Source organism: Nannocystis pusilla (assembly GCF_020073745.1).
Lineage (GTDB): Bacteria > Myxococcota_A > Polyangia > Nannocystales > Nannocystaceae > Nannocystis > Nannocystis radixulma.
In genome coordinates this window covers 1-57,671 of sequence record NZ_JAIRAU010000039.1, presented here as the reverse complement: position 1 = coordinate 57,671, position 57,671 = coordinate 1, and the positions used below count along the sequence as shown (strand labels likewise).

At 72.7% G+C, this 57,671-nt stretch carries 46 protein-coding genes and 1 pseudogene (1 of these 47 running past the window's edge); 37 read left to right on the top strand and 10 right to left on the bottom strand.

All coding sequences use genetic code 11. The features are described from left to right. Positions 1-423 carry the 3' portion of an OmpA family protein gene (locus K7C98_RS27970; protein ID WP_224194840.1) on the top strand. The gene continues 306 nt to the left of window position 1, outside the view, so the window shows 423 of its 729 coding nt (coding positions 307-729); its start codon lies beyond the left edge, outside the window; its stop codon occupies positions 421-423. A gap of 15 nt (positions 424-438) precedes the next feature. Continuing rightward, a complete protein-coding gene (locus K7C98_RS27965) occupies positions 439-825 on the top strand; it encodes a hypothetical protein (RefSeq protein WP_224194839.1) in 387 nt (128 codons plus the stop codon). Between the two features lie 144 nt (positions 826-969). Here the strand turns inward: K7C98_RS27965 and K7C98_RS27960 are convergent, their stop codons facing one another. The 3 genes from K7C98_RS27960 to K7C98_RS27950 form a co-directional block, all read right to left on the bottom strand. Then, a complete protein-coding gene (locus K7C98_RS27960; RefSeq protein WP_224194838.1) occupies positions 970-4,215 on the bottom strand; it encodes an error-prone DNA polymerase in 3,246 nt (1,081 codons plus the stop codon). An 11-nt stretch (positions 4,216-4,226) separates the two neighbouring features. After that, positions 4,227-5,858 carry a Y-family DNA polymerase gene (locus tag K7C98_RS27955; protein WP_224194837.1) on the bottom strand — a complete coding sequence of 544 codons (1,632 nt, stop codon included), beginning with the start codon at positions 5,856-5,858 and terminating at the stop codon, positions 4,227-4,229. Positions 5,859-6,213: 355 nt separating this feature from the next. Further along, entirely contained in the window at positions 6,214-6,957 is a 744-nt protein-coding gene (locus K7C98_RS27950) for a hypothetical protein (protein ID WP_224194836.1), read from the bottom strand. A 187-nt stretch (positions 6,958-7,144) separates the two neighbouring features. On the opposite strand from K7C98_RS27950, the gene K7C98_RS27945 reads away from it, so the two are divergent. Further along, a complete protein-coding gene (locus K7C98_RS27945; protein WP_224194835.1) occupies positions 7,145-8,056 on the top strand; it encodes a cation diffusion facilitator family transporter in 912 nt (303 codons plus the stop codon). Positions 8,057-8,069: 13 nt separating this feature from the next. Here K7C98_RS27945 and K7C98_RS27940 read toward each other — a convergent pair whose 3' ends face one another. Continuing rightward, positions 8,070-8,321 (bottom strand): hypothetical protein, encoded by a 252-nt coding sequence (locus K7C98_RS27940; protein ID WP_224194834.1) that lies wholly within the window; start codon positions 8,319-8,321, stop codon positions 8,070-8,072. 845 nt (positions 8,322-9,166) lie between these two features. Between K7C98_RS27940 and K7C98_RS27935 the strand changes: the two genes are divergently transcribed. Next, positions 9,167-9,823 carry a peroxiredoxin gene (locus K7C98_RS27935; RefSeq protein ID WP_224194833.1) on the top strand — a complete coding sequence of 219 codons (657 nt, stop codon included), beginning with the start codon at positions 9,167-9,169 and terminating at the stop codon, positions 9,821-9,823. 71 nt (positions 9,824-9,894) lie between these two features. Here K7C98_RS27935 and K7C98_RS27930 read toward each other — a convergent pair whose 3' ends face one another. Beyond that, positions 9,895-11,040, bottom strand: coding sequence for a DUF3570 domain-containing protein (locus tag K7C98_RS27930; RefSeq protein ID WP_224194832.1), 1,146 nt, complete (start codon positions 11,038-11,040; stop codon positions 9,895-9,897). Beyond that, positions 11,025-11,249, bottom strand: coding sequence for a DUF4266 domain-containing protein (locus tag K7C98_RS27925; protein WP_224194831.1), 225 nt, complete (start codon positions 11,247-11,249; stop codon positions 11,025-11,027). Before K7C98_RS27925 ends, K7C98_RS27930 begins: the two co-directional genes overlap by 16 nt. 109 nt (positions 11,250-11,358) lie before the next feature. On the opposite strand from K7C98_RS27925, the gene cmk reads away from it, so the two are divergent. The 21 genes from cmk (at position 11,359) to K7C98_RS27820 (ending at position 35,741) form a co-directional block, all read left to right on the top strand. Beyond that, positions 11,359-12,069: a (d)CMP kinase gene (gene cmk / locus K7C98_RS27920; protein WP_224194830.1), complete on the top strand. Its 711-nt coding sequence runs from the start codon at positions 11,359-11,361 to the stop codon at positions 12,067-12,069. 114 nt (positions 12,070-12,183) lie between these two features. Beyond that, on the top strand, positions 12,184-13,896 hold the full coding sequence (locus tag K7C98_RS27915; protein ID WP_224194829.1) for a 30S ribosomal protein S1: 1,713 nt from the start codon (positions 12,184-12,186) through the stop codon (positions 13,894-13,896). A 191-nt stretch (positions 13,897-14,087) separates the two neighbouring features. Further along, positions 14,088-14,615 carry a 6,7-dimethyl-8-ribityllumazine synthase gene (ribH, locus tag K7C98_RS27910; RefSeq protein WP_263429881.1) on the top strand — a complete coding sequence of 176 codons (528 nt, stop codon included), beginning with the start codon at positions 14,088-14,090 and terminating at the stop codon, positions 14,613-14,615. Beyond that, entirely contained in the window at positions 14,608-15,087 is a 480-nt protein-coding gene (locus K7C98_RS27905; protein WP_224194828.1) for a transcription antitermination protein NusB, read from the top strand. The genes ribH and K7C98_RS27905 overlap by 8 nt, the downstream gene beginning before the upstream one ends. A gap of 136 nt (positions 15,088-15,223) precedes the next feature. Further along, complete coding sequence (locus K7C98_RS27900; RefSeq protein ID WP_224194827.1) at positions 15,224-15,607, top strand: response regulator; 384 nt, start codon at positions 15,224-15,226, stop codon at positions 15,605-15,607. Continuing rightward, entirely contained in the window at positions 15,604-17,796 is a 2,193-nt protein-coding gene (locus K7C98_RS27895; protein ID WP_224194826.1) for a chemotaxis protein CheA, read from the top strand. The genes K7C98_RS27900 and K7C98_RS27895 overlap by 4 nt, the downstream gene beginning before the upstream one ends. Further along, a complete protein-coding gene (locus K7C98_RS27890) occupies positions 17,786-18,352 on the top strand; it encodes a chemotaxis protein CheW (protein WP_224194825.1) in 567 nt (188 codons plus the stop codon). Before K7C98_RS27895 ends, K7C98_RS27890 begins: the two co-directional genes overlap by 11 nt. Further along, positions 18,349-18,966: a chemotaxis protein CheW gene (locus K7C98_RS27885; RefSeq protein ID WP_224194824.1), complete on the top strand. Its 618-nt coding sequence runs from the start codon at positions 18,349-18,351 to the stop codon at positions 18,964-18,966. Before K7C98_RS27890 ends, K7C98_RS27885 begins: the two co-directional genes overlap by 4 nt. A 6-nt stretch (positions 18,967-18,972) precedes the next feature. Continuing rightward, positions 18,973-19,695, top strand: a complete 723-nt coding sequence (locus K7C98_RS27880) for a hypothetical protein (RefSeq protein WP_224194823.1) — start codon at positions 18,973-18,975, stop codon at positions 19,693-19,695. Continuing rightward, the gene (locus K7C98_RS27875) at positions 19,692-21,737 is read left to right on the top strand and encodes a HEAT repeat domain-containing protein (RefSeq protein WP_224194822.1); all 2,046 of its coding nucleotides are present in this window, start codon (positions 19,692-19,694) and stop codon (positions 21,735-21,737) included. The genes K7C98_RS27880 and K7C98_RS27875 overlap by 4 nt, the downstream gene beginning before the upstream one ends. Continuing rightward, positions 21,734-22,594 carry a CheR family methyltransferase gene (locus K7C98_RS27870; protein WP_224194821.1) on the top strand — a complete coding sequence of 287 codons (861 nt, stop codon included), beginning with the start codon at positions 21,734-21,736 and terminating at the stop codon, positions 22,592-22,594. The genes K7C98_RS27875 and K7C98_RS27870 overlap by 4 nt, the downstream gene beginning before the upstream one ends. Positions 22,595-22,604: 10 nt before the next feature. Then, the gene (gene cheB, locus K7C98_RS27865; RefSeq protein WP_224194820.1) at positions 22,605-23,732 is read left to right on the top strand and encodes a chemotaxis-specific protein-glutamate methyltransferase CheB; all 1,128 of its coding nucleotides are present in this window, start codon (positions 22,605-22,607) and stop codon (positions 23,730-23,732) included. A gap of 122 nt (positions 23,733-23,854) precedes the next feature. Continuing rightward, positions 23,855-24,682, top strand: a complete 828-nt coding sequence (locus K7C98_RS27860; RefSeq protein WP_224194819.1) for a GAF domain-containing protein — start codon at positions 23,855-23,857, stop codon at positions 24,680-24,682. Continuing rightward, entirely contained in the window at positions 24,679-25,080 is a 402-nt protein-coding gene (locus K7C98_RS27855; RefSeq protein ID WP_224194818.1) for a response regulator, read from the top strand. Before K7C98_RS27860 ends, K7C98_RS27855 begins: the two co-directional genes overlap by 4 nt. Before the next feature lie 116 nt (positions 25,081-25,196). Then, positions 25,197-26,114, top strand: a complete 918-nt coding sequence (xerD, locus tag K7C98_RS27850) for a site-specific tyrosine recombinase XerD (protein WP_224194817.1) — start codon at positions 25,197-25,199, stop codon at positions 26,112-26,114. Positions 26,115-26,515: 401 nt separating this feature from the next. After that, positions 26,516-27,223, top strand: coding sequence for a site-2 protease family protein (locus K7C98_RS45065; protein ID WP_224194816.1), 708 nt, complete (start codon positions 26,516-26,518; stop codon positions 27,221-27,223). A gap of 29 nt (positions 27,224-27,252) precedes the next feature. Beyond that, positions 27,253-30,294, top strand: coding sequence for a segregation/condensation protein A (locus tag K7C98_RS27840; protein ID WP_224194815.1), 3,042 nt, complete (start codon positions 27,253-27,255; stop codon positions 30,292-30,294). Between the two features lie 685 nt (positions 30,295-30,979). Then, positions 30,980-33,163 carry an SMC-Scp complex subunit ScpB gene (scpB, locus tag K7C98_RS27835; RefSeq protein WP_224194814.1) on the top strand — a complete coding sequence of 728 codons (2,184 nt, stop codon included), beginning with the start codon at positions 30,980-30,982 and terminating at the stop codon, positions 33,161-33,163. Positions 33,164-34,084: 921 nt separating this feature from the next. Further along, a complete protein-coding gene (locus tag K7C98_RS27830; protein ID WP_346660308.1) occupies positions 34,085-34,990 on the top strand; it encodes a pseudouridine synthase in 906 nt (301 codons plus the stop codon). Positions 34,991-35,055: 65 nt separating this feature from the next. Beyond that, positions 35,056-35,361, top strand: coding sequence for a 30S ribosomal protein S14 (gene rpsN, locus K7C98_RS27825; protein ID WP_224194813.1), 306 nt, complete (start codon positions 35,056-35,058; stop codon positions 35,359-35,361). 23 nt (positions 35,362-35,384) lie between these two features. After that, the gene (locus K7C98_RS27820) at positions 35,385-35,741 is read left to right on the top strand and encodes a type B 50S ribosomal protein L31 (RefSeq protein ID WP_224194812.1); all 357 of its coding nucleotides are present in this window, start codon (positions 35,385-35,387) and stop codon (positions 35,739-35,741) included. 283 nt (positions 35,742-36,024) lie between these two features. Here K7C98_RS27820 and K7C98_RS27815 read toward each other — a convergent pair whose 3' ends face one another. Further along, positions 36,025-37,005: a beta-ketoacyl-ACP synthase III gene (locus K7C98_RS27815; RefSeq protein ID WP_224194811.1), complete on the bottom strand. Its 981-nt coding sequence runs from the start codon at positions 37,003-37,005 to the stop codon at positions 36,025-36,027. Positions 37,006-37,167: 162 nt separating this feature from the next. On the opposite strand from K7C98_RS27815, the gene K7C98_RS27810 reads away from it, so the two are divergent. From K7C98_RS27810 to K7C98_RS27795, 4 genes are all read left to right on the top strand, one after another. After that, the gene (locus K7C98_RS27810; protein ID WP_224194810.1) at positions 37,168-38,862 is read left to right on the top strand and encodes a tetratricopeptide repeat protein; all 1,695 of its coding nucleotides are present in this window, start codon (positions 37,168-37,170) and stop codon (positions 38,860-38,862) included. Positions 38,863-38,944: 82 nt separating this feature from the next. Continuing rightward, positions 38,945-40,177: an FHA domain-containing serine/threonine-protein kinase gene (locus K7C98_RS27805; RefSeq protein WP_224194809.1), complete on the top strand. Its 1,233-nt coding sequence runs from the start codon at positions 38,945-38,947 to the stop codon at positions 40,175-40,177. Positions 40,178-40,365: 188 nt separating this feature from the next. After that, positions 40,366-42,165: a cytochrome c3 family protein gene (locus tag K7C98_RS27800; protein ID WP_224194808.1), complete on the top strand. Its 1,800-nt coding sequence runs from the start codon at positions 40,366-40,368 to the stop codon at positions 42,163-42,165. Between the two features lie 149 nt (positions 42,166-42,314). After that, on the top strand, positions 42,315-42,734 hold the full coding sequence (locus K7C98_RS27795; protein WP_224194807.1) for a hypothetical protein: 420 nt from the start codon (positions 42,315-42,317) through the stop codon (positions 42,732-42,734). 170 nt (positions 42,735-42,904) lie between these two features. Here the strand turns inward: K7C98_RS27795 and ftsH are convergent, their stop codons facing one another. Together ftsH and tilS are read right to left on the bottom strand one after the other, a co-directional pair. Beyond that, positions 42,905-44,824 carry an ATP-dependent zinc metalloprotease FtsH gene (ftsH, locus tag K7C98_RS27790; protein WP_346660307.1) on the bottom strand — a complete coding sequence of 640 codons (1,920 nt, stop codon included), beginning with the start codon at positions 44,822-44,824 and terminating at the stop codon, positions 42,905-42,907. A 112-nt stretch (positions 44,825-44,936) separates the two neighbouring features. Continuing rightward, a complete protein-coding gene (tilS, locus tag K7C98_RS27785) occupies positions 44,937-45,974 on the bottom strand; it encodes a tRNA lysidine(34) synthetase TilS (protein WP_224194806.1) in 1,038 nt (345 codons plus the stop codon). Positions 45,975-46,003: 29 nt separating this feature from the next. Between tilS and K7C98_RS27780 the strand changes: the two genes are divergently transcribed. Further along, positions 46,004-47,743 (top strand): DUF6178 family protein, encoded by a 1,740-nt coding sequence (locus K7C98_RS27780; protein ID WP_224194805.1) that lies wholly within the window; start codon positions 46,004-46,006, stop codon positions 47,741-47,743. Between the two features lie 195 nt (positions 47,744-47,938). Here the strand turns inward: K7C98_RS27780 and K7C98_RS27775 are convergent, their stop codons facing one another. Continuing rightward, entirely contained in the window at positions 47,939-49,462 is a 1,524-nt protein-coding gene (locus K7C98_RS27775) for a S1C family serine protease (RefSeq protein WP_224194804.1), read from the bottom strand. Positions 49,463-49,721: 259 nt separating this feature from the next. Here K7C98_RS27775 and K7C98_RS27770 point away from each other — a divergent pair, with 259 nt between their 5' ends. The 7 genes and pseudogenes from K7C98_RS27770 to K7C98_RS27740 all read left to right on the top strand — a co-directional run. Next, complete coding sequence (locus K7C98_RS27770; RefSeq protein WP_224194803.1) at positions 49,722-50,741, top strand: polyprenyl synthetase family protein; 1,020 nt, start codon at positions 49,722-49,724, stop codon at positions 50,739-50,741. A 232-nt stretch (positions 50,742-50,973) separates the two neighbouring features. Continuing rightward, the gene (locus tag K7C98_RS27765; RefSeq protein WP_224194802.1) at positions 50,974-51,807 is read left to right on the top strand and encodes a class I SAM-dependent methyltransferase; all 834 of its coding nucleotides are present in this window, start codon (positions 50,974-50,976) and stop codon (positions 51,805-51,807) included. Beyond that, positions 51,804-52,697 (top strand): UbiX family flavin prenyltransferase, encoded by an 894-nt coding sequence (locus K7C98_RS27760; protein WP_224194801.1) that lies wholly within the window; start codon positions 51,804-51,806, stop codon positions 52,695-52,697. The genes K7C98_RS27765 and K7C98_RS27760 overlap by 4 nt, the downstream gene beginning before the upstream one ends. Then, on the top strand, positions 52,694-53,515 hold the full coding sequence (locus tag K7C98_RS27755) for a hypothetical protein (protein ID WP_224194800.1): 822 nt from the start codon (positions 52,694-52,696) through the stop codon (positions 53,513-53,515). The genes K7C98_RS27760 and K7C98_RS27755 overlap by 4 nt, the downstream gene beginning before the upstream one ends. Then, positions 53,512-54,774 (top strand): aminofutalosine synthase MqnE, encoded by a 1,263-nt coding sequence (mqnE, locus tag K7C98_RS27750; protein WP_224194799.1) that lies wholly within the window; start codon positions 53,512-53,514, stop codon positions 54,772-54,774. Before K7C98_RS27755 ends, mqnE begins: the two co-directional genes overlap by 4 nt. 962 nt (positions 54,775-55,736) lie before the next feature. Next, positions 55,737-57,140, top strand: coding sequence for a glycosyltransferase family 2 protein (locus K7C98_RS27745; RefSeq protein ID WP_224194798.1), 1,404 nt, complete (start codon positions 55,737-55,739; stop codon positions 57,138-57,140). 10 nt (positions 57,141-57,150) lie between these two features. Then, positions 57,151-57,671: pseudogene (locus K7C98_RS27740) on the top strand (hypothetical protein); the annotation flags it as partial.

Sequence of the window (57,671 nt, the reverse complement as noted above, 5' to 3'; positions counted from 1 at the left end):
AACCCGCACATCAAGAAGATCGCCATCGAGGGCCACACCTCGAGCGAGGGCACCGACAAGCACAACCTGAAGCTGTCGGACCAGCGGGCCAAGGCGGTCATGAACTACCTCGTCACCAAGGGCGAGTTGCCCAAGGAGATGTTCACCGCCAAGGGCTACGGCGAGACACGCCTCATCGCCGACGAATCGACGGAGGAGGGCAAGGAGAAGAACCGCCGCGTCGAGTTCAACATCGTCGAGCAGGACGTGACGAAGAAGAAGGTCGAGATCGACCCGAAGACCGGCCAGAAGAAGGTCGTCGAGGAGTCGACGTCGACGGTCGCCAATCCGTCGCCCGAGACCCCGTCCGAGGCCGCGGCCGCTGGAGACGCGGCGGCAGGGGACGCGGCGGCCGGGGACGCGGCGGCCAAGGAAGCCAAGTAGAGGGGAGCCATCAACATGCGTATCACCACCATCCTCAGCTCCCTCTTGCTGGCCGCGACAGCGGTCGGCTGCGCCGGCGTCAAGCGCGACGCCGAGACCTACCGCGCCGACACCCGCACGCTGCTCGAGACCAAGAACAGCGCGGTGAAGGACTGCTACGACCAGGCGCTGGTCGACGACCAGAGCGTCGGCGGCGAGGTCCTGGTCCGCTTCAAGGTCGAGAAAAAGACCGGCAGGCTGTTCGACGTCGCCGTCGACCCGACCGGCACGCAGGCCCCCGAGGCGCTGCAGCAGTGCATCGTCCGGGCCGTCGACGGCCTGGTGCTCGACCCGGTCGACCGCCGCGAGGGCATCGCCTCGTACAAGTACACGTTCAAGGCCAACCCGCCGCAGCAGCTGTGACGGCTGGCCTTCAGGGCAGGTGCGGCCGTCGGGGCGAGGCCCCGGCGGCCGCGCTCGCGATCGGGCCGCCGGGGCGAGGATGTCCTTGGGGTCAGGTCGAGAGACATGTCCTTCGGGTCATGTCATCGCCCGGCTAGCGACGGCTCACGCGAGCGCGTCGCGCGGGTCCCACAGCGCGTCGGCGATCAGGTGGAGCACGCCCTGCTCGCGCTGGAGGCGGCCGCTGACGCCGAGGAGCTGCGCGGTGCGGGCCAGCAGGCCGTGGCGCTCGTAGACGCTGGCCCAGACGATCAGGCTGAGCATGCCGGTCTCGTCCTCGAGGGTGTAGAAGGTGACGCCGCCGGCGGTCGGCGGGCGCTGGCGGCAGGTGACGGCGCCGACGTAGTCGACCTGGCTGCCGCCCGGCAGGCGGGCGACGGCGGCGGCGCCCTCGATGCCGAGGCGGCGCAGGGCCGGGCGCCACTCGGACAGCGGGTGGCCGCGGGTGCTGTGGTGGGTGCGGCGGTAGTCCCACAGGACGGCCTCGCCGGCGGTCAGCGGGGTGAACAGCGGCTGCTGGGCGGGCGGGGCGACGGCCTCGGGCAGCGGCAGGCTGTCGCCCCGCGCGGCTGCGAGGCCGCGGACCCGCCAGATCGCGGCCCGGCGGTCGAGGCCGAAGCCGTGCAGCGCGCCGGCCTCGGCGATGACGTGCAGCGCGGCGGCCGACAGGCGGGTGCGGCGGGCGAAGTCGTCGAGGCTGGCGTAAGGGCCAGGTGCGCCCTCGAGCGCGGCGCGGTCGAGCGCGCCGAGGCCCTTGACGTAGCGCAGGCCCATGCGCAAGGCGACCTTCGAGCTGTCCTCCGGGTCATGCTCCAAAGTGCAGTCCCAGGCGCTCTTGCGCACGTCGATCGGGCGCACCTCGACGTGGTGGCGCTGGGCGTCGGCGACCAGGGTGGAGGGGTGGTAGAAGCCCATCGGCTGGGCGTTGAGCAGGGCGCAGGTGAAGGCGGCCGGGTAGTGGCGGCGCAGCCAGGCGGTGGCGTAGGCGATGAGGGCGAACGAGGCGGCGTGGCTCTCGGGGAAGCCGTACTCGCCGAAGCCGCGGATCTGGGCGAACACCCGCTCGGCGAACTCGCGGTCGATGCCCTTCGCGGCCATGCGCTCGACGATCCGGTCGTGGTGCGGCTCGATGCGCCCGGGGCTGCGCCAGGCGGCCATGTCGCGGCGCAGCTGGTCGGCCTCGCCGGGGGTGTAGTCGGCGGCGAGCATGGCGAGGCGCATGACCTGCTCCTGGAACAGCGGCACGCCGAGGGTCTTGGCGAGCACGCGCTCGAGGCTCGGGTGGGGGTAGACGGTCGGCTCCTCGCCGTTTCGCCGCCGCAGGTAGGGGTGGACCATGTCGCCCTGGATCGGGCCGGGGCGGACGATCGCGACCTCGATGACGAGGTCGTAGAAGGTGGTGGGGCGCAGGCGCGGGAGCATCGACATCTGCGCGCGGCTCTCGATCTGGAACACGCCGACGGTGTCGGCCTCGCACAGCATGGCGTAGGTGGCGGGGTCCTCGGCGGGGATGGTGGCCATCGTCAGGTCGCGGCCGTGGTGGACGCGCACGAGCTCGAGGGCGCGGCGGATCTGCGCCAGCGCGCCGAGGCCGAGCAGGTCGACCTTGAACAGGCCGAGGTCCTCGACGTCGTGCTTGTCCCACTGGACGATCGTGCGCCCGACCATCGCCGCCGGCTCGATCGGGCACAGGGTGTCCACAGGGTCATGTCCCAAGAGGAAGCCGCCGGGGTGGGTGGCGGCGTGGCGCGGGAAGTCGAGGATCTCGCGCGAGAGGCGGAGGAGGTGGCCGTGCAGCGGGATGTCGGGGTCGATGCCGGCGGCGCGCAGCATGTCGGCGTCGAGCTCGGAGCTCCAGCCGCTCTGCAGCTTGGCGGCGCGGTCGAGCAGGTCGGGCGGGGCCCCGAGAGCCTTGCCGACGTCGCGGATCGCCGAGCGCGGGCGGTAGCGGATGAACATCGCCACCATGGCGGCGTTGCGCCGGCCGTAGCGCTGGTAGACGTGCTGGATGACCTCCTCGCGTCGCTCGTGCTCGATGTCGAGGTCGATGTCGGGCGGCTCGGCGCGCTCGCGGCTGATGAAGCGCTCGAACAGCAGGTCCATGCGCACGGGGTCGATCGCGGTGATGCCGAGGCAGAAGCAGACGGCCGAATTGGCGGCGCTGCCGCGGCCCTGGCACAAGATCTGCTGCGAGCGGCAGAACTGCACCAGCTCCCACATGGTCAGGAAGTAGCCGCCGTAGTCGAGCTCCTCGATCAGCGCGAGCTCGCGGTCGAGCTGGGCGGCCACGGCCGGCGGGACGGCGCCGCGGTAGCGCTCGCGGGCGCCGCGGAAGGTCAGCTCGCGCAGCCACGCCGAGCCGGAGGTGCCGTCGGGCAGCGAGCCGCCGGGGTAGCGGTAGCGCAGCTCGGCCAGCGAGAAGCGGCAGCGCTCGGCGACCTCGAGCGTGCGCGCGAGCGCGGCCGGGTCGTCGCGGAACAGCGCGGCCAGCTGCGCCGGCGACTTGAGGTCGTGCTCGGCGTTGGCCCGCAGCATGGCGCCGGCCTGGGCGAGGCTGACGTTGCGGCGCACGCAGGTCAGGACGTCCTGCAGCGGGCGGCGGGCGGCGTCGTGGTAGAGCACCTCGGTGCCGGCGACGACGGGGACATCGAGGCGCCCGGCGACGGCGCGCAGGCGGGCCTCGAGCGGGGCCTCGGCGGCCACGCGGTGGCGGGCGACGAGGGCGTAGAGGCGGCCGGCGAACGACTCGCGCAGGGCCGGCAGCATGTCGGGGTCGAGCGCGAGGGCGACCAGCTCGCGGCCGTGCTCGGGCAGGTCGGCGAGGCGGACCCGGCTGTGTCCCTTGGGACAGGACATGCGCCCGCGCGAGAGCAGGCCGCACAGGTCGGAGTAGGCGGCGCGCGTGGGCGCGAGCAGGATCAAGGGCCGCCCGGGCGGCGGTGCGGCGGCGCGGGAGCGCTGGGCCGGGCGGCCGCGCCGGTCCTGCCTGGCGTGCTCCTTGGCGGCTGGCTTTTTGGACTTGTCCGAATGAGCATGTCCGTCAGGACCTGATACATCGAGCATGTCGGAGAGGGCATGTCCTTCGGGATCGTCGGGCGGGGCCTCGGGGGCGACGCCGAGCAGGTCGTCGGGGTCGCCGATGGTGACCTGGGCGCCGCAGACGAGCGGGAGGCCGAGCTTCTGCGCGGCGACGTGGGCGCGCACGAGGCCGTAGACGCCGTCGCGGTCGGTGAGGGCGAGGGCCTGGAGGCCGTGGGCGTGGGCGGCGGCGACGAGCTCGTCGGGGTGCGAGGCGCCCTCGAGGAAGGAGAAGTTGCTCTTGACCCACAGGGCCGCGGCGCGGACGGTCATCGGCGCGGCTCTCAGTCGAGGATCCCGTGGAGGTACCAGCGGTCGCGCGGGCGGTCGTAGAACAGCCAGGCGATGTCGCCGTGGACGGTCTCGGCGAAGTAGTAGTCGCGCTCGACCTCGCGGGCCCACCAGCCGCCGCTGACCCGGTAGGGGCCGGCCATGCGGACCACGGCGCCGCGGACCAGGCCGCTGGCGGCCAGCCAGTGCTCGTCGGCCTCGTCGCGGCGCGGCAGCGGCAGCGGGCGCGGGAGCAGGCGCCGGCACAGCGGCGGGGCGGCCAGGGCCTCGTGGTGGTTGGCCGGAAGGTCATGGACGATCGGACATGTCACTTCGGACACGGGCTCCCAGGCGAAGCTGGCCTCGGGGAGGTGGGCGGAGCGCAGGGCGGCGCGGGTGACGGCCTGCTCGCCGAAGGCGGCCCGCACGCGGGCGAGGGCGCGGGCGGCCGCGGCGAGGTCGCGACCGCGGCCGCGCAGGAGGGCGAGCTGCTCGGCGCGGGCGCGGGCGCCGAGGCCGACGAGGACGGCCCGCTTGACCGGCGCGGCGAGGACGAGGTTGTCGAGGCGCAGGCGCAGGAGGTCGAGCAGCTGCAGGAGATCGTCCGGCTCGGCCTGCAGCGGCGCGGCCGGCTCGACGGTGGTGACGGCGGGATCCTCGTGGTCGAGCTCGAGCGTCAGCCGGACCAGGACGAGGGCGTCGCCGCCGGTGCAGACCTGGCGTAAGAGACAGGCGATCGGCTCCTTGAGGGCGAACAGCAGCCGCTCGCGGTCGTCGTCGGGTGGGTCGATCTCGAGCGCGAGCTCGGGCGGGTCGTCGAGCTCGGCGGGCCGCAGCGGGGCGTGCTCGCGGCCGCCGGCGCGGGCGTGGAGGGCCGCGGCGGCGCTGCCGAGGCGGGTCCGCACCTCGGCCGCCGGGAGGGCGAGGAAGCCGCCGAGGCTGGAGATCCCGAGCTTTTCGAGGGTGTCCTGAAGGACAGGTGGGAGGTCGAGCGCGGCCAGCGGGACGGCCCCGGCGCGGGCGGCCTCCTCGGCGGGGCTGGCGAGCACGAGCGGCGCGGCGAGCGAGCCGTGACGCGCCAGCGCGAGGGTGGAGTACCGCGAGAAGCCGACGGCGACGCCGGCGGCGTAACCGAGCGCCTCGAGATCGCGCCGCAGGCCGCCGGCCCAGGTCGGGAGATCGCCCTGCAGCCGCTCGAGCCCGGAGGGATCGAGCCAGAAGGCGCCGCGCGGGTCGGCGCACGGCTCGACCCGCGGCGACCGCCGCAGCAGGGCGCGCAGCAGCTCGTCGGCGGCGGCGGAGAGGATGTCCTCGGGGACAGGCTCTGCGTGGAGCTCGGGGACGAGGCTGCGGGCGGCGGCGCAGCGCATGCCGCGGGCGACGCCGCGGCGCCGTGCGGCCTGGCTGGCCCACAGGACCTCGCCGTGCGGGCCCTCGCGGCTGGTGACGGCGACGGGGGCGCCGCGCAGCTCGGGCCGCCGCCGCAGCAGGACCTGCAGCGGAAAGGCGGGCAGGTGGGCGCAGGCGAGGCGCGCGGGGGTCGATGGTTCGCTCCTGTCCTTGGAGTCAGGTTCCGGCCCGCGCCCGGGCCCGCCGCTCAGGACGGGCGCGTCGCGGAAGACTGCGGGCAGCGAAGGACGGACCATGGGAGCAAAGGCGCGCACCAGCGTCGATGCGCGAGCGAGAGCGGAGGAGCGAGCAGCGGCGCGAGCGAGAGAAGATCGGGAGCGATGCGAGAGCGGAAGGCGCGAGCCGCAGCGCGAGCGAGAGGGACGTCGGCGGAGACGAAGAGCCGGGCGCGAGGAGAGCGGGGCGTCAGCGGAGACGAAGAGCGCGGGCGCGAGCGAGCGTGAGAGCGGGGAGCGAGCTGCAGGCGCGAGGAGAGAGGGCGTCCGCGGAGACGAAGAGCTGTCGAGGGGCAGAGCGCGTGGCGATTCGGAGAGCGGGGCGCGGAGCGAGCAGCGGCAGGGCGGGCTGGCGACGCGAACGGCGGCGCGAGCGTCAGACGAGGCCCCAGGGGCCGCGGCGGAGCTCACTGGCGGCGGGGCGCGGGAGGGCGCCCTTGTGCTTGAGGACGTCGGGGTTGACGGCGAACAGACCGGAGCCGCGGCGCTCGCGGCGAGGCTGGAGGCGCAGGCCGACCATCGGGCCGAGCGAGTCGCGCCGGGCCGAGCCGCGGGTGAGGAGGACGACGCGACAGCCGTGGGCGCGCGCGAGCCCGGCCAGGCGCGCCTGCCAGGCGCTGCCGTGCAGTCCTCGGGGACAGGGCCGTTCGGGCATGTTCTCGGGGACATGTTGTCCGGGCGCCGGGGCCGGCCGCTCGCTCGCGTCCGCGCGCGGGGGCGGCGGGGCGCTGAGATCGAGGACGCACAGGCCGTAGCCGCCGGAGCGCAGCAGTAGCTCGGCGGCGCGGGCGATGCCGGCGGAGCCGCGATCCTCGGGGATGTGGACGACGATCAGGGCGTCGAGGTCGACGCCGGAGTCGGCCAGATCGGGCGGGAACAGCGGGCCACCGACCGGCTGAATCCACGCGGTGGTCTCGCCCTCGAGCTGGGCCTGGCGGACCAGCGCGACGGCAGTGGTGAGGCGAGCGCCCGCGGCGCCGCCGGACACCTCGATCAACTTGCCCGGCGCGGCGAGGGTGACGAAGGAGGCGGCGGACTCGGCGGCGATTGAACCTGTCCGATCCGCCAGGTCATTGCCCGAAACGACCTCTTCAACCCCCCTCAGCGCCACGACCGTCATGCGCCAAAGGTACTGAACATTCAATCAGAATCAAAGAAATTTGTGTGTTCCAGATTACGCTCGGAACCGAACGGCGCGGAACTACACATCGCGCGCGACGATGCGCCGCGCGGATGTGCTCGTGCTCGATCTGGCCCGAGGGACAGGTCAAAATGGCCGCTCGCTCGCATGGTAAAACCTGCGGTCGATGGCAGGAGACCACTCGACCGCCCACATCGTCCAGTCGCTCGTCGCCAACCTCCTCATCGCGGTGGCGAAGGCGGTCGCGGCGGCGATCACGGGCTCGGGCGCGCTGCTCGCCGAGACGCTGCACTCGCTGGCCGACTGCGGCAACCAGCTGCTCTTGTTGCTGGGCGTGCGCATGAGCCAGCGGCCGCCGAACGAGAAGCACCCGCTCGGCCACGGCCGCTCGCTCTACTTCTGGTCGTTCATGGTGGCGCTGCTGCTGTTCTCGGGCGGCGGGGTGTTCTCGCTGTACGAGGGCATGCACAAGCTCGGCCATACCGGCGAGGTCGAGAGCGTCGTGGTCGGCCTGGCGGTGCTGGCGCTGTCGCTGCTGATCGAGGGCTGGGCGACGTTGAAGAACATCAGCGAGATGAACAAGCGCCGCCGCGGCAAGCCGTTCTTCCAGTACCTGCGCGACAGCAAGGACTCCGACCTGGTGGTGGTGTTCGGCGAGAACGCGGCCGCCTGCCTGGGCCTGATCTTCGCGCTGCTGGCGCTGGTGATGGCGGCCGTGACCGGCGACTCGCGCTGGGACGCGATCGGGACGCTGGCGATCGGCGTGGTGCTGATCGGGGTGGCGGTGTTCCTCGCCATCGAGGTGAAGTCGCTGCTGGTCGGCGAGTCCGCCGACCCCGAGATCGGGGCGGCCGCCGCGTCGCTGGCGGTCGAGGATCCGAAGATCTCGCGCGTGCTGCGGCTCATCACGGTGCAGCAGGGACCCGGCGAGGTGCTCGTCGCGGTCAAGCTCGGGTTCGCCGAGGGCATGACGGTCGAGCAGGTGGCCGGGGCGATCAACGAGTTCGAGGGGCGACTGCGCGGGCGCTGCCCCGAGGTGAAGTGGTGCTTCGTCGAGCCCGACATCCCGCGCGTGTGACGGGCGGCGGCGATCACTCGGGGCCGGTGTCGAACACGAGCCGGCGCGCGAACTCCCCCTCGACCAGCGCGGCCGCGGCCTCGGCCAGCTGGGCGACGCGGTCGCTGCGGTCGCCGCGGGCGAGGTCGCGGATCTGGTCGAGCAAGGCGCCGTAGGCGGCCAGCAGGCTGCTGCGCGCGCTCGCCAGGGCGTCGGGGGCCGGAGGGGCAGGTGCGCCCGGCGAGGTGGCCGAAGGGACAGCGGAGCACGGGGCGGCGGATGACATGGTCGAAGGGACAGGCGAGCGAGGTGCGGCGGGGGAGGCGGCTCGCGGGGCGGCCGATGAGGTGTCCGCAGGGACGGGTGCCGAGCGCGTATTCTGACTGTTCGGGAGGGCAGGTGACTGCGCCGGCGAGGCGGGCGAGGCGTCTGCAGGGACAGGTGTAGCGAGCGCGTCCTGGATGTCCGGGAGGACAGGTGCCTGTACCGAGACGGAGGCGACGGACGAGGTGTCTGAAGGGACAGGTGCAGTGACGGCGTTCTTGCTGCCCGGGAGGACAGGTTCCCGAGGCGGCGAGGCGGACGCGACGGACGAGGTGTCCGCAGGGACAGGAGTGACGGGCGCGCGGACCGTCGGGAGCGCAGGCGACGCGGCGGCGTCGTGCGGCCACGCGGCGCGGCGGGAGGCCTCGCGGGGGGGGGTCGGCCGGCGCCTGGTCGTCCCCGCGGGGCATGGTGGGCTCGATCCTCTCCGGCTCGTCGTGGTGCATCCTGGCCTCCGGTGCGCGCCCGGTCGTGCAGCCCGAGGTCACGCTGTTCAGGCCCGCGGGGGTCGGGCGGTTGACGGCGGCGACCAGCGTTCCCGGCGGCCGTGAGGGTGTCAACGTTCGATCGGGCGCAGGGCGAGGTCGGGCGCGGCGGTCTGCGTGGATGTCCCCAGAGACAGGTCATGCGGGCGTGCGGCGGTGGGGAGCCGCACGCGCCGGGCGTGGTTGCGGACGAGTCTGGTCGGCGGCAGCCGGCATTTGCACGCCAGGGCGGCGACGGGTGCGGTTTTCGCCCAGGGTCGCGTCGGCTATAGTTCGCGCGCCGCACGGGGCCGCGTGCCCGGCGGTTCAAGGAGAGAGTCCCATGTCTGAAGCGGTTTCTGGCGCGATCCCTCGCATCGGCGAAGTGGCCCCTGATTTCGTGGCCGAGACGACGCAGGGCGTCATCAAGTTCTCGGAGTGGCAAGGCGGCAAGTGGGTGGTGCTGTTCTCGCACCCGGCCGACTTCACCCCGGTTTGTACGACCGAGCTCGCCGAGTTCGCGCGGCGCAACGAGGAGTTCGCCAAGCGCGACGCCAAGCTCATCGGCCTGTCGATCGACTCGATCCACAGCCACATGGCGTGGTTGCAGAACATCAAGGAGCGGCTCGGGGTCGAGATCCCCTATCCGCTGATCGCCGACATCGACATGAAGGTCGCGCAGAAGTTCGGCATGCTGCACCCCGAGGCGAGCAGCACGGCCACGGTCCGCGCGGTGTTCTTCATCAACCCCGACCGCAAGGTGCAAGCGCTCGTCTACTACCCGCTGACGAACGGCCGCAACATCGACGAGGTCATCCGCCTGCTCGACAGCCTGCAGACCTCGTCGAAGCACTCGGTGGCGACGCCGGCCAACTGGCGCCCGGGCGAGAAGGTCATCATCCCGCCGCCGCGCAACGTCGAGGCGCTGCAGCAGCGGATGGCCCGCACCGACATGGAACACGTCGACTTCTATCTCGGCTTCAAGCAGCTCGAGAAGTGAGCGGCCCGGCCGCGGTCCTGCGCTCGCCTCTGCCTATAAGAAGGTAAGAAGGCGGCGCAGGCGGCCGGCGCTCAGAACGGGACCGAGAAGGCGAGGCTGCCGAGGCGGGCGTACGGGCCGAAGCGGTAGCCCTCGGAGTAGAAGACGTGGTTGTAGGTGGCCTGCACCCACGCGCCACGCAGCCAGTGGAGGCCGCGCACCTTGGCGAGGCCGTCGAGCTCGACGGTGAGCTCGGCGCCGGGGGTGTGCGAGTGGAACCGCGTCATCTTCGGATCGGCGGTGCGGTAGATGGTGTCGCTGCCGTAGTTGCCGTCCTCGCGCCAGAACCAGGCGCCGGTCTGCTGGTAGAAGCGGTAGCGCAGGCGCAGGACGACGCGGCGGAGGAAGCGGACGTGGGCGCGGACCTCGGGGGCGTTGGCGAGGATGCCCCAGTCGTCGGCGTAGAAGCGGTAGCGACCCTCGAGGACGAGCGGGGTCTTCGGGATGGCGTAGCGCAGGAAGCCGCTGAGGGCGATCCGCTTGCGCTCGCGCGGGTGCGACTCGTCGAGGCCGTCGCGGACCTTGCGGTAGGGGTTGTCCTGCGGACCCCTGGCGAAGATGCCCTCGAGCAGGGCGCCGCCGAGCAGCCGGCGGGTGAGGGCGTGGGTGTACCCGAGGCCGAGGTAGTGCACCTGCAGGAGGTTGGACTGCTTGCCTGTCTCCGAGGACATCTCCTCGATGTTCATCTTGCCGCCGTACCACGGGATCGCGCGCCCGCCGTACAGCTGCAGCACGGAGTCGAGGTTGGCCGTGTACTGCAGGCTGACGGTGCCGGCCCGGCCGAACACGTCGCGCGCGCCGCCGACGCCGAAGCTGCGCGAGACCCAGTCGCTCTCGGTCGAGTAGCGGAAGAAGCCGCCGAAGGACCACTCCTTGAGCCGCGCGGAGGCCCGCAAGGTGCCCTCGTGGCGGAACTCGGTGAACAGGTAGTCGCCGCCGGTGACGGCCGCCGCGCCGGCGCCGATCGAGGCCGAGGTGACGGCGTCGAGCAGGTACTCGGCGCCGATCGTGAAGCGCTCGTCAGGGAGGTCCTTCTCGACGTAGACGACCGGCGCGAGCACCCGGGTCGAGGTCTCGCGGTAGTAGTTGCCGCGCACGGTGACGCGATCCTCGGCCGCGAGGTCGCGGGCGACGAGGAGCGACACGACGCAGGCGCAGACGACTAGCCGCAGCCGCATCCGCCACCTGCGGCGCCGTGGCCGCCGAACCCGCCCTCGCGCGCCGATTCGACGTGCGACTGGAACTTCTCCTCCATGCCCTCGACGGCAGGGTTCATCTCGGGGCGGCTCAGGACCTCGCGCTCGGAAGGACGAACCGTGGCGCAGCCGGCGGGGATGACGACGGCGGCGAGGACGAGGGCGACGAGGCGCGCGGGTCCGGCGAACATCGGCCCGACCTTAGCCGCAGAAATCTCGCGGCAGCAAGGCCCCGCCGTTCCGGCATTGTCGCCGCGTCGCACTTGTCAGCGCGGCGCGCCTGGTCTATCCCCCGTGCGAATGGGCCTCCTGATCGTCATCGACGGGCCTGCGGGCGCGGGAAAGAGCACGGTCGCGCGCCGCGTGGCGCGACACTTCGGGCTGCCGGTGCTCGACACCGGCGCCATCTACCGCACGCTGGCCCTCGCGGCCCGCGAGCGCGGGATCGCGTGGGACGACGAGGCGGGGCTGGTGGCGCTGGCGGCGGACCTGCCGATCCGGTTCGAGGCGGCGACCGGCGAGGGCGGCCCCCGCGTGCTCCACGACGGGCGAGACGTCACGCAAGCCATCCGCACGCCGGAGATCTCCGAGGGCTCGTCGCAGGTGTCGGCGCTGCCGGCCGTGCGCGCGAGCCTGCTGGAGATCCAGCGCCGGCTCGGCGTCCACGGCTGCGTGGCCGAAGGTCGCGACCTCGGGACCGTGGTGTTCCCCGATGCGCCGCACAAGTTCTTCCTCACGGCCAGTGACGCCGTCCGCGCCGCCCGTCGCCAGGCCGAGCTCGAGGGCGCAGCGCTGGCAGACGTCCTGCGCGACCTGAACCGGCGGGACGAACGCGACCGGTCGCGCGCCACGGCGCCGATGACCCGGGCCGAGGACGCCGTTCTGGTCGATTCCAGCGACCTCGACGCCGACGCGGTGGTGGCCGCGATCGTGTCCGCCGTGACCTCCAGGCTGCAGGGCGCGGCACAGGCCGCCGGCGGGCCGGTTGACGGGTCGCCGAAAAGCGCCTAGCTTCCCCCCGCTCGCGTAGGCCAGGGTGGCGTGCGTCGTGCCGTGTCCGCAAGGTCACGTCGCGAGGCCCCCACTGGAGAGCCGGCGCGGGTTGGAAGGAACTTTCACCCCAACATGCAAGAGCAACACAACCTGCGCGCCGAGGGAGACGACGACTTCGCGGCGCTCTTCGAGAAGAACACCCAGGAGAATCCGGAGATCCGTGAAGGCACGATCGTCCTGGGGACCATCGTCGATGTGATCGGCGAGTACGCCGTGGTCGACGTCGGTTGCAAGGCCGAGGGCCAGGTCCCGCTGCGAGAGTTCGCCGAAGAGGACGGCACCATCAACGTCCGCGTCGGGGACAAGATCGAGGTCCTGCTCGAGGCGCAAGAGGACAACAACGGCCTTGTCGTCCTGTCGAAGGACAAGGCGCGCAAGCGCAAGGTGTGGGACGAGATCCAGTCGGCCTGCGAGGCCGAGGGTCTGGTCCGCGGCACCATCCAGGCGCGCGTGAAGGGCGGCCTCGCGGTGCTGCTGCAGGGCGGCGTGAAGGCGTTCTTGCCGGGGAGCCAGGTCGATCTGCGGCCCGTCCGCAACCTCGACACCTTCATCGGCAAGGACTTCGACTTCAAGATCATCAAGTTCAACAAGAAGCGCGGCAACATCGTGCTGTCGCGCCGGGTGCTGCTCGAGGCGGAGCGCGCCAACCTCAAGAGCGACACGCTCAACCGGCTGCAAGAGGGCGAGATCGTCGAGGGCGTGGTCAAGAACCTCACCGACTACGGCGCCTTCATCGACCTCGGCGGCATCGACGGCCTGCTCCACATCACGGACATGTCGTGGGGCCGCGTCAACCACCCGAGCGAGCTGTTCCAGGTCGGCGACAAGGTCCGCGTCAAGGTCCTGAAGTTCAACAGCGACTCCGAGCGTGTCAGCCTCGGCCTCAAGCAGATCACCGCGGATCCGTGGGTCAACGCCGAGCAGCGTTACATCCCCGGCACCGTGGTCGAGGGCAAGGTCGTCAGCATCAAGGACTACGGCGCCTTCATCGAGCTCGAGGAGGGCATCGAGGGCCTGGTCCACGTGTCCGAGATGTCGTGGACGCGCCAGATCAAGAACCCGAAGCAGATCCTCAAGATCGGCGATCAGGTCCGCGCGGTGGTCCTCGACATCGACGTGTCGCAGAACCGCATCTCCCTCGGCATGAAGCAGCTCGAGGAGAACCCGTACGACAAGGTGCTCGAGACCTACCCGCCGGGCACCATCGTCGAGGGCGTGGTCCGCAACATCGCCGACTTCGGCGTGTTCGTCGAGCTCGAGCCCGGCATCGACGGCCTCGTGCACATCACGGACCTCAGCTGGACGCAGCGGGTCCGCCACCCGAGCGAGCTGTTCAAGAAGGGCGACAAGGTCCGGGCGATGGTCCTGAACATCGACAACTCGGGCGAGAAGCCGAAGATCAGCCTCGGCCTCAAGCAGCTCGCGCAGGACCCGTGGGACCGGATCCCGTACGACTACCCGATCGGCAAGATCATCGAGGTCAAGATCCTCAAGCTGACCGACTTCGGCGCGTTCGCCGAGCTCGAGCCCGGCATCGAGGGCCTGATCCACATCTCCGAGATCAGCGAGGAGCGCATCGACGATCCCCGCTCGGTGCTCGAGCCCAACCAGCGGGTGCGCGCGGAGCTCATCCAGATGGATCCGGGCGAGCGCAAGATCGGCCTGTCGATCAAGAGCGCCAAGCGCCAGGACGAGCTGGCCGACGCCCAGGGCTACGCCAACGCCAGCGAGGCCGGCGCGACCCTCGGCGACGTGTTCGCCAACAAGTTCCGCGACCGTACTTGAACGTCGCGGTACCTTGAGGGCCCCGCGCCGCGGCGCGGGGCGTACGGCTCCCGGTCCGGCCCGGACCGACATCGAAGGCTCCGTCTGATCATCGCGGTCTCCGCGAGCGCAGGCGGAGCCTTCGCTGCTCTCGGGCGAGTCATGCGTGAGGGCGCTTGATCGCCCTGCGAAGTCGGGGTAAGCCGCCGGGCATGGCCGAGGTTCTGGCGAAGGTGCAGGCGATCGAGGGCTCGCTCGACGCGGCGGGGCTGCGACTGGCGATCGTCGTGAGCCGCTTCAACAGCTTCATCACGGAGCGCCTGCTCGAGGGGGCCGTCGACGCGCTGGTGCGCTCCGGCGCCCGCTCCGAGGACATCACGGTGGTCCGCTGCCCGGGCGCGTTCGAGATCCCGATGGTGGTCGGCCAGGTGCTGTCGGCCAAGAGCTACGACGCCGTGATCACGCTCGGCTGCCTGATCCGCGGCGACACGGTGCACTTCGATCTGATCGCCGCCGAGTGCACGCGCGGCGTGTCGCAGATGGCGCTCGCGTTCGAGGTGCCGGTGACGTTCGGGGTGCTGACCACCGACACGCTCGAGCAGGCGATCAACCGCGCGGGCGCCAAGGCCGGCAACAAGGGCGCCGAGGCGGCGATGGCGGCGGTCGAGCAGGTCCGGCTGTACCGCGAGATCGCGGCGCGCGGGGCGGCCGACGCCCAGACCGAGGCCGCCAGTGGCTGACGCCAAGCCGCGACACCCGCATCGCGCCCACGGGCGAGAGGTGGCCCTGCTGGCGCTGTGCCACCTCGAGTCGTACCGGCCCGAGGAGCGGCCGCGAGCGCTCGAGCTGTTCTGGGCCCACGCGCCTGCAGAGGCAGGAGAGGGCGGGCAGGAGCTGCGGGGCTGGCTGGCCGACGCCAAGGTCGTCGAGTTCGCGCGGCGCCTGCTGGCCGTCAGCAGCGATCGCGCGGCGGAGATCGACGAGGCGATCGAGGCGACGTCGCGTTCGTGGCGGCTGGCGCGGATGGACCGGGTCGACCGCAACGTGCTGCGCCTGGTCGGGGCGGAGAGCCTCGGCCTGTCCGAAACGCCACGTGCGGTGATCGTCTCCGAGGCGGTCCGCCTGGCGGCCCGCTACGGGAGCGAGCGCAGCGCGCCGTTCGTCAACGGGGTCGCGCAGGCGCTGGCGGCCAAGCTGCGCGGCGAGGGCTGAGCGCCCGACCGGCGTTGCGGTCGGCGTAAAAGGCGTGCGCGCCCGGCGACCGTACAGCTGTCCGCGCGGCCTCTGCGCAATCCTGGCCCACGCGCGCGCTTAAGGGGGACGGGCGTCCGGGCGTATACTCGCCGAGATGCCGATCCGCGCTCTGGTCGTCGATGACTCCGCGGCGATGCGGACCTTCGTCAGCTCGGTCCTGGAGTCGACCGGCGACTACGACGTCGACGAGGTCGGCCATGGTTTCGAGGCCATACGCCTGTTGCCTCGCGGCGACTACTCGCTGTTCGTGTTCGACGTGAACATGCCCGACTTCAACGGGATCGAGCTGATCCGGGCAGTCCGCGAGCACCCGCGCTATTCGCAGACCCCGCTGGTGGTGATGACCACGGAGGGCCGCCTCGGCGACGTCGAGCGAGCCCGGGCCGCCGGCGCGAAGGTCGTGATCACCAAGCCCTTCACCCCAGCAGGCCTGCTCGCGGCGGTGGCCGAGGCGCGCGGGCTCGGAGGCGGCGATTGACGGCCATCGATCAGAACGCCGCCGAGTTCATCGCCGAGGCGCAGGAGATCATCGAGACCTTCTCGCGCACGCTGCTCGAGCTCGAGGCGCAGGCGCGCGGCAGCGGTCCGGAGCCGGACCTCATCAACGCGGCGTTCCGCGCCATCCACAGCCTGAAGGGCCTGGCCGGCCTGTTCGGCGCCGCGGCCATCGGCGGGCTGGCCCACAGCCTCGAGAACACGCTCGACAGCCTGCGCCTCGGCAAGCTCGACCTGTCGCGCCCGGTGCTCGACGTGCTGTTCGAGGCGATCGAGGTGTTCGGCCGCCTGCTCGCGCCGCAGGGCGAGGAGGGCGGCGGCGAGGTCGACACCGAGCCGGTGCTGCTGCGCCTGCGCCAGCTCGGTGAGCGCGAGGCGGAGTCGGCTGGCCCTCAGGACAGCCTCGAGTGGGTCGGCGAGAACATCCTCAGCGTGCTCACCGAGTACGAGGAGCACCGGCTGCGCGAGAACATCAAGGCCGGGCGCAACCTGTTCCGCGTCCACGCCAAGTTCGACATCATGCAGATCGATGTCGGGCTCGAGCAGCTGAAGGAGAAGATGAAGGGCTACGGGGAGGTCATCACGTACCTCCCGAGCGCCGACGGCTCGTCCGACGACGCGATCGAGCTCGACATCCTGCTCGGCTCGAAGGGCAGCCTCGGCGAGATCAACGCGGCGCTGGCCAACCCCGACGTCACGGTGCACCGGCTCACGCCCGCGGGCGAGGCCCCGTCCGCGCCCGCGCCGGCCGCCGGTCGCCCGGCCGCGCCGCCGGCCGCGCCCAAACCTGCCCCTCCGGTCATGTCCGAAGGGACATCTCGTCGGCCGGAGCAGCAGCCGCGCACGGCGGGCTCGACGCCGTCGCGCACGGTGGTGATCAGCACGGAGGAGCCCGACGCCGCCAGCGCGGTCTCGAGCGAGGCGAGCCTGCGCAGCCTGAGCCAGACGGTCCGCGTCGACCTGCGCCGGCTCGACGTGCTGATGAACCTGGTCGGCGAGCTCGGGCTGGTCCAGGCCAACCTCGGCGGCGTGCTCGACGGGCTGCGCCAGCTCGACCACAGCGCCGACGTGTCGCGCGAGCTGCAGGTCCAGATCCGCGACATGCACCGCAAGCTGGCGCTGTTGCAGCAGGGCATCCTCGACGTCCGCATGGTCCCCATCGGCCAGGTGTTCGACAAGCTGGCCCGGGTGGTCCGCAAGCTCAGCCGCGACCTCGACAAGGAGATCCGGCTCATCATCTCCGGCGCCGAGACGGTCCTCGACAAGTTGATCGTCGAGGAGCTGTCCGACCCGCTGATGCACATGATCCGCAACTGCATCGACCACGGGATCGAGCCGGCGCCCGAGCGCGTGGCCCTCGGCAAGCTGCCGGGCGGCAGGATCGAGCTGCGCGCGTTCCAGAAGGGCAACCGCGTCGTCATCGAGGTCGAGGACGACGGCCGCGGGATGGACTGGACCAGGATCCGCGACGTCGCGGTCCGTCGCAACCTGATCAGCGGCGACGACGCGGCGTCGCTGACCCCGGGCGAGGCGGTCAACCTGATCTTCCAGCCGGGCTTCAGCACCCGCGACGCGGCGACCGAGCTGTCGGGCCGCGGCGTCGGCATGGACATCGTCAAGACCAACATCGCCCGCCTGTCGGGGATGATCGACGTGACCACCGACCTCGGCCGCGGCACGACGTTCTCGATCACGCTGCCGGTGACGCTGGCGATCATCCAGGCGCTGGTCATCCAGTCGGCGGGGCACACGTTCTGCATCCCGCTCAACTCGGTGCTCGAGTCGATCATGGTCGAGACGCGCGAGATCGGGACGATCGAGGGCCACGAGGTGATCACGCTGCGCGGCCGCACGCTGCCGCTGCTGCAGCTGTCGCGCCTGTTCGGCCTCAAGCCGCTGAACAAGAACTACCGCGACCCGAACCGCCTCTACGTGGTGGTGGTCGGCCTGGCCCAGCACCGCGTCGGGCTGGTGGTCGACGAGCTGCTCGGACAGCAGGACGTCGTCATCAAGCCGCTCGGCAGCGCGGTCCGCAACGTCCCGGGCATCGCCGGGGCGACCGAGCTCGGGGCCAACCGCACGGTGCTGCTGCTCGACGTCGGCCGCCTCGTCGACGAGGGCGTGCGCCAGTCGGACGCCGCGTTCACGATCGGAGGCGGGCATGTCCGGTGAGCGCGAGGACCTGTGGCAGGCCTTGCTGCGCAGCGGCGAGGCGGTGGTCACCGACGAGGACTACGAGCACGGCTACAAGCGCGAGGTCCGGCAGGACCTGCAGCAGTACGTGACGTTCCGCGTCAGCGGCGAGGTCTACGGCCTGGCGATCCACGAGATCGAGGAGATCAGCAAGGTCTTCCAGACCACCCACGTGCCGCGCACGGCCGACTTCCTGCTCGGGATCGGCAACGTCCGCGGCCGCATCATGCCGGTCATCGACCTGTCCCGAAGGCTACGCCTGCGCCCGGTCGAGCGCGGGCGGGCGGCCCGGGTGCTGATCGTGCACTACAACGAGGAGCCGTACGGGCTGGTGGTCGACGAGGTCATGGACGTGATCCGGATCCCGCCCGAGGCGATGGAGGACAAGCCGGGCGGCCTGACCGGCGCGCGCGCCGAGTACATCCGCGCGCTCGGCCGCAACGACGGCGAGCTCGTCATCATCCTCCAGCTGCCGGCGCTGCTCGACGCCAAGGACTTCGTCAAGCTGGCGGCGACCGAGGAGGGGCGCCCGTGATCGATGCGCGCGAAGGTCGCGAGGGCCGCGCCAACGCCGGCGACGAGGAGCTCAAGGTCGCCGGCTTCTACGTCGGGCAGGGCCTCTATGGCATCGAGATCATGCGGATCAAGGAAGTGATCCAGGCGCGCCCGTACCCGATCCGCCCGGTGCCCTACGCGCCGGCGATCGTCGAGGGCGTGATCCAGCTGCGCGGGGTGGTGATCCCCGTGGTCGACCTGCGGCGCCGCTTCGGCGTGCCGATCGACCCGGCCATCGATCACCTCAACAAGCTCATCATCGTCAGCGTCGCCGGCCGGATCGCCGGGCTCAAGGTCGACCGCGTGCTCGGCGAGCTGCGCGTGCCGGCGGGCGGGCTGCGGCCGGCGCCGTCGATGCTGCGACCGGAGCTCGAGCGCACCGCCGAGGGCAACATCTTCAGCGGTGTGTCGCGCGCCATCCGGCACCGCGACCGCCCGGAAGGTCGACGCCAGCCGCTCCTCGGCCCCGATCGCCGCTCGCAGGCCGCCGCGTCGGCGCCGGCCCACCCGGCGCCGACCGACGAGCGCCCGGCGGCGGAAGACATGGTGTTCGTGATCAACCTCGACGCGCTGCTGCGCGCGGGGGGGAGGTAGCGCGGGGTGAGCGAGGCGCAGGCGAAGCTCAAGATCCTGGTCGCCCACGAGCGACTGGCGCTCGGACAGGCGATCGGCCGCGTGCTGGCGGCGCAGGGGTTCACGGCGGTCACGGTGTGCGACACCGCCGAGGCGGAGAAGGCGATGCGGGCGGAGATGTTCGCCGCGCTCGTGCTCGACGTCGCGTTGCCGGGCGGCACCCCGTGCCACGAGCTGATCCAGCTGGCGAAGGTCGACCTGCCGGCGCCGATCCCCGCGGTGGTGCTGGTGGCGTCGGTGTTCCGCAGGACGAGCTACAAGCGCCGGCCGACCCAGCTCTACGGCGCCGACGACTACGTCGAGATCCACCGCCTCGGCGATCAGCTGCCCGGCAAGCTGTGGCAGCTGCTCGGCGGCGATCCGGCGGCGATGCCCGGGCTGGTCGAGGCCGAGGCGGTGCTTTCGACGATCCAGGACGAGGGCGATCAGCGGCTGTTCGAGCAGCGCGGACGCACGCTGCGGCTGTCCGAGCTGATCGTCGCCGACCTGATCCTCTACGCGGGCGACCGCGTGCTCGCGGCCTCGACCCAGGCCGAGGCGCGCGCGCTGCTGGCCGGCGACCTCGACGCGGCCCGTCAACTGTTCCGCCAGATCAACCCGGTCCCGCTGGCACCTGGCGTCGATCCGATCGGCGCCGCCTTCGACGACATGATGCGGATGTTCAACCTCGATCCCGGGGAGCCCCGATGAACCCGCTACGCCCCGATCTCGCGCGCTGTCTCGAGTCCTTCGGCAGTGAGCGCTGGCGCGAGCGCAAGGACGCCGCTCGCGATCTGATGTCCGTGGTCCGCGAGCAGCCGCCCGCGCCCGACCAGCTGGCGCTGCTGGTCGAACAACTGCTCGACGGCCTGGTCTCGCCCGACTCGGTGGCGCGGCGCTCGGTCTGTCACGAGGTGCTGACCGGCATCGGTCCCTCGGTGGTGCCGGCGATCCGTCGGCGCCTGCGCGCGGGCGGGCCCGGGGCGCGCATGATCGTCGACCTGCTCGGCGACGTCGGCGGCGTCGACGACGTGCCGCTGCTGGCGGCGATCCTCGGCGCGCCCGGCGACGACAACGTGCGCGCGTCGGCGGCGACGGCCCTCGGCGTGCTCGGCACGGCCGACGCCGAGCGGGCGCTGACGAATGTCCTTTCGGACAGCTCGGAGATGCTGCGGATGTTCGCCCTCGACGCCCTGGCGCGCCTCGGCGTGGCGATCGCGCCGGAGCGGCTGGCGCCGCTGCTGGCCGATCCGGTCACGCGCCGGGCGGCGGTGGCGGTGCTCGGGCACAGCGGCGACCCGCGGGTGGCGGGGCCGCTGGTGCGCTACCTCGGCGAGGCGATGCCCGGCGTGCGGGCGGCCGCGGCGGTGGCGGTGGTGAAGCTGCACGCGACGCTGTCGCTCCGCGGCGATCCGGTGGCGGTCGCGGCGGCGCTGGCCGCCGGCGACGGCGAGCCGCTGCGCCAGCGGATCCGCGAGCTCGTCGCGCACCGCCAGCTCGAGGTCAAGCTGGCCGCGCTGGCGCTGGCCGGCGCGCTCGCGGACGTGGGCAGCCTGTCCTATGTCCTGCAGGCCATGTCGGATCCGGAGCTGCGCGAGCGCGCGGTCGAGTTCGCGGCGGGGCTCGGCGCGCCGGCGGTGCCTGTCCTTGTGGACATGGTCGAACAGGCAGCTCCCGAGGTGCTCGGCGATCTGTTCCTGCTGATCAGCGGGTTGGGTCCCGCGGGCAATCACCCGCGGCTGGTCGAGGCGTTGACGACGGCGCTGGCCGGCCCCGACGCGCACGCCGCCTGCATGGCCGCGACGGCGCTCGGCAAGGTCGGCGGGGCCGAGGCGATCGCGCCGCTGGCCCGCGCGCTGGCTCTGGAGGGCCCGGCGGGCGAGGCGGCGGCGGTGGCGTTCGCGGCGGTGGCCGGGCGCGCGCTCGGGTCGCGGCACGCTCGCGTCGCGCCGCACCTGCCGGTCGAGGAGGGGGCGAGCGGGGCGCTGCTGCGCAACCTGTGCCGCGCGTTCGGGCTGCTCGGTCGCGGCGGAGACGTCGGGTTCGTGGCGCCGCTGATCGCCTGGCTCGGCGAGCGCGACGTCGGCGTGCGCCTGCTGGCCGCGCGGGCGCTGGGGCAGATCGCCGGGGAGCACGAGGGCGCGGCGGCGCTGGCGTTGGCGCTGCACGACGAGGACGCGGGCGTGCGCGCGGCGGCCTGCCGCAGCCTCGGTCAGCTCGGCGCGGCCGAGTCGGTGCCGGCGCTGCTGACGGCCTCGCGCGACCCGAGCTCGTCGGTCCGCGCCGCGGCCGTGCAGGCGCTGGTCGGGCTCGACAACCCGATCGCGCTGGCGCGCCTGCGCGAGGTGGTGCTGGCCGACAACGCGCCGGCGGTGGTGATCCAGGCGATCGCGGGCCTCAGCCGCTCGGGCACCGATCAGGACCTGGTGATGTTGATGAGCCTGTGCCGCGCGCCCGACCACGAGATCGTGAAGGCGGCGGCGCGCGGGCTGTCGGGCTGCAAGGGCCACCGGGCGACGGCGGCGGTGCTCGGGCTGCTCGAGCATCCGCGCTGGGACGTGCGCTGGGCGGCCGCGGAGGCGCTCGGCGAGCGCGGCGACACGACGGCCCTGCCGCCGCTGCGGCGGGTGCACGCGGTCGAGCCCGATCCGCTGGTGCGCAAGGTGCTGGCAGGGGCGGTGGCGCGGCTCGAGGCGCACGCGGCGGCCGAAGCGGCGGCGCCGGGCGACGGCGAGGGAGAGCCCACCGCGTGAACGGACGGCTCCCTCCCGGCGGGATCGAACCGCCGGTACGCGTGCGCATCACGCCCGAGGAGTCGCGGCTGCTGGCGGAGCTGATCCTCGATTACTGCGGGGTGCTGCTGGGCGGGGACGCCGGGTTCCTGCTCGAACGGCGTCTGGCCTCGCGGCTCGATCACCTGTCCCTCGGATCCTACCTCGAGTACTACCACTACCTGAGCTACGACCTCGGCGGGCCGGCCGAGCTGCTCGAGTGCATCGAGCGGGTCACGACCCACGAGACCTACCTGTTCCGCGAGCAGTTCCAGCTCGACGCGTTCCAGCGCGAGATCCTGCCGGTCCTGCTCGGCCGCCGGGGGGCGGGGGCGCCGGTGGTGTGGAGCGCCGGCTGCTCGACCGGCGAGGAGGCGTACACGATCGCCGCCCTGCTGACCGAGACCGCTCGCCCGGGCTCGCGGGTGATCGGCAGCGACATCAGCGTCCGCGGCGTCCGGGCCGCCGAGGCCGGGATCTACGGCCCGAGCAGTTTTCGCACGACCCCCGAGGATCGGCGGGAGCGCTACTTCGAGCCGCTCCCGGGCGGACAGTGGCGGGCCATCGAGCCTCTGCGGCGGATGTGCACCTTCGTCCACCTCAACCTCCTCGACACCGCCCGCTACCGCGAGCTCGGCGCCATCGACACGATTTTCTGCCGCAACGTCCTGATGTATTTATCGAACCAGGCGAGGCGGCGCGTGGTCGAAGGGTTCTACGACGCGCTCGTGCCGGGAGGCTACCTGTTGCTCGGACACTCGGAGAGCCTGATCAGCGTGCCGGGGCGCTTCGATCTCGTGAACCTCAGCAACGACCTCGTGTATCGCAAACCGGGCTAGAGGAACTGCGATGGACGGTCACAAGCTCCGCGCCCTGGTGGTCGACGACTCTGCCTACAACCGGCAGACGATCGCGGCGATGCTCGAGCTCGATCCGGGCGTCGAGGTGATCGGCCGCGCCTCCAACGGCAAGGAGGCGCTGCGCATGGTGTTCGACCTCCAGCCGGACGTCATCACGCTCGACCTCGAGATGCCGGAGATGGACGGCTTCGCGTTCCTCCGCGTGCTGATGGCCAAGCGGCCGTTGCCGGTGATCGTCGTCAGCGGCCACTCCGAGCGCGACCATGTGTTCCGCGCGCTCGAGCTCGGGGCGCTCGACTTCATCGCCAAGCCGGGGCGCCACATCGGGCCCGACCTGCGCACGATCCAGGAAGACCTGCTGGCCAAGCTCCGCGTGGTCCGGCGGCTGCACGTCGTGCGGCTGCTGCAGCGCGCGCAGCACCTGGCCGAGCAGCGCGGCGAGCGGACCACGCTCGAGGTGCCGGCGTTCGACAGCGGCCGCTACGAGCCGCAGAAGCGCCGCGGGCCGCCGCTCGGCGCGCTCGGGGTCGCGGCCTCGACCGGCGGACCGCCCGCGCTGCAGCAGCTGCTGTGCGCGCTGCCGGTGACGCTGCCGATCTCGATTTTGGTGGCGCAGCACATGCCCGCGCGCTTCACCCGGGCGTTCGCGGCGCGGCTCGACAAGATCTGCTCGTTCCACGTGTGCGAGGCGACCGACCAGCAGGATTTGCAGTCGGGCGTGGTGTACATCGCTCCGGGCGCGGCCAACCTCGAGGTCGACCTCGGGCCCAACGGTCCGCGGGTGCGCGTGCGGCCGCCGCGGGGCGGGGCGACCATCGTCCCGTCGGGCGACCTGCTGTTCAAGACGATGTCCGACCTGTTCGGTCCTCGCTTCTGCGCGCTGATCCTGACCGGCATGGGCAGCGACGGACGCGAGGGGGCCGAGCTGGCGCGACGGGTGGGGGCGACGGTGCTCGCGGAAGATCCGAACACGGCGGTGATGCCGGGCATGCCGGCCGCCGCGATCGACGCCGGGGTGGTCGACGAGGTGCTCTCGCTCGAGGAGCTCCCGGTGGCGATCCAGCGGTTTGCAGACGCCTGCCGGCCCAAGCCGCCGGGGTCGGAGTCGGCCGCGTAGCGCCGGGGCTGGCCCGGGGCGGCAGCCGCGATCGCGGCGGCGCAGTTCGTGATGCGAAATCACCCCCGCCGCGGTCGCCCGGCGGCGCCCGCACGGGCTCAGGGCATGATATCGTCGCCCCGATGCGTGCGCAGGACGCCGGCCAGGGGGACCTTCACGACAAGACCCGCGCGGCTCTTCACGAATTCTTCGGGCGCGGGGAGGCCTTCGTCCGCCAGCTCATCGCGGAGAACGAACGCCTGCGCAGCGAGCTCAACGAGTCGCAGCCCGATCGTCCCGCGCGGCCCGAGTTGACGCCGGGCACGGTGATGGAGGGCCTGATCGGCCGCATCGTCGAGCTCGAAAAGGCGCGGAGCGCCGCGACGGAGGCCGGCGCGCCGGCGCCTCCCGGCGAGCTCGCTCGCTTGCGCGACCGCCTGGTCCAGCTGGAGGACGAGAACTACCACCTCGCGTCGATGTACGTCGCGGGGCTGCAGTTCCACGCCTCGCGGACGATCGGCGACGTGCTGCAGACCACCACCGAGATCCTGCTGAACTTCATCGGCGTCGGGGCGTTCACGCTGTACCTCGTCGACGAGGAGCGCCGCGTGTTGTTCCCGATCGCGCGCGAGGGCGGAGAGATGAACGAGCTCGTCGAGATCGAGATGGACGAGGCGAGCCCTGCAGCGCAGATGGTCCAGCGCGGCCGCCCGTGGACTCGCGGCGATCCCGCATACGCGTCCGACGACGTGATCATGTATCTTCCGCTGGTCAGCGGACGGCGACTCGTCGCAGTCCTCCGCCTCGAAGCATTTCTGGCGCAGAAGCCCGGCTTCGAAGACAATGACTACAGCCTCCTCTCTATGATCTCCGAACACGCCGGCATCGCGATCGAGACGGCGTGGATCCGGGCCCACGCCAAGGCGGTCGCGCTGCAGCGGCAGGCCGTAGAACACCTCCTCGGAGCATGACCCAGGACACCCAAACTCGCCGGCTCAACGCGTTGGTGGTCGAAGACAGCCCGCCGATGCGTAAGATGATCGTGTTCGCGTTGTCGCGGATCCGGGAGCTCAGCGTGGTCGAGGCCGACGACGGCGTCGACGCGCTCCGCCGCCTCTCGGGCACCAAGTTCGACATCATCATCACCGACATCAACATGCCCATCCTCGACGGGCTGAAGCTCGTCAAGCGCCTGCGCGCCGACGAGACCTACCAGGACGTGCCGATCATCATCATCACGACCGAGGGGGCCGCCGAGGACCGGCAGCGCGCGCTGGCGCTGGGCGCCAACGCGTACATCACCAAGCCCATCCAGGCCCCGGCGGTCATCAAGCTGGTGCGCGAGATCCTCAGCCTGGAGGAGCGGTGACCGCAGGCCGCCGGCCGTCCGCGGCCGGCGGGGTGCGACCGGCTTCCAGGCGCGCCGCGGGGGCGAACACACCGGGTCGTTCGGGCAGGTCCGAAGGGCCAGGTCCGAAGGGACAGGTGACCCGGGCGCAGCCGGCGAAGGCCGGCTCGCTCGAGCGGGCGATCGAGGAGTACCTCGAGCACCTCAAGGTCGAGCGGCGGCTGCGGCCGAACTCGCTGCTCGCGTACGCGGGCGACCTCGAGGTGTTCGTCGCCCACGCCACGGCGGCGGGGGTGGTCGCGCTCGCGGCGGTGACGCCGGCGCTGCTGCTGCGCTTCGTGGTGTCGCTGGCGCAGGCCGGGCTGTCGCCGCGCAGCCAGGCCCGCCGGTTGACGGCGGTGCGCGGGCTGTTCCGCTTCCTCCGCGAGGAGGGCCAGCTCGACGTCGATCCGGCCCAGGCGCTGCGGCTGCCGAAGCTGCCGAAGCGGCTGCCGGAGCTGTTGAGCCGCGGCGAGGTCGAGGCGCTGCTGGCCGCGCCGGGGCAGGACGGCCCGCTGGCGCTGCGCGACACGGCGCTGCTCGAGCTGCTCTATGCGACAGGTTGCCGGATCTCCGAGGCGCTCGACCTGACGCTCGATCGACTCTACCTCGACCAGGCGATCGTGCGCCTGACCGGCAAGGGCGACAAGCAGCGGCTGGTGCCCCTCGGAGGTCCGGCCATCGCGGCGCTGCAGGCGTGGCTGACGAGCGGGCGGCCGGCGCTGGTGCGCGGCTCGGTCCGCTGGGTGTTCGTCAACCATCGCGGCGGGCGCCTGTCTCGCCAGGGCTTCTTCCTGAAGCTGCGGGAGTACGCGCTTGCGATCGGGGTCACGCGCCCGATCTCGCCGCACAAGCTGCGCCACAGCTTCGCCACGCACCTGCTCGAGGGCGGCGCCGACCTGCGCGCGGTCCAGGCGCTGCTCGGGCACGCCGACATCGGCACGACGGAAATCTACACGCACGTGACGCGCGAGCACCTGCGCGAGCGCCACAAGCGGCACCACCCGCGGGCCTAGCTAGTGCCGCGGCATTTCGGCCCTCCCTCGCTCGCTCTCGGCCACGCTGGCTGCGTTGCTCGCCGGGGTACGTATTGCCCGCCTCGCCGGCCTGTCGGAGCCCGGCGAGGAACGAGCAGAATGCCCCGGCCGCGGCACTAGGTGCCGGGGTGCGGCGGCGCGAGCGGCTGGCGCAAGGGACATGGCAGATCGGGCATGTGTGATCGGGCAGGTCACGCGAGCACCGGCGCGGGCCGGGGCGCCCGCGGCCGCGAATTTGCGCCGGCTCACGTGGCCGGGGGCTCCGGTCTGCGAGCGCGGGGTGCCCTGGTTTGACTCGGGCGGGCGCGGGCGGTAATTTTTCCGGACTCCGCGCCCCTGCGCGGTGCTTTGCCGTGGATCGCGCTCTCTCATCCTTCGCCGTGCTCGGCCTCCTCGGCGTCCAGGCCGCCGACGTCCGTCGCATGCTCGTCTTCGTCGTGTGCCTGGTCCTGGCGACCGCGGTCCACGAGTTCGCCCACGCGTACTCGGCCGACCGCCTCGGCGACCCGACGCCCGGTCGTGAGGGCCGCCTGACCCTGAACCCGCTGGCGCACGCCGACCCGGTCGGCACCATCGCGCTGCCGCTGTTCGCCGGGCTCACGCACGCGCCGCTGTTCGGCTGGGGCCGGCCGGTGAACACCCAGCCGCGCTACTACAACCGCAAGGTCAGCATGCGCGGCGGGATGGCGCTGGTGGCGTTCGCCGGGCCGCTGTCGAACATCCTGCAGGCGCTCCTGGTCGCGGGGCTGGTCCTCGGCCTGACGGCGGGCGGCATCAACCCCGACGCGCACGCGAGCGTGTTCGGGGTGCTCGGCCTGTTCTTCATCATGAACATCACGCTGGCGGTGTTCAACCTGATCCCGGTGCACCCGCTCGACGGCGGCAAGGTGCTGGCGTGGCTGCTCCCGTCGCGCGCGCAGGGCATCGACGACTTCCTGGCGAAGTGGGGCTGGGCGATCCTGCTGGCGCTGCTGCTGTCTCCCGCGCTGTCCATCATCTTCGAGCCGGTGATGCTGCTCGCCTACAAGAGCATGGCGTACATCGACGGCCGCTGGCTCGGCGCCTACGCCGGCCTGCTGGGGCGCTGAAGCAGGGCGTGAGCGAGCGGGAGCGGGCGATGGAGCAGGGAAGCACGGGCCTCGGCGAGGGCGCCCCACGCGCGCGCGAGCGGAAGGGGACGTCGAGCCCGATCTACTCGGTCGAGCTCGAGGTGTTCGAGGGCCCGCTCGACCTGCTGCTGCACCTCGTGCGCAAGCACGAGCTCGACATCCTCGACATCCCGATCGCGTTCGTCGCCGAGAAGTACCTCGAGTACCTCGACGTCATGCGCCAGCTCGACCTCGAGATCGCGGGCGACTACCTGGTGATGGCGGCGACGCTGGCGTACCTCAAGAGCCGCGAGCTGCTGCCGCCGGAGCCGCGCGCCGGCGAGGCGGGCCAGAGCGAGGAGGAGGAGGGCGAGGACCCGCGCGAGGCGCTGATCCGCCGGCTGGTCGAGTACGAGCGGTTCAAGCAGGCCGCGGCCGAGCTCGACTCGCTGCCGGTGTCGGGACGCGACGTGTTCGCCCGCGGCGCCGAGCTGGTGATGCCGCCGATCGACCCCGGCCTCGCGCCGGTGTCGCTGTTCAACCTCGCGGAGGCCTACTACCGCGTGCTCACGCGCGCGAAGGTGAAGTCGACCCACGAGGTCCAGATCGAGGCGGTGACGGTGGCGCAGCGGATCAAGCAGCTGGCGCTGATCCTCGACGAGAAGCCGCACTTCGAGTTCGAGGAGCTGTTCCTCGGCCGCACCTGGAACAGCGAGCGCGAGCTGCGGGCGATGCTGGTGGTGACGCTCATGTCGATCCTCGAGATGGTCAAGCTCGGGGTCGCGGGGGTGCAGCAGCCGCACGACACGCCGAACATCCGCATCTACCGGCGCGCGTCGGCCGAGCAGACGCAGGCGGCGCTGGCGGACTACGACGAGGACGCGAGCTTCGGCGCGCCCACGCCCAAGGCCGAGGACGCGGCCGCAGCGGCGGCGGGCGCGGCCGCGACGCCGGCGCGGACGCCGAGCGAGGCGGACCTCGACGCGGTCGAAGAAGCGGCGCTGCTCGCCGAGGCGCTGGCGTCGGTGCAGGAGCCCGAGGAGCCGGTGCTCGGCTACGCCGACGAGAGCGAGGACGTGGCCGCCAACGATCCGGCCGCGGCGGAGTACGGCGAGGACGCGCCGGCGCGCCGCGCGACGGGCCGCCCTTCCCGCGAACGAAGGCGCGAGAGCTCGGCTGTCTCCGAGGACATGTCGGGGGAGAGCGGGGACGTCGAAGATGTCTCCGAGGACATGTGGCGAGAATCGAGTTTGAGGGCTTCGCCGGGCGAGGACAGCCTGCGTGGGGCAGCGTGGGCGCCGGAGCGGACGGGGGCCGCGGACGACGAAGGCGGCACGGCGGGGACACGGAGCGCGACGGACGCGGGCGAGGTCGGTGAGGCCGAGGCTGTCCTTGCGGACAGCACCGAGGCGAGCGCCCCGGACGTTGCCGGGGAGAGCGACGACGGCGCGGCGAGTGAGGCTGTCGGGTCGGACAGCGGCCAGGCAGAGGGTGGTGAGGACGCGACGCGCGAGGCCCGGGACGGCGCGGAGGAGACTCGCGGCGACGGGGAAGCGCGCGAGGCTGTCCCCGAGGACAGCGAGGATTCGGCCAGCGAGACAGCCGGGTGGGGCCGCGGCGAGCAGGCGGGCGCGATGGTCCCGGCAGACGACCAGGACGCGGCGAGTGAGACTGTCCGCGAGGACAACGACGCGTCGGACAGGCGTGAGGACGCAGCCGTCCGTCTGATGGACGAGAGCGCGGCGAGCGAGGCTGTCCGCGAGGACAGCGACGCGGAGGCTTGCGATGAGGACGCGGACCCCGTCGTGCTCAGCGACAGCGAGGGCGACCGCGAGGCGGCCAGCACCGAGGACGCGAGCGTCGAGGTGGATGGTGACTTCGAGGGCGACACGACGGACGTGAGCGCGGCGAGCGAGGCTCTCCGGGGCGCGGCGAGCGAGGACGAGAGCGCGGCCGGTGAGGCAGAGGACAGCGAGGACGAGGATGCCGCGAGCGAGCACGCTGTCACCCGGTGGGGCAGCGCGGACGAGCGCGCGGCGAGCGAGGCTCTGCGAGAGGACAGCGCGGACGACGCCGTGAATGTGGCGGTCCGTGTGGACAGCGAGGAGCATCGCATCGTCGACGGGCTCGCCCGTACGAACCTCGAGGATACCGGCTGGAGCGCCCGCGAGGGCACGGACGTGGTCGGTCCCCGCGAGGACGCGACGAGCGCGGCTGTCGTCTTGGACGGCGAGGACGCGGCGAGCGAGGCTGTCGGTTCGAGCAGTGAGAGCCTTTCGGAGAGCGAGGACGCGGCGAGCGAGGCTTTCGGTTCGAGCAGTGAGAGCGATGACCTGATCGGCGAGGTTGTGCGTTCGGACAGTGATGACGTTCTCGGCGAGGCTGTCGGTTCGGGCAGCGAGGACGCGGCGAGCGAGGCAGTCGGTTCGGGCAGCGAGGACGCGGCGAGCGAGGCTGTCGGTTCGGGCAGTGATGACGTGCTCGGCGAGGCTGTCCGTTCGGACAGCGAGGACGCGACGAGCGAGGCTGTCAGTTCGGACAGTGATGACGTGCTCGGCGAGGCTGTCGGTTCGGAGAGCGAGGACGCGGCGAGCGCGGCTGTCGGTTCGGGCCGCGAGGACGCGACGAGCGAAGCTGTCCGTTCGGACAGTGATGACGTGCTCGGCGAGGCTGTCGGTTCGGACAGCGAGGACGCGACGAGCGAAGCTGTCCGTTCTAATAGTGATGACGTTCTCGGCGAGGCTCTCCGTTCGGAGAGCGAGGACGCGGCGAGCGAGGTAGTCGGTTCGAGCAGTGAGAGCGAGGATGCGGCGAGCGAGGCTGTCGGTTCGGGCAGCGATGACGTGCTCCGCGAGGCTGTCGGTGCGGACAGCGAGGACGCGGTTGTGACTGGCGAGGCCGTCCGGGTGGACGGCGACGAGGCGGCGCGCGCCGAGGGGTCGCGCGATGCGAGCGAGGCCGTCGGTTCGGACAGCGAGGAGGAGGCCGTGGGCGGGTTGTTCCTCAATACCGGCGAGGGTCTCGGGGAGCGCGAGCTCGGCGAGGTCGACGACGAGGATGACGCGCCGTGACGGCTGCCGTGACAGGGGGTAGGACATGGTGAAGCCGCGCAAGACGGGCCTGAAGGCCCCGCCGCGGGTGCATGCGGGCGAGAGCGTGCCGGCATCCGGTGCCGACGCGCCCGAGACGACCGAGCCGAGCCCGGCGTCCGAGCACGAGGAGTCGGCGAGCGCGGCAGACGAGCCTGCGCGCGAGGAACGGGACGACGCGGCGCCGGAGGAGGTGCACGCCGACGCGCGCGTCGCCGAGGCGGACGACTCGTCGCGGACGAGCGATGAAGATCCTGCGACCGAGCCCGAGGCGATCCGCGAGGCGCCGGTCGACGAGCCGCAGGAAGGAACGCGAGGCAAGGGGGGACGTCGCGGGCGGGCTGGAGCCCGCCACAAGGACGCTTCCGGCGAGGTGCAAGGCGGCGCAGACGAGCCTCGCCCGCGGGCGCGGCGGGGTCGCGAGGGGGGGAAGGCCGCGCGTGCGAGCGGGTCGGCGCGGAGCGAGGGCCGCGGCGAGAGTCCGGACGCGTCGGCCGAGCTCGAGGCAGGCGCCGAGGGGGCGAGCGCCGAAGCGGTGGAAGCGGGGGACGCAGGTTCGTCGCCGTTCGATCGTGATGCGAGCGAGCGAGCGGGCGGGGGCGAGGAGTCGACTGTCGCGGGGACGGAGCTGTCTCGCGGCGACGCGAGCACGGGCGCCGAGGCGACAGTGTCTGACGAGGCAGCTGTGGGCGAGGTCGACGCGGCCGTGTCCGGCGAGCAGTCCGAAGGGACAGGTGGCGAAGGAGCGGACGGGCAGTCCGAAGGGACAGGTGTCGCAGATCCGGGGGCGCCGGCGGGTGAGCCCGGCGGGCAGTCCGAAGGGACAGGTGTCGCAGATCCGGGGGCGCCGGCGGGTGAGTCCGGCGAGCAGTCCGAAAGGACAGGTGTCGCAGATCCGGGCGCGCCGGCGGGTGAGCCCGGCGAGCAGTCCGAAGGGACAGGTCCCGACGATCCGCTCGCCGCGGCCCTGGCGGCCGCGACGGCGCCCCGGGCGGCGACCCCGGGGGTGGTGCTCAGCGACGAGTTGCCGATCGATCCCGACGACGACCTGCGCGGGGTCGAGGGCGAGGCGTCGGCGCGGCTGGTGTCGATCCTCGAGAGCTTGCTGTTTTCGGCCGCGAAGCCGCTGTCGGTCAAGGATCTGCGCAAGGTGCTGCAGGAGACCAGCCAGCGGCAGATCCAGCTGGCGTTGCGGCACCTGATCGAGGTGACGAGCACGCGCGGCGTGGTGCTGGCGCAGGTGGCAGGCGGCTTCCAGTTCCGGACCCACCCCGAGAACGCGGTGTGGGTGCAGAAGATGCTGCAGGCGAAGCCGGCGAAGCTGAGCCGCACGCAGATCGAGACGCTGGCGATCGTGGCGTATCGCCAGCCGGTGACGCGTCCCGAGATCGACGACATCCGCGGGGTCGACAGCGGCGCGGTGCTGAAGTCGTTGCTCGAGCGCGAGCTGATCCAGATCGTCGGCAAGAAGGACGAGCCGGGCCGTCCGCTGCTCTACGGCACGACCGTGCGCTTCCTCGAGTTCTTCAACCTCCGCGGCCTGCGCGACCTGCCGACGCTGCGTGACTTCCGCGATCTGTCCGAGGAGTCGAAGGCCACCGTCCGCGAACGCCTCGGCGATCTGCAGGTGGCCGAGGCGCTCGGTCAGGAGGTGCTGGGGTTCCCCGGTCCTGAAGGACAGGGCGCTCCGGACATGACGCAGGAGCCAGGCCAAGCGGAAGCCGCGGCTGGAGGAGCCGGCCAGGAGGCCAGCGAAGCCGCGAGCGGGGGCGACGGTGAGGCGGACGGCGCGTCGCACGACGGCGCGGCCGGCGATTCGGGAGACGCGAGCGGGGCGGAAGGGGACGCGTCCGGCGCTGAGGCGGCCGCCGGCGATACGGCGGTCGCGGCGGGAGACGCGGGCGGCGAGGAGGCGAGCGTCGCCGGAGACGCCAGCCGAGGAGCCGAGGCGGCCGGCGATCCCAGTCCGGACGGAGGAGCGGCGTCCTCTGGCGAGTTGCGCGGGGACGACTCGGGCGAGGTCGAGGAGCGCGCGGGCGACTCGGACGAGAGCTCGGGCGGGTCGGGTGACCCGGAGGACTCGATCGCGGGCGGGTCGGCCGAGGTGGAGACCGCGAGCGCGGGCGACTCGGACGAGAGCGAGGAGAGCTCGAGCGGGTCGGGTGACTCGGAGGACTCGATCTCGGGCGACTCGAGCTCGGACGACTCGGACGAGAGCGAGGAGAGCTCGAGCGAGGCGGGTGACTCGGAGGACTCGTTCGCCGGCGGCTCGGACGGTGGCGAGGAGAGCTCGGGCGGCTCGGACGGCGGCGAGGAGAGCTCGGGCGGGGCGGAGGACTCGAGCGCGGACGACTCGGCCGAAGTGGAGGGCGCGAGCGGGGACGACTCGGACGGCGGCGAGGAGAGCTCACGCGGGACGGTCGACTCGGAGGACTCGAGTGCGGATGAGCCGGACGAGAGCTGGCGCGGGCCGGTCGACTCGGAGGGATCGAGCGCGGACGACTCGGTTCGGGACGAGGCGAGCGCGGACGACCCGGACGAGGGCCGGCGCGACTCGAGCGCGGGGGACTCGGACGAGCCCTGGCGCGAGCCGGAGGAGTCGAGCGTGGACGATTCGCGCGATCCGGACGAGGACTGGCGCGGCCCGGTCGCGGCAGAGGATGATTCGGGGCCGGGCGAGGTCGTCACGGGCGATGAGCGCGGAGCAGACGCCGAGGACTCGAGGGAGCCCGCGGATGACGTTGGCGAGCTCCCGCTCGCCGCGGCCGACGAGGCCGGCGATGACGCGTCGACGACAGCGGTCGAAGGCTGGACCGAACCGTCGACTGACGACGATGAACACGAAGATTGAGCCGCGAGACGGCGTAGAGGAGCAGCGAGCATGAAGCGAACGACCAACCAGGGCAGGACCGGCGGACACAAGGCCGCTGCGCGGTCGCAAGGGGCGCGGACGGCCGGGAAACCGGCGCGGGCCGGCGAGGGACGCGGCGCCGCAGGCGGCGATCGTCGTACGAGCCGCGATCCGAAGCGCGGCGCTGCGGTCCGGGGAGACGAAGAGGGCCAGCGCGGTGGTCCGCGCCCCGAGCGGCGCGGCGGCGAGCGATCCGCCGCCGGCGGGCGAGCGGGGGCGAAGGGCCGGCCCGCCGCGCAGGAGCGGCGAAACGAGCGCCGCGGGGGCGGGTCGGACAGGTCCGCAGGTCGGGCTCGAGGCGAGCATGTCCGAGAGGACAGGTCGCAGGGCGCGGGGACGAGGCCCCGCGCCGGCGGGCCGGGCGCCGAGGCGAGCTCTCGCGCGCCTGGCGCGAAGGACAGGCGGTCGTCAGCTGTCCCGAAGGACAGCCGGACCGCGCGCGCGCCGGGAGCCGCGAAGGGGCGCACGCGGCCAGGCCGGACCGCAGGTGACGGGGTGCCGGGAGCTGTCTCGAAGGCCAGGACCGCGCGGCCGCGCGGGAGCGACGAAGGGATGGAGGCTGTCTCGCGGGCCAGGACGCGAGGGCGCGGTGACGGGGCGGCGGGAGCTGTCTCGAAGGCCAGGACGCGAGGGCGCGGCGACGAGGGGACGGGGGCTGGCTCGAAGGCCAGGACGACACGAGGGCGCGGCGCCGGCGGCCACGAACAGGCCGGCAAGGCGCGCCGTCCGGCCGCCGGGGCCAAGCGCGGTGCGGCTGGCGGGAAGGACAGATCGGCGCGAGCTGTCCCGCAGGACAGCTCGGCGCCGCGCGGCCTGGCCGACGCGCCGGCGCTGCGGCGGGCCGAGCGAGCGGCCGCGGCGGTGAAGACGGGCGCGACGGCGAAGGCCAGGAAGGCCGCAGAGGCGCCCGAGATCCTGCGCCCGGCGAAGATCCGCCTGCAGAAGGCGCTGGCCGCGGCGGGCGTGACGTCGCGGCGCAAGGCGGAGGAGCTGATCGCGGCCGGGGCGATCAAGGTGAACGGCAAGCGGGTCACCGAGCTGGGGACGAAGGTCGATCCCGACCGCGACGCGATCGAGGTCCGCGGCTCGCGGGTGCAGCTCGAGAAGAAGGTCTATTTCATCCTGAACAAGCCGGACGGGGTGGTCTGCTCGGCCGAGGGCCCGAAGGACGCCGAGGGCCGACCGACCGTGCTGTCGCTGTTCCCCGAGCTGCCGCAGCGGATCTACCCGGTCGGCCGCCTCGACTTTCATACGCGCGGCGCGCTGATCATGACGAACGACGGCGATCTCGCGGCTGCGCTGACGCATCCGCGGCATGAGATCCCGAAGACGTACCACGTGAAATTTCAGGGCAAGCTCACGGAGGCCGAGCTCGGCGCGCTGGCCGGCGGGGTCACGCTGGACGACGGCACCGTGACCCGCCCGGCGGCCGAGGTCAGCGTGATCAAGGAGACCGCGACCAACAGCTGGGTGCAGATCACGCTGCGACAGGGCCTCAACCGGCAGATTCGCCGCATGGGCGAGGCCATCGGCAGGCCCGTGCTGAAGCTGATCCGCGTCGCCATCGGCGGCCTGACGGCGGACGGACTGGCAGATGGTGAGTTTCGTCCGCTGACCCCGACGGAGGTCTACGACCTCATGGCCGCGGCGACGCCCGCCGCGCATCCCAAGGCCAAGGCCAGGACCCGGCGCGGAGGCGACGCCCCGGTGGCGGACGCGGGCGGGCGGCCGCGTTCCCGGCTTGCGCCGGGGAAGCGGGCGGGGTAGTGTCCGCGCCCGCTCGTCGTTCAAGACCCGCAGGGTCGTGAAGACAATTTCCGCCAGGACTTCGTATGGCCAAGAACTCTCAAGTTTTGCGCGACAAGAAGCGCGACAAGCTGATCAGCAAGTACGCGGCGCGTCGCGGCGATCTGCGCGACAAGCTCAAGGATCCGAACATCGATCTCGAGGACAAGCTCGCGATCTCGGCGCAGCTCACCAAGCTGCCCCTCAACTCGTGCCCGACCCGCAAGACCCGGCGCTGCATGCTGACGGGCCGCTCCAAGGCGGTCTATCGCAAGTTCGGCCTGTGCCGGAACATGCTTCGCGAGCTCGCCCTCAAGGGTGAGCTGCCGGGCGTGACCAAGTCGAGCTGGTGATCGTCGCCCGCCGCAGGAGAGTCATGAAGTCCGGAATCCATCCCAGCTACCGCAAGGTCCTGTTCGTCGACGCCTCCTCGGGTGACGAGTGGGTGTCCTACTCGACGATGACCGGCAGCGATACGCGCCCGCACAAGGGCGAGGACCTCCCGGTCGTCCGCGTCGACATCTCGTCGTTCAGCCATCCGTTCTGGACCGGTCAATCGCGCGAGGTCGACACCGAGGGCCGCATGGACCGCTTCCGCCGCCGCTACAACGTGAAGGGCGGCGCCTCCGCCGCCCCCGCGCCGGCCGCTGCGAAGCCCGCCGCCGCCGCTGCTCCGGCCAAGGCCGAGGCCGCTGCGCCGGCCAAGCCCGCCGGCAAGGCGAAGAAGAAGTGATTCGCGCGTCGGACTCCTCAGGGGTCCGACCGTGAACGCCGAGCTCGACGCGCGTCACGACCTCCGGGTCGTGATGCGTGTTTGCATTGGTTCGATGAACGCCGAGCGCGTCACGACCTGCGAGATCGCAATCGTGGAGAGCAACGGATCAAGAGTCCGTTGCTCTCGCCGTCGCGCGAGTGAGGAACGCGACGGTTGAGGCGGTCGATGCTGATGGCCTCGAGCACGCCCGTCGGTTCACCAGGACCGGCGCCGATTTGCGGCCGCGCGGACGCCCGGTGGTTCACACGCGCAGGACCTGGGCGGCCCAGGTGAAGCCGGTGCCGAAGGCGGTCATCGCCACGATGTCGCCGTCCTGCAGGCGACCTGCGGTGCGCGCCTCGTCGAGCGCGACGGGGATCGTGGCGGCCGACATGTTGCCGTAGCGGTCGACGACCGAGACCATGCGCGCCGGGGCGATCGCGGTGCGGGCCCGCGTGGCTTCCATGATCCGCGTGTTGGCCTGGTGCGGGATGAGCAGCGTGACGTCATCGGGGCCCACGCCGGCGCGCTTGAGGGCCTCGATCGCTCCCTCGCTCATCGCCGTGACGGCGTGCTTGAAGACGGTGTTGCCCTCCATGTGCACGGTGTGGGCCCGGGCCGCGACGCTCTCGGCGCTGGCAGGCTGACGCGTGCCGCCGGCGGGCTGGTAGAGCACCCGAGCGAGGGTACCGTCGGCGCCCCAGGCCGAACCGAGCAGGCCGCGATCTTCGTCGCAGGCCGTGAGGATCGCCGCGCCGGCGCCGTCGCCGAACAGCACGCAGGTGCTGCGGTCCTCCCAGTTCACGACCTTGCTCATCACCTCGGCGCCGATGACCGCGGCGGTCCGAGCGCCGCCGCCGGCGATCAGGCCGGCGGCGAGCTCCATGCCGTAGAGCCACCCGGAGCAGCCGGCGCTGACGTCGAAGGCGGCCGGACCACGCAGGCCGAGCTTGTGCTGCACCCAGCACGCGGTCGACGGGAACAATGTATCGGGGGTCGACGTGGCGACGATGAGGACGTCGATGGCGTCGGGCTCGAGGCCGCCGGCGCGACACGCCGAGACCAGCGCCTCGGCGGCGAGGTCGGAGGTGGCGACCTCGGGGGCGGCGATCCGGCGCTCACGAATTCCGGTCCGCTCGACGATCCACCGATCCGTGGTGTCGATCATCGTCTCGAGCTCGGCGTTCGTCAGCACGCGAGGGGGCAAGGCGCGCGCAGTGGCGAGGATCTTGAACCGACGCATGCGTCACCTGCTAGCTCACCCTGCGACTGCACGGCAATCGAGAAGCATGTGCGGCAGCGCCGTCCGCGACCCGATGGAGCCAACACACACCCTTTTGCACGCAAATTCCGGGGCGACGCGCAAGGCTGCTACAGTACCGGGGCCATTTTGCCCCTCGCACGTATGCGCCCCTCTCTCTCTGTCTGCGCACTCTTTCTGGCGGCCTCGACCCTCGTCGCCTGCGCCTCGTCGCTCGACAAGGCTCGGGTCGCCCGCAATGCCCACGACGACGTCAGGGCCGAGCAGTACCTGCGCAAATCGATGGCGAGCGATCCCGAGGATCGTGCCGCGGCCCAGAAAGAATTGGCGTCGCTCAAGTTCGCCCAAGCGCAGGCGAAGGCCAAGCAAGATCCCGCGGCCGCCGAGAAGCTGGTGCGCGAGAGCCTGACGCTGGCCCCCGGCGACGAGAAAGCCGTCGATCTCCTCGGCCGCGTCATCGCCGCGCAAGGTCGCCTCGACGAGGCGATCGGGGTGCTCGGCGAGGGCGAGCAGGGCAAGCCGTGCGACATGTGCAAGCGCTACCTGTCGGTGCTGCTGCTCGAGCGGGCCGACAAGCGCGAGGCGGCCAAGGACTTCGAGGGCGCGCGCGCCGATTACTCGCGCGCGACCGATCTGATCCCCGACGCCGCGACGGCCCTGGCGGTCGCCCGCATCAGCGAACAGCTCGGCGACTTCGAGGGCATGACCCGCGCCGTCGAGCTGGCGGTGCCGCTGATCCGCGCCGACGACAGCGCGGCGCAGAACGAATTCCTCGGCATCCGCGAGCGCACGGTGCTGGCGGCGGCGGGTCGTGGCGACGTCACCCTGGCCGATCGCTGGCTCAATTTCTTCCCGCCGGGCGCGGGCGGCGACGGCTGGTACGTGTTGCAGCTGCGCCTGGCGCAGGAGCTGTATCGGCAGAAGAAGGTCGACGTCGCGATCGGGCGCGCTCGCCACATGCTCGGGCCGACGCACACCGACACGCTGCCGGCCAACCGCAAGACCGAGTTCCAGCGGTTCCTCGCCGACATCTACCGTCTGCAGGGCGTCGGCTTCCTGCGCGAGGGGAAGCTCGTCGAGGCCGACGACAACTTCCGCATGGCGATGGAGTTCGCGCCGACCGACGACAAGATCAAGCTGCTGCGGGCGCTGGCGATCGCGGGCAACAAGGAGATCGGGCGCGCGATCCAGGTGGTCAACGCGCTGCCCAAGGAGACCAAGGGGCACGCGGAGGTGCTGGCGATCCTCGAGAGCATGCAGGTCGCCGATCGCCTGGCCGACGGCGACGTCGAGGGGGCCAAGGCCGCGCTCGCGCGCGCGCAGGCGGCCAGCGCGGAGACGCCCGAGGTGCACGTCGCCATGGCCGAGATGCTCGTCATCACCCCGGCGGCGGGCATCACCAAGGGCATCGTCCGCCAGCTCAAGAAGAGCGGGATCGTCAAGTACCCCAACGACGAGGTCAATCGCTACGGCGAGGCGCTGTCGGAGCTGGCGTGGGCGCGCGAACAAGCGCGCGGGCTCGGCGAGGGCTACCTGTTCCGCGGGCCGGGGATCGACGCGCGCATGGCCAACCTCGACCGCCAGCTGCGGGCCTTCTACCCGTTTCCGGTCGAGTTCAACGCCGACAGCACGGCGATCCTGAAGATCCGGTTCAAGAGCGGCGCGGCCGGCGAGGTCGGCGTCAAGACCGACGAGGGCGAGCAGGCGGTCCGCGTTCCGGCCGGGAGCGAGGGCGCCGAGGTGGTGCTGCGCCAGCCGGGCCTGACGTACTTCCGGATCAACGGCAAGGTCAGCAGCTTCGTCACCGAGCCCTACACCCGGGTGACGATCGACCTCTGACGTCCTTCGCGCCGCTGAGGCCGCCGGCGGTCGGCTCCGATCGCCGCTTCACGGCGCGCGGCTCCTGATAGACTCGCCGGCGATGCAGCCCTGTCCCTATCGCAAGATCCGTCCGCTGGGCGAGGGGTCGATGGGGGACGTGCACCTGTGCGTCGACGTGCAGCAGCGGCGCCTGGTGGTGGTGAAGTGGCTGCGCGCCGAGCTGCACGAGGGCAGCCAGGCGGCGGTCCGCTTCCGCCGCGAGGCCGAGCTGATGGCGGGGGCCAACTTCCCCGGCGTCATCAAGGTCGAGGAGTGGGGCCTCGACGAGTTCGGTCGCACGTGGATGGCGATGGAGTTCGTCGACGGGCTCATGCCGTCGGCGGTGGTCGGGCCCGGCGACTGCTGGTCGGTGCACCGCCTGCTCGCCGGCGTCGGCCAGGGCCTCGACGACCTCCACGGCCTCGGCGTGGTCCACCGCGACCTCAAGCCGGAGAACGTGCTCCTGCGCAGCTCGGTCGACGGCTGGGAGCCCGTGATCATCGACCTCGGGATCGCCAAGTGGCTGGCGCAGGAGACCGCCACCGCGAGCGGCTCGGTGTTCGGCACGCCGCACTACATGAGCCCGGAGCAGTGCCGCGACACCAAGCACGTCGGGCCGGCGACCGACCGCTACGCCGTCGCCGTCATCATCTTCGAGCTGCTCGCGGGGCGGCGGCCGTTCGAGGGCCGCACGATCCCCGAGCTGCTGCGCCAGCACCTCGAGTCGGCGGTGCCCGAGCTGCAGATCCCCAAGCGCGTGCGCTCCGGGGCGATCCGCGACACCGCGGCCAAGGCGACCTACCCGTCGCCCAACCTCGACGCGTTCATGCGCAAGGCGATGGCCAAGGAGCCGCGCCTGCGCTTCGGCAGCGGCCGCGAGATGGCGACCGAGTTCGAGCGCGCGGCCAAGGCCGACGGGCTGTGGGAGATACCTGACCCTTCGGACATGACGCCGCTGTTCCCGGCGCTGACCCACCCGATGGCCGAGATCATCATCGACGGCGAGTCGCGCCAGCGCTTCGACGTGCGCCACGGGCCGCTGGTGCTCGGCCGCCACGAGTCGTGCCAGGTGGTGCTCGGCTCGCCGCGCCTCAGTCGCCTGCACGCGTGCGTGTATCTGCACCGCGGCCGGGTGTGGGCCGCCGATCTGCACAGCCAGAACGGCACGCTGTTCCAGGGCCGCGCGCTCCAGCCCGGCGTGCCGATGCCGTTCCCGCCGGGCGGCCAGACCGCCGTGTTCACGCTCTACAACCGCAACATCGCGGTTCGCCTCGGCACCGCCACGGGGCCGTGAGCTCGAGCCGCGTCATGCCGGACGACGCGGACGAGACAGCGACGAGCGACGCCGTCGCGCCGCGACCGGGCGACGTGAGGCCCGCGAGTAATTCGGCGACGGGGTCCGCTGCGGCGCGTGAGCTCGACGCGCGTCGACGCGACGACGGGAGGGCCGAGACCGGGACGGGCGACTTGCGAGCGCGGCGGTTGGCGAGCGGGCTGGTGTTCGGGCCGGCGCTCGCGTGGTCGATCGCGGCGATCGCCGGCCTCGCGTACGCGGGGGGGCGGGCGGACGCGTGGGGGCCGCTCGAGCGGCGCGGCGCGGCGGTGGCCGGCTCCGACGCGTGCCGCGCGTGTCACCCGGCGCAGCACGACACGTGGGCGCGTAGCTATCACCGGACGATGACGCAGCGGGCCGAGGGCGCGGCCGTGCTGGCGCCGTTCGCCGGGGAGCACGTCGATCACCTGGGCTTCCGCGCGACGATGACGCGCACGGCCGAGGGTCGCCCGCACGTGCGCGTCGCGGCGATCGATGACGAGGGAGGCGCGTCCGGTCCGCCGTTGCTCGACGTCGACGTCGTGATGACGGTCGGCAGCCATCGCTATCAGCAGTACCTGGCGCAGATCGACCGCGGCGGCGGCCCCGGCGAGGTGTGGCGCCTGCCGGTCGCCTGGCACGTCGCGACCGCGCGGTGGATCCCGATGAACGCGGCGTTCCTCGAGCCCGAGGGCGCGCGCGGCGACGCCGACGCCTACCTGCGCCACCTGAGCCGCTGGAACGACAACTGCGTGCTGTGCCACAACACCGAGCCGCGGCCGGGGATGGCGCAAGGGACAGGTGACGCGCCTCGCTTCGACACCACCGTCGGCGAGCTCGGGATCGCCTGCGAGGCCTGCCACGGGCCGGCCGGCGCGCACCTGCAGCGGCACGCCGATCCGTTCCGCCGCCTGCTGACCGGCGGGGCGGGGGACGGATCGATCGCGCACCCGGGGCGGCTGTCGCCGCGCGACGAGAGCGGGGTGTGCGGCCGCTGCCACGGCAACCGGATCAGCGCCGACGTCGCGGCGGTGCTGCGCGACGGGGACGGCTTTCTCCCCGGCACCGACCTGGCGAGCGTGTCGCGGCCGATCTTCCGCGACGCGACCGTCGGCGGCGAGGCGCTGTTCTCCGAGCGCTTCTGGCCCGACGGCACGCCGCGGCTGTCGGCCTACGAGTACCAGGGCCTGCTGCTGTCGCCGTGCCACCAGGACGGCCGCGCGGGCGGGCTCGGCTGCGACGACTGCCACGCGATGCACGGCGACCGGCCCGACATGCAGGTCCGACCCGATCGGCTCGGCGACCGCGCCTGCACTTCGTGTCATGTCCCCGAGGACCTGTCCCTTGGAGCACGGCACGGAGGACATGGCGAAAAGGTCACGTGCCAGGGCTGCCACACGCCGCGGATCACCTACGGGCTGCTCGAGGGGATGATCGGCCACCGGATCGCGGTGCCCCGCCCGCAGGCGTGGATCGGCCGCCACGATCAGCCGGACGCGTGCACGCAGTGCCACGTCGACCGCAGCCGCACCTGGGCGGCGGAGGCCCTGCCGCGGCTCGGCTTCCCTGGTCCCGGTCCGCTGCCGGCGCCGGCGCCGGACGAGGCGTGGGGCTCGCGCGTGCAGCTCGACCTGGCCGGCGGCGATCCGCTGCAGCGCGTGCTGGCGATCCACGCGCTCGCGCGACCGGAGGTGCCGGTCGACGTGGCGGCGCGCCGGGCCTGGATCACCGACGCTCTCGACGACGAGTACCCGGCGGTCCGCTGGTTCGCCTGGCGCGCCCTGCGGAAGCTCGCCTCGCCGGAGCAGGCCGCGCTGGTCGCCGCCTACGACCCGCACGCCGAGGCCGAGCAGCGCGTACCCGCGGCCGACGCGTTGCGCGGGGCGTTCGGGCGCGGGCCGTTCACGCCGGAGCAGCGCGAAGTGCTCGAGGCCCGCCAGGAGCGCACGGTGCTGTGGATCGGCGAGTGAGAGGTGCGGCCGGCGCCCTCCATCCCGGCCACGGAGGCCCGGAGGCGGACGAGGGGGCCTCGGGAACGAGGGCCGGCCGGGCCTTGTCCGACGCGAATTCCCGCGCGGAAGATCTGTCGGGCGAGCGGTCGTGCGGCTAGATTGCCCGGGTGCGCGCCGAACGGCACCACCGGCTCTCGCTCGCGCTGCTGGCGATCTTCCTCGCCTCGGGGCTGTGGCTCGAGGCGATGATCGGGTTGCGCGCGGGCGGCTGGGTCGACGATCCGCTGCGCCGTGAGTTCTTGCGGCTGGGTCACGCCCACGGCGGCGTGCTCGCGCTGGTCAACCTCGCGGTCGCCTGGTCGATCGGACAGCTCGCCACGCCCGAGCCGTGGGCCGGCAAGATCCGCGCGGCGGCGCTGCTCGGCGCGCTGCTCGTCGGCGCCGGGTTCATGGCCGGCGGGCTCACGCACGGGCCGACCGACCCGGGGCCGCCGATCCTCGTGGTGCCGGCGGGGGCGCTGCTCATGCTCGCCGCGGTGGTGGCGACGGCGCTGGTGCGCCCGACCGACCGCGCGCCGGGGAGCTGAACGGCGGCCAGCCACGACGGCGCGGCGCGAGAGATGTCCTCGTCGCCGGCGCGCCGCGCACGAGGAACTTGGGACATGTCGTCGAGGGCATGCCCTGGGGGACATGTCCTGGCGACCAAACAAGAACGGCCGGACCCGCGGGTCCGGCCGTCTCGCGCGCGCCGCTGCGATCAGGACGGCTCGGCGACCAGGCCGCCCGGGGGCACCGGGGCCGGCTTGCGGCTGGGCTCGCTGGTGGCGACGGGGGCGCTGTTGCGGGGGCGGATCGGCGGCAGCGGGCGGCCCTCGATGACGGTGGCGACCTCGACGGCGGACAGGACCTCGCGCTCGAACAGGGCCTTGGCGAGGCGCTGGAGGGCGTCCGCCTTGGTGGTGAGCAGCTCCCTGGCGTGCGTGTACTGGCGGGTGACGATGTCGTGGATCGTCCTGTCGATCGCCTGCGCGGTCGACTCCGAGTAGTTGGGCGACTGCTGGAGCTCGCGGCCGAGGAACGGCTGGCTCTCGGCCTTGGTGTAGGCGACCGGGCCGAGCTCGTCGCTCATGCCCCACTCGCACACCATCTTGCGCGCTAGGGCGGTGGCGCGTTCGATGTCGTTGCTGGCGCCGGTGGTCTTCTGGCCGTTGAACGCGATCTCTTCGGCGATCCGGCCGGCCATGAGGATGGCGATCTGGGCCAGGGCTTGCTCGCGGTCGAGGCTGTAGCGGTCCTCCTCGGGCAGCTGCTGGGTGACGCCGAGGGCGCGGCCGCGGGGGATGATCGTGACCTTGTGGATCGGGTCGACGTGCTCCTTGGGCAGGCTCATCGCCACGAGGGTGTGGCCGGCCTCGTGCCACGCGGTGGTCCAGCGCTCCTTCTCGGAGATGATGGCGCTCTTGCGCTCGGAGCCCATCAGGACCTTGTCCTTGGCGCGGTCGAAGTCGTCCTCGTGGACGCGGTCGCGGCCGCCGCGGGCGGCCATGAGGGCGGCCTCGTTGACGAGGTTCTCGAGGTCGGCGCCGGAGAAGCCGGGCGTGCCGCGGGCGATGAGGCTGACGTCGACGTTGTCGTCGACCGGGACCTTGCGGGTGTGGACCTTGAGGATCGCCTCGCGGCCGCGCACGTCGGGCAGGCCGACGATGATCCGGCGGTCGAAGCGGCCGGGGCGGAGCAGGGCGGGGTCGAGGACGTCGGGGCGGTTGGTGGCGGCGACGAGGATGACGCCGTCGTTGCTCTCGAAGCCGTCCATCTCGACGAGCAGCTGGTTCAGCGTCTGCTCGCGCTCGTCGTGACCGCCGCCGAGGCCGGTGCCGCGGTGGCGACCGACGGCGTCGATCTCGTCGATGAAGATGATGCAGGGGGCGTTCTTCTTGCCCTGCTCGAACAGGTCGCGCACGCGCGAGGCGCCGACGCCGACGAACATCTCGACGAAGTCGGAGCCGCTGATGCTGAAGAAGGCGACGCCCGCCTCGCCGGCGATGGCCTTGGCGAGCAGGGTCTTGCCGGTGCCCGGAGGGCCCATCAGCAGCACGCCCTTGGGGATCCGGCCGCCGACGCGCAGGTACTTCCGCGTGTCGCGGAGGAAGTCGATGATCTCCTCGACGTCCTCGCGGGCCTCGTCGACGCCGGCGACGTCCTTGAACGTGACCTTGTTCTGGTGCTCGTTGAGCAGGCGCGCCTTGCTCTTGCCGAAGTTCATCGCCCGCCCGCCGCCGGCCTGCATCTGGCGCATGAACACGACCATCAGCACGACGATGAAGATCAGCGGCAGGTACATCAGCGCGAACTGCAGCAGCGCGCTGTCCTCTTCGGGCTCGACGCGGTAGTCGATCTGCTTCTCGCTGAGCTTTTGGTAGAGGTTCTCGGCGACGGGGCCGGTGGCCTGGTAGGTCTTGCCGTCGAGGTCGTACGAGATGTCGACGTAGCTCGGGTGAACCGCGATCACCATGTTCGAGCTGTGTTTGAGCGACCCCCAGTCGCGGTCGACCGTCTCGACGAACTTGGCGTACGAGATGTTGACCACCTCGTGGCTCGTGTTGAACATGTTGGCCAGCGCGAGCACGCCCACGATAAGGCCGAGCCACACCAGGAGGGTCTTGGTCTGCTGTTTCACGGTGAGAAGGTTCCAGAGCCGAGCCTGGAGCTTTGCGAGCATAGCGGAAGACGGATCGCCCGGCCAGCCGCGGCGGCCCGGATCGCGCGCGTCGGGGCCGCTGGTCCCGGCGCTAGTGGTCGTGAGGCGCGGGGATCTCTGCGCCGGGAGCGGCCCGCGCGAGCGTGAGGCCCAGGCGGTCCAGGCGCACGCGCAAGCCCGGGCGCAGGTCCCAGACATGGGGCCGGAGCACGGCGTCCGTGCCCCCCAGCGCTGCGGCGCGCGCCATCACGGCGCGGTCGATGTCCTCGATCACGGCCGCCCGCAGCGCCCCGAGGTCGGCGCCCCCGAGGCCGCAGATCCGGCGCACGACCCGGGTCCGCACCGCTCGCGGCAAGACGTGCAGATCGTCCGTCGACCAGCAGGTCGCAGGGCCTCGCCGCCGCGCGGCCTCCTCGCGCTCGGCCCAGGCGGACAGCGCCTCCTCCGCGTCGGCGGCGTGTGTGGCGAGACACACGAGCGCCTGTTCGACGCGCGGGTTGCCGGCGCGCAGCAGCGGGAGCACGCGCTCGCGCACCCGCACGCGCGGCTGCTCCTCGTCGCTGTTGGTCGGGTCGTCGACGAACGGCAGCGCCATGCGATCGCACAGCTCCCGGGTCAGGCCGCGCGAGAGCCCGAGCAGCGGCCGCAGCCACGGCGCCTCCCACGGCCGCATGGCGGCCAGACCCTCGAGGCCGCAGCCGCGTGCGGCGTGCATGAGCAAGGTCTCGGCCTGATCGGTGGCGGTGTGACCGAGAGCGATCGCATCGCAGGCGTGCCCATCGGCGAAGGCCTGCAGCGCGGCGCGTCGGGCCTCGCGGGCGCGCGCGGGCAGGCCCGGACCTGGCGTAAGGGACAGGCGCGTGGCGACGCCCACGAGGCCCATCTGCGCCGCCATTCGCGCGACCCCCGCGGCCTCGTCGGCCGACTCGCGGCGCAGGCCGTGATCGACGTGCGCGACCACCAGCTCGAGCTCCGCGTCGCGCGCGAGCAGTCGCAGCAGGCCGAGGAGCGCGGTCGAATCGGCGCCGCCCGAGCAGGCGACGAGGATCCGCCGCGGCGGCCCGGCGGCGCGGAGGCTGCGGCGAACCTGGCCGAGAGCGCTGGCGATGGTCGGGTGGCGGGGTGGCACGGCCGTGCGGCGATGATACCTTCCCGCCGATGACCTCGCCCGCAGAGCTCTCCCGCGCCGGCCACGACCTCGCCAGCGTGCAGCGCGACCCGCTCGTGCTCGAGCAGCGCGACGACCTCGCCGAGTTCGTCCCGCGGCTGCCGCCGACGGCGTTCGTGCAGATCGCCCGCGGCCTGCGCGAGGAAGATCGACTCGACCTGCTGCTGCCGCACGCGTCGCCCGAGCAGCTGACGGCGCTGCTCGACCTCGACGGCTGGTCGCGCGATCGGATCGCGGTCGACAAGGCGCGCGCCTGGCTGGTGGCGATCGCCGACGCCTACGCGCTCGCCGGCAAGCCGCGCGGGCAGCTGCGCAACATCATCGAGGACATGGACCCGGAGATGTGGACGATGGCGCTGCTCCCGGGCACGGCGGTGTACGAGCTCGACCCCGACGACGTCGAGCAACGCGAGCAGGCGCTCGCGGCCGTCGACGCGCTGTTCTCCTACGAGACGCCCGACGGCGGCTTCATCGTCGCGGTGCCCGACAACGACCTCGGACACCGCGTCATCCACGTGCTCGAGCGCGTCTACGCCGACGACCTGCAGACGGGGCATCGGCTGTCGCTGTCGCTGCGCGGGGCGATGCCGGCCCAGCTCGAGGAAGATCTGCTGCGCTGGCGCAGCGGTCGCCTCGCCGACCTCGGGTTCGTCGAGTGGGAGGAGGCCATGAAGTTGTTCCGCCCGCTCGACGCCAAGTCGGCCCGGGAAGCGGCGGTCCCGGCGGCGCCGGCGGCGGTCGTCGGCGAGGCGCCGCTGGTGGCGTTCCCGTCGGCGACGTCGGGGCTGCTGCGCCGGGTCCTCGGCGGCCTCGGCGCGGGCGAGCAGGGCGTGCGCGCGCGCGAGTTCGCCCTGCTGGTCAACGAGCTGATGTCGGCCCAGCGCAGCGAGCCCGGCGACGCGAAGGCGCAGGAGCGGGCGTTCCACCAGGCCGAGGCGACGGTGAGCCTCGGGCTCGAGGTGCTGCTCGCGGGGCTCGGCTTGCCGGCGCCCGAGGTCGACGCGTTCCTGGCCGGCCGGATCGCCGCGCTCGGCCTGCGCGGGGTGTTCCGCGTCGGCTACGGGCCGCTGGCGACGCTGCGCAAGACGGCGCTGGCGCTGCACCGCGAGGGGCGGGTGTCGCTGACGAAGATCGGCTCGCTGCTCGACCGCCCGTGGGGTCCGGCGCTCGAGTCGCTGTCGCGGTGGCTGCCGGAGCTGCCGATCGAGACCGCGAGCGGCGGGGTGCGGCCGATCGCGGGCCTCCGCGACGTCGCCCGCGCGACCGAGCTGCTGGCCCAGTCGGCCGCCCTGGCGGCCCTGACCTTCGACCCGCGCGGCTACGCGATCGATCCGCAGTGGGTCGGCCGCGTCGACGAGCCCGAGCGCCTCACGCTCGGCGATCTGGTGCGCACCGCGGCGCTGCGCCGGCAGCTGCCCGGGATGTCCGAAGAGACAGCCGCGAGGTTCGCCCCGGTCGACGCCGACGACCTGGCGTGGGCAGCCGAGCATCTGCTCGTCGGCGGTCGCCTGGCCCCGGCGTTGGCGGTCGACCTGCGCAAGCGTTGCCTGGCGATCGGGGCGCCGCAGCACGCGGAGGCGTTCGTGTCGGCGGTGCTGCTGCGGCTCGAGGTCGAGCTCGGGGCGCTCGAGCGCGACGACGAGGGCGTGGTCGACCTGCGGCGCGTCGGCGGGGTGATCACGCCGCAGCGGATGGGCGTGTGGCTCAAGACCGGGCTGTCGGCGACCTGAGCGCGCACCGGCGCGGCGAGGCCCGGCGCCTCGAGTGACAGTGACGACGCACCGCGGGCCGCTCGCGCGGACGGGCACGAAGGCGGCGCAGGCGAGCGCCGGGCGGGCTGCGCGATCGGGCATGTCGAGGCGGACATGCGATCGCGGACATGCTGGTTCGGGCATGTCCGCCGGGACAGGCCCGAACCGCCAGGCTCAATCCGGCGAGACCGGGAAGTCGCGCACGCGCAGGGTGCGGCCGTCGGCGAGGACGAAGCCGACCTGGACGGCGGCGAAGCGGCCGATCTGGCGCAGCTCGGTGAGCAGCGGGCCGAGGTCGTCGCGGCTCTCGACGGGGATGCCGGCGATCTCGGACACGCGGGCGTTGCGGAGCAGCTCGCGGCCGCGGGAGCGCGAGATCGGGGCGTCGGGGCGCAGCTCCTTGACGATCGGCTCGCGGCGCGACTCGTCGAGGCGGAGGCCGAGCAGGGCGTCGGCGTCGATGAGGACCTGCTGATCGGGCGGGGCGGCGGCGACCGGGATGGTGAAGGTCAGGCGGTTCTTGCCGCGGACGACGGTGAGGTTCAGGACCTCGCCGGGGAGCAGGCCGCGGACGGTGGACACGAAGTGGTGGGCGAGGCGCAGCTGGGCTTCGGGGCCGGTGCCGAAGGAGTCGAAGCGCTGGCCCTGGGCCTCGACGATGAGGTCGTCCTTGCGCAGGCCGGCGGCGTCGGCGGGGCGGCCGGGCAGCACGCGGCTGACGCGGAGGCCGTTCGCGTAGCCGAGCGCGCGGGCGTGGTCGTCGAGGGCGCCGTCGGGCGCGACCTCGGCGCCGACCTGGCCGGAGCGGGCGCCGTGGCCGGCGCGCAGGGCCTCGAGCAAGGCGGCGATGTGGTCGATGGGGATGGCGAAGGCGATGCCCTGGGCGCGCTCGAGCGTGGCGGTGGTGATGCCGACGAGCTGGCCGCGGAGGTTGAAGATCGGGCCGCCGGAGTTGCCGAGGTTGATGGCCGCGTCGAGCTGGAGGAGCGGGGTCTGCCGGCTGCGCGAGAGGCCGGTGCGGTTGACCGCGGCGACGATGCCCTGGGCCACGCTGTGCTCGAGGCCGAGCGGGTTGCCGACGGCGAACACGGTCTCGCCGACGCGCAGCTCGTGCGAGCGGCCGCGGGCGGCGAACGGGAACCTCTCGGCGTTGTCGGCGGGGAGGAGGCGCAGCAGGGCGATGTCGCGGTCGGGGTCGGCGACCAGCAGCTCGGCCGGCAGCTCGCGGCCGTCGACGAAGCGGGCCCGCACCGGCTGCTGGGCCAGGCCGCCGGCCTCGGTCACGCCGCCGAGGACGCGCTGCCGCGGCTCGCGGATCTGGCCGGCGACGACGTGGTAGTTGGTGAGGACCAGACCTGTCTCATCGACCAGGACGCCGGCGCCCAGCGCGTCGGCGCCGGTGAGCGTGACGACGGCGTCGCGCGTGTGCTCGACCGCCTCGACCAGGCTGGGGCCGCCGGGGCCGCTGGCCTCGGGGCAGTCGCACACCGGCGCGGCGGCGGCCGGCGGCAGGGCAGGGACGGGCACCGGCGCGGGCGAGCTGTCGGCAGGGACAGGTGCGATCGGCGGCGCGGTCTGGATGCCGACCAGCACCGCGACCCCGCCGAGCAACACGCCGAGCACCGCAGCGCCGGCGGCGATCCACAGCGACTCGCCGCGCGCAGGTCGCGGCTCGGGTCCCGTTGCGGTGTCTGGCATCGCCGGGACAACCTAGCGCGTCCGCGCCGCATTCCCAATTCCGGCGGCCGGGCGGCCTCTCGCGCCCCTGCGGGCGTCCGCGGCGCGGCGTCACGGGCGCGGATCTTCGCCCCGGGCCGCGGCAAAATCTCGCCGGCGACGGGGCCGATCTGCGCCCCGCGTGAGGAAATGGCCGCCTCGAGGCCCGGCGCCGAGGTGAGCCGCCCGCGCGTTTCTGGCATCCTCTCGCACCTGCGGCGCCGCGCCGCGCCGCCTGCCAATGACACGTCCGGCCACGCACGCAGCCCTGCAGTCCTCGCCCGCTACCCAAGGAACGGCGCTCGAGCAGGCCATCGGCCTCGTCGCCGGCGAGCTCGTCGAGGTGGAGGCCCGGCTCGAGCAGCTCCTGCAGTCGTCGATCGCGATCATCCCCGAGCTCGGCGGTCAGCTCGCGTTCGCCGGCGGCAAGCGGTTCCGCCCGCTGGTCACGCTGCTGGCCGCGCGCGCGGCCAACTTCATCGACCCGGTGCGGATCACCGTCGCGGCCGTCGGCGAGCTGCTGCACACCGCGACGCTGCTCCACGACGACGTCATCGACGCCGGCGAATTCCGCCGCGGGCGCCCGACCGCGCGCCTGCAGTACGGCAACGGCATGGCGGTCCTGACCGGCGACTTCTGCCTCGCGCGCGCGCTGCAGGCGATCGCCTACTCGGGCCGCCTGCAGGCGGTGCAGACGCTGTCCGACGCGGTCACGCGGATGGCCGAGGGCGAGGTGGCGCAGCTGGAGATCGCCGGCGACCCGGCGCTCGACAAGGCCCGCTACTACCTCGTCATCGAGCGCAAGACCGCGGCGCTGATCGCCTGGGGCGCCAGCCTCGGCGGTCTGCCGGCGCCCGAGCACGCGGCGGCGCTGCACCGCTACGGGCTCGAGATCGGCTACGCGTTCCAGATCGCCGACGACGTGCTCGACTACGCCGGGGCCCTCCACGACACCGGCAAGACCCACGGCCAGGACCTGCGCGACGGCAAGCTGACGCTGCCGCTGATCCTCGCCTGCGAGCGCGATCCGGGGCTCGCGCGGGCGGTCGCGCAGCTGCTCGCCCACGGCCCGCCGGTCGCGGCCGAGGCGGCCGACGCGATCGTCGCCCGCGTCGCCGCCTCGCCCGGGGTCGAGCTGGCGGCCCGGGCGGCCGAGGCCCACGCCGAGGCCGCGGTCGCCCAGCTGGCCGAGCTGCCGCCGTCGTCCGCGCGCGACGCCCTGGTCGAGCTGGCCCGCAGCGTGTCGCGCCGGGTCAGTTGAGGCTCGCGGCGCGCGCCTGTCGCAAAGTTCCTGTCGTTTCCTCCCTGTCGCAAGACACCTGTCCGCTTCACCCTGTTCCGACATTCCTGTCCCGACCGACCTGTCGCAAGACACCTGTCCGCTTCACCCTGTCCCGACCGACCTGTCGTAACGCACCTGTCCGAATGTCCCGGCGCGACGTACCCGCCCGATCGAGCCGTTCGACGCCTCACCCGACCGCTTCGAGGACCCGATGACCCAGCCCGCCCCGCTCGCCGAGACCGTGGCCGCGATCGACGCCCACGGCGCCCGCGTGCAAGGTATGTTCACCGACATCGCCCGCGGCTACGACCGAGCGAACCGGTGGATGAGCCTCGGCATCGACGTGCTGTGGCGCCGCAGCGCGGTCGCCGAGGTGCTGCCGGGGTCGTGCGCCGACGACGGGTCGCGCGGCGGCGTCGCGCCCGGGAGCGTCGTGGTCGAGGGCTCGCACGCCGCCGCGGACGGGCCGCTGCGGGCGCGGATCCTCGACCTCTGCGCCGGCACGCTCGACTCGACGCTCGAGCTGCACCGCCGCTACCCGCAGGCCGACATCGTCGGCGGCGACTTCTCCGCCGGGATGCTCGCCGTCGGCGAGGCCAAGCTGCGGGGAGCGGCGCGCGAGCGGCTGGTCGCCCGCGAGATGGACGCGCACGCGCTGCCGGAGCCCGACGCGGCGTTCGACGCGGTGTTCTGCGCGTTCGGGGCGCGCAACCTCAGCGACCTGGAGACGGCCACGCGCGAGCAGCTCCGCGTGCTGCGCCCCGGCGGGCGGCTGACGGTGCTCGAGTTCTTCCGCCCGCGCGGGCTGTTCTCGCGGGCGTTCCACGCCTGCTACAACCGCACGGTGCTGCCGGTGGTCGGCTGGGCGGCGACCGGCAACCTCGGGGCCTACCTCTACCTGCCGCGCAGCATCGGCGCGTTCGTGACGATCGAGGACTACTGCGCGCTGCTCGATCGGGTCGGGCTGCAGGTGATCGGGCAGCAGCGCCTGTTCGGCGGGGTGGCCGGGATCGTCCGCGCCGAGCGGCCGCGAGGTGGCGCGTGAAGCTGGTGGTCGTGGTCACCGGCGCGAGCGGGGCGATCTACGCCCGCCGCGCGCTGCATGTCCTCGCGGACCTGCGCGCCGGGACATGGCCGAACGAACCTGCCCGATCGGACCTGCAGGTCGACTGGGTCGCGTCGGCCACGGCGCCGCAGGTGTGGCAGACCGAGCTCGGCGAGCCGATGCCGGACGAGATCGTGGCCGGCTGGGAGTCGGCGGAGTCGGGCGAGTCGACGGGGGTCGAGCCGGTGCACGGCGCGAGCGGGGCGGGCGAGTCGACGGAGGTCGGGCCGGCGCACGGCGCGGGCGAGCCGACGGGCAGCTCGACGCGGCGGTCGCGGAGCGGAGCGCCGGGTCCGCGCGGGCCAAGGCCGCGGACGAGTCCGCCCACGGAGTTCTTCGGCTCGGGCGTGATCGCGGGGCGTGACGGACGCCCGCCGAGCGGACCGAGGGTCGCGGCGGGCGAGGTCGGGTCGGCGGCCCCGCCGGTGGCCGGGCTGCGCCGCTGGGACCGCGGCGACTTCTCGGCCCCGTTCGCGTCCGGCAGCAACGCGCCCGACGCGGTGCTGGTGATGCCGTGCTCGATGAGCGCGCTCAGCCGGGTCGCCCACGGCGGCGGCGACGACCTGGCGGCGCGCGCCTGCGAGGTCGCGCTCAAGGAGCGGCGCCGGCTGGTGCTGGTCGTGCGCGAGACCCCGCTGAGCCTCGTGCACCTGCGCAACATGGTCGCCGCGACCGAGGCCGGCGCGGTCATCTTGCCGGCCGTTCCGTCCTTCTACGGCGCCGTCCGCACGCTGGACGACGCCGTCGACACCGTGGTCGCCCGCGCCCTCGACCACGTCGGACTCCGCGTCGCGCTGACGCGCCGCTGGGGCGCTCCGGAGGCCCCATGACGCCCGCCGAGCTCGCGCGCCTGTTCGATCTGCCGGCCGAGGCCGGCGCCCGCGCCCAGGCCACCCGCGCCGCCCAATTCGGCCGCCGCGTGCTGGTCCGCGGCGCGCCCGTCCACGCGGCCCCGGCCGTCGCGGCGCTGCTGCGCGCGGACGCGCCGCCGCTGGTCGATCTTCCTGGATGGTCCGACGGACATGTCTCGGCAGCCATGGCGGCGGCGACAGGTCGATCGGGCCAGGTCTCGCGGGACATGACCGACGCGACCGGTGCGAAGGGGCAGGGCGCGGGCGACATGTCCTCGGGGACCGGTCGCGACGGGCAGGCCCCCGGCGACATGCCTCAAGGGCCAGCCTCGAACGCCGAGCGCGACGGCGCGGCCGGCGATCCGGGGTGGCCCGATCCGGAGGCGCTGCGGCCCGGCGATCGCGTGGTGCTGCAGGTCGATCGCGCGCGGCTCGACGCGTACTTCGCGTACCTGGTCCGGCTGGCGGCGGCCGCTCCCGATGGCCTGTCGCTCGCGCCGTACTGCGCCCGCGCGGGCGGGCTGCTGCGCCTGCACCTGATCGCGGCCGCCCGGCTGGCGCTGCCGGGCCGGGTCCGCGTCGAGGCGCGGCACGACCTGCTCGGCATCCGCCTGGCCCAGGTCGCGCTCGGCTTCGGCGCGGACACGCTGGCGGGGCCGCTGGCGGCCGCGCGCAAGCTGCCGCTGGCGGGCGTACCCCGCCCCGACGAGGCGACGCCCGCCGGCCTGGCCGCGCTGATCGAGCGGGCCGGGCTTGAACCTGTCCTTCACGACATGACCTCGGAGACATTGCCATGAGCGATCCCGCCGCCCGTCCGTCCGCCGCCGACCTCGATGCCCGCGCCGACGCGCCCCAGGCCGGTCCGTCCGCGCCCGCCGTGCACGCGGGCGAGCGCAGCTTCGCCGCGATCGCCGCCAAGGTCCGCGCCGGCGAGCCGCTCGACCGCGACGACGGGGTGGCGCTGTACCGCCACCGCGACCTGCTGGCCCTCGGCGCGCTGGCCAACGAGGTCCGCGAGCGCCTGCACGGCGACCGCACCTACTTCAACGTCAACCTGCACATCAACCCGACCAACGTGTGCGAGGCGGACTGCAAGTTCTGCTCGTTCGCGCGGCTGACCCCGGACATGCCGCAGGCGTACACGATGACGGTCGAGCAGGTGCGGCAGAAGCTGATCGAGCGCGCGCACCAGCCGATCACCGAGGTCCACCTGGTCAACGGCCTCCACCCGGGGGTGCCGTTCTCGTACTACACCGACATCCTGCGCGGCCTGAAGGATCTGCGCCCGGACGTGCACCTGAAGGCGTACACGGCGGTCGAGATCCACTACTTCGCCGAGAAGTACGGGATGACCTACGAGCAGGTGCTGCGCGCGCTGATCGAGGCCGGCCTCGGCAGCATGCCGGGCGGCGGGGCCGAGATCTTCGCCGATCGCGTGCGTCGCAAGATCTGCCGCGACAAGGCCGACGCGCAGCAGTGGCTCGAGGTCCATCGCACGGCCCACCGCCTCGGCCTGCGCACCAACTGCACGATGCTGTACGGGACGGTCGAGACGCTCGAGGAGCGGGTCGAGCACATGCTGGCGCTGCGCGAGCTGCAGGCCGAGACCGGCGGGTTCCAGACCTTCATCCCGCTGGCGTTCCACAACGAGCACAACGACTTCCGCAAGCTGCCCGAGCCGACCGGCGTCGACGACCTGCGCACGTACGCGGTCGGCCGGCTGATGCTGCACAACATCCCGCACATCAAGGCGTACTGGGTGATGATCGGGGTCAAGACGGCCCAGATCGCGCTGAGCTTCGGCGTCGACGACGTCGACGGGACGGTGCAGGAGGAGAAGATCTACCACATGGCCGGCGCCGACACGCCGATGGCGCTGGCCCGCGCGGAGCTGGTGCGCCTGATCCGCGAGGCCGGGCGCGTGGCGGTCGAGCGCGACACGCTCTACGGGGTGCGATGGGTCGACGACGGGGCGCCGCTGCCGGAGATCCGGATGGACGCGAGCGTGCCGTTCTCGGGCCACGCCGGCCGCGTGCAGCTGCCCGTGGTGAGCTGAGCGCGCAGCGACGCGCGACTACATCAGCATCATTGCGAGGGCGCGCGGAGGGCTGTCTGTGCGGGCATGTTCGGGAGGGCAGGTTCGGGAGGGCAGGTTCATGGGCGTGCTCGCTTCGCGAACTGCCGAATGCGCCTCGCTAGCGGTCGGGGATGCGGTCCTCCGCCCAGTCCTCGCGGATGGACCCTCCTTCGTCGGGCCCATCTCGCTGCGGATGGTCGGAGGACCGCATCCCCGACCGCTGGCACGGCCCACTCGTGGGTGGCCCGATCGCCGGTCGCGGGCTTCGTTGGTGGCTGTCTCTTCGAGCAGGTGCACTCCGCCCGAGGGACGGCCGGGGCCGGCCATCCCTCGGACGGACCTCTGGGGGGCGTAGCCGGCGCTCGATCGTGACGCGACGATGGCTGCGGGCCGTCGCGCTTCTCGGACTCGTACAGGCGTCCGGGTGAATGCGAGGGGATGTCGCGCGACTCCTCGCATTCCTGGGATTGGGGGCAAACCCCTGTGTTCAGCGATCGCGGGGCCTGAAGCGCGATCGGGGCATACGGCTTCGATGACCTCAATACGGGGAATGGCGATTCGCTGATTGTAGAAAGTCGACGAAATCGACGTCATGGGGACGAGCCCGGGAGCCGACAAGACATTCATCGCATCATGCCGCCGGGCGCGCATTTGCTCGAATTCCGGGTTTCTTTCGCGGCTGTAATGGCTCGGTCCGGTCGATGGCGCATTCGCCGTGGTGATTGCGATGAATGATCGCAGTGTTGCGACATATCATCGCCGCGAATTCTTTCGCGAAAGAAGGAATCGCCTTGTAAAGCGGTCAGTACGGCGTTTCAGCGGCCGAGCGACCGTGTTCGGCTAATGCGCGTGTTGCGCGCCTCGTGGCGTGCGCCGCGCATTTCGGACGCAGCATTCAACGCACATCCGTGCATTCGCATTCCAAGACGGAGTTTTCATCGATGCATCGCCAATTGACGCGACGGCCGAACCCGGCCCGCAATCAGGTGACGGCGCGGCTGCAGTCGCTCCTCGGCCGGTCCATGCCCGAGGCGGGGCGCGGGCGGCCGGGGCCGGTCGATCCGCTGCTGAAGCTGGCCATCGTGTGCGCGCTCGCCGGCCTCATCGCCGTGCCGCTGCACTACGGGCTGTCGCCCTTCCTCGTCGAGTTCGACGAGCTGGTGGCCCTGCCGGCGCTGCGCAGCGTGCTCGTCGCCAGCGCGGCGCTGCTGCTCGGCCACGCGGCGCTGACCCTGGCGTTCTCGCTGCTGTACCGGCCGACGCCGGCGCGGCAGGAGGGCCTGCCGCGCTGCACGGTGGTCGTGCCGGCGTACAACGAGGGGCCGATGGTGGGGGTGGCGCTCGGATCGATCCTCGTCGGCGACTACCCGCGCGACCGGCTCGAGATCCTCGCGATCGACGACGGCTCGACCGACGACACCTGGACGCACATCCAACGGATCGCCAGCGAGCACCCGGACGTGGTCCGCGCGATCCGGATGCCGAAGAACGGCGGCAAGCGCGAGGCCCTGCGCGCGGGGTTCTCGGCGGCGACGGGCGAGGTCGTCGTCACCGTCGACTCCGACTCGCGCCTCGACCCCGACGCGCTGCGCCAGATCGTCGCGCCGCTGCTGGCCGACGCGAGGGTCGCCGCCGTCGCCGGCAAAGTGCTGGTGCTCAACCGCTACAGCGGACTCATCACCCGCCTGCTGGCGATCCGGTTCTTCCTCGCGTTCGACCTCGGGCGGGCCGCGCAGTCGCGCTTCGGCGCGGTGCTGTGCTGCCCCGGGGCGCTCACGGCCTATCGCCGATCGGCGGTGCTGGCGGTGCTCGACCGCTGGGCGACGCAGACGTTCCTCGGCGAGCCGTGCACGATCGGCGAGGATCGGGCGCTGACGACCTGGTTGCTGCGCAGCGGCCACCGCACGGTCTATCAATCTACGGCGATCGTCCACACGCTGGTGCCGACGCACTACGCCGGGCTGACGCGGATGTACCTGCGGTGGGAGCGGGGCAACCTGCGCGAGGGGCTGACGCTGCTGCCGGTGCTGGCGACCCGCTGGCGCGGCGAGGATCGCGTGTGGCCGACGATCGACATCCTGCTCGAGCTCGGGCAGGTCCCGCTCGCGTGCCTCGCGGTCGCGCTGACGGTGACGCACCTGCTGGCGGCGCCGCTCGACATCCTCCGCCTGATCGCGACCATCTCGGTGTTCGCGCTGGTGCAGTCGCTCTACACGCTCCGCTCCGAGCGCAGCACCGACTTCCTGTACGGGGTCGGCTACGCGTTCTTCGCGTTCCTGTGCCTGCAGTGGATCTACCCCTGGTCGCTGGTCACGGTGCGCAACGGCCGGTGGCTGACGCGGTGACGGGGGCGCCGTGCCGCCCGTGGTCGGCTGGCTGCCCCTCGGGGGCGCGGCTCTGTGGCTCGGAGGACATGTCCTCGCGGCCATGTTGCTGCCGGAGCGGGGCCCGCTGCGCGAGCGGCTGTGCCTCGGCCTGACGATCGCGCTCGCGGCGGCGCTCGGGCTCGTCGAGCTGCTCGGGGCGCTCGGGTGGCTGACGGGCCCGGTGGCGCTGGTCGGTTGCCTGGTGTTCGCGGCGGCGGTGACGCGGCGAGCGGGCCTGCGCGCGGCGGCGGCCGATCTGGCCGCGCTGGCGCGCGCGAGCGTGACCGCCGTGCAGGGGCCGTGGGCGCTCGCGGCCGTCGCGGGCGCGGTCGCGGTCGCGCTGGCGTCGCTGGCCGCGCTGTCGCTCGAGTCGTGGGGCTGGGACGCGCTCGCGTATCACTTGCCGCCGGTGCACGACGCGCTGCAGACCGGCCGCGTGCGCGAGGTGCCGACGCACGTGACCTACGCGAGCGCCTACCCGCAGGCGGTCGAGCGCGTGTTCACGCTGTG

Excerpts from the sequence above, each read along its gene's own strand:
- K7C98_RS27770 (WP_224194803.1), top strand. The coding sequence starts at position 49,722 with ATGACACGTCCGGCCACGCACGCAGCCCTGCAGTCCTCGCCCGCTACC.
- K7C98_RS27780 (WP_224194805.1), top strand. The coding sequence starts at position 46,004 with ATGACCTCGCCCGCAGAGCTCTCCCGCGCCGGCCACGACCTCGCCAGC.
- K7C98_RS27965 (WP_224194839.1), top strand. The coding sequence starts at position 439 with ATGCGTATCACCACCATCCTCAGCTCCCTCTTGCTGGCCGCGACAGCG.
- K7C98_RS27900 (WP_224194827.1), top strand. The coding sequence starts at position 15,224 with ATGCCGATCCGCGCTCTGGTCGTCGATGACTCCGCGGCGATGCGGACC.
- K7C98_RS27820 (WP_224194812.1), top strand. The coding sequence starts at position 35,385 with ATGAAGTCCGGAATCCATCCCAGCTACCGCAAGGTCCTGTTCGTCGAC.
- K7C98_RS27945 (WP_224194835.1), top strand. The coding sequence starts at position 7,145 with ATGGCAGGAGACCACTCGACCGCCCACATCGTCCAGTCGCTCGTCGCC.
- K7C98_RS27860 (WP_224194819.1), top strand. The coding sequence starts at position 23,855 with ATGCGTGCGCAGGACGCCGGCCAGGGGGACCTTCACGACAAGACCCGC.
- K7C98_RS27915 (WP_224194829.1), top strand. The coding sequence starts at position 12,184 with ATGCAAGAGCAACACAACCTGCGCGCCGAGGGAGACGACGACTTCGCG.
- K7C98_RS27950 (WP_224194836.1), bottom strand. The coding sequence starts at position 6,957 with ATGACGGTCGTGGCGCTGAGGGGGGTTGAAGAGGTCGTTTCGGGCAAT.
- cmk (WP_224194830.1), top strand. The coding sequence starts at position 11,359 with ATGGGCCTCCTGATCGTCATCGACGGGCCTGCGGGCGCGGGAAAGAGC.
- K7C98_RS27745 (WP_224194798.1), top strand. The coding sequence starts at position 55,737 with ATGCATCGCCAATTGACGCGACGGCCGAACCCGGCCCGCAATCAGGTG.
- K7C98_RS27810 (WP_224194810.1), top strand. The coding sequence starts at position 37,168 with ATGCGCCCCTCTCTCTCTGTCTGCGCACTCTTTCTGGCGGCCTCGACC.
- K7C98_RS27855 (WP_224194818.1), top strand. The coding sequence starts at position 24,679 with ATGACCCAGGACACCCAAACTCGCCGGCTCAACGCGTTGGTGGTCGAA.
- K7C98_RS27935 (WP_224194833.1), top strand. The coding sequence starts at position 9,167 with ATGTCTGAAGCGGTTTCTGGCGCGATCCCTCGCATCGGCGAAGTGGCC.
- K7C98_RS27875 (WP_224194822.1), top strand. The coding sequence starts at position 19,692 with ATGAACCCGCTACGCCCCGATCTCGCGCGCTGTCTCGAGTCCTTCGGC.
- cheB (WP_224194820.1), top strand. The coding sequence starts at position 22,605 with ATGGACGGTCACAAGCTCCGCGCCCTGGTGGTCGACGACTCTGCCTAC.
- K7C98_RS27775 (WP_224194804.1), bottom strand. The coding sequence starts at position 49,462 with ATGCCAGACACCGCAACGGGACCCGAGCCGCGACCTGCGCGCGGCGAG.
- rpsN (WP_224194813.1), top strand. The coding sequence starts at position 35,056 with ATGGCCAAGAACTCTCAAGTTTTGCGCGACAAGAAGCGCGACAAGCTG.
- K7C98_RS27755 (WP_224194800.1), top strand. The coding sequence starts at position 52,694 with ATGACGCCCGCCGAGCTCGCGCGCCTGTTCGATCTGCCGGCCGAGGCC.
- K7C98_RS27815 (WP_224194811.1), bottom strand. The coding sequence starts at position 37,005 with ATGCGTCGGTTCAAGATCCTCGCCACTGCGCGCGCCTTGCCCCCTCGC.
- K7C98_RS27955 (WP_224194837.1), bottom strand. The coding sequence starts at position 5,858 with ATGGTCCGTCCTTCGCTGCCCGCAGTCTTCCGCGACGCGCCCGTCCTG.
- K7C98_RS27840 (WP_224194815.1), top strand. The coding sequence starts at position 27,253 with ATGGAGCAGGGAAGCACGGGCCTCGGCGAGGGCGCCCCACGCGCGCGC.
- mqnE (WP_224194799.1), top strand. The coding sequence starts at position 53,512 with ATGAGCGATCCCGCCGCCCGTCCGTCCGCCGCCGACCTCGATGCCCGC.
- K7C98_RS27960 (WP_224194838.1), bottom strand. The coding sequence starts at position 4,215 with ATGACCGTCCGCGCCGCGGCCCTGTGGGTCAAGAGCAACTTCTCCTTC.
- K7C98_RS27805 (WP_224194809.1), top strand. The coding sequence starts at position 38,945 with ATGCAGCCCTGTCCCTATCGCAAGATCCGTCCGCTGGGCGAGGGGTCG.
- K7C98_RS27890 (WP_224194825.1), top strand. The coding sequence starts at position 17,786 with ATGTCCGGTGAGCGCGAGGACCTGTGGCAGGCCTTGCTGCGCAGCGGC.
- K7C98_RS27940 (WP_224194834.1), bottom strand. The coding sequence starts at position 8,321 with ATGTCATCCGCCGCCCCGTGCTCCGCTGTCCCTTCGGCCACCTCGCCG.
- K7C98_RS27765 (WP_224194802.1), top strand. The coding sequence starts at position 50,974 with ATGACCCAGCCCGCCCCGCTCGCCGAGACCGTGGCCGCGATCGACGCC.
- ribH (WP_263429881.1), top strand. The coding sequence starts at position 14,088 with ATGGCCGAGGTTCTGGCGAAGGTGCAGGCGATCGAGGGCTCGCTCGAC.
- K7C98_RS27930 (WP_224194832.1), bottom strand. The coding sequence starts at position 11,040 with ATGCGGCTGCGGCTAGTCGTCTGCGCCTGCGTCGTGTCGCTCCTCGTC.
- K7C98_RS27925 (WP_224194831.1), bottom strand. The coding sequence starts at position 11,249 with ATGTTCGCCGGACCCGCGCGCCTCGTCGCCCTCGTCCTCGCCGCCGTC.